The sequence below is a fragment of the Burkholderia sp. Ac-20379 genome, assembly GCF_017104645.1.
Lineage (GTDB): Bacteria > Pseudomonadota > Gammaproteobacteria > Burkholderiales > Burkholderiaceae > Burkholderia.
On sequence record NZ_JAAGPF010000001.1, the window covers coordinates 1 to 57671 of the forward strand.

The following is a 57671-nucleotide window of genomic DNA, read 5'->3' on the forward strand; positions in this document are numbered from 1 at the left end:
CGGGCGCTTGCGCGCGGCCAGGCCCTTGAGCTTGCCGGCCGCGGAGGCGGCGGCAGGATTCGCGCCCGCCGCGCCGATGGCGGCCGGGGCGGCAGACTTCGCATCGGCCGCGTCGAACGCGGCAGCGAGCGGGGTATCGGGATGGTTCACGAGTTCCTCCAGTAATGCTTGCCAGGATCTGGCGAAAGTGTCGATGGTCGAGCGCCGGAACAAGGCCGTGGCATAGACCCAGTCGATCTGCCAGGTATCGCGTTCGGCCGACACGAACAGCGCCATGTCGAACTTCGAGTGGGTGGGCGCGACCGAGGCGGGGCTGACGCCCAGGCCAGGCAAGTCGAGATCCGGCAACGGCGCGTTCTGCATCACGAACAGCAATTGAACGAGCGGGTTCCAGCGACGGTCGCGCGGCACCTGCGCGGCGTCGGCGATCTGGTCGAACGGCAACGCCTCGTGCTCGAACGCCTGCAGGGATTGATCACGCACCTGGGTCACACGGTCGCCGAAGCTGGCGGCGAGCGCGTCGGCGCCGAGGCGCGAACGCACCGGCACCACGTTGACGAAAAAGCCGATCAGATCATGCAGCTCGGCGAGCGGCCGGCCGGCCACGTCGGTGCCGATCGCGATATCGGGTGCGCCGGTCCTGCGGTGCACGAACAGCTGGAAGCTGGCGAGCAGTACCGTGTAGGCGGTCGCGTTCAGGCGGGCCGCCAGCCGCTCGATATTCGCGCGCAGCGGCGCGTCGAGCACGAGGCGCAGCGTGGCACCGTCGTGAGACGGCGCAGCCGGACGCGGCAGATCCGGCGTGAACGGCGGATCGCCGGGAAGCCCGTGCAAGGCATCGCGCCAGAACGCTCGCAGCGGTTCGAGCGCGGGGCCGCTCAGCAAGGCATGCTGCCAGGCGGCGTAATCGGCGTAGCGCAGCGGCAGCGGCGCCGGGGCCGGCTCGCCGTGCGACACGGTGCGGTAAAGAGCGGAAAAGTCGCGCGTCAGCACGCCCATCGACCAGCCGTCCGAGGCAATGTGATGGACCGTGAACACGAGGACGTGCTCGCGCGCGTCGCAGCGGATCAGCGCGGCGTCGAAGATCGGACCGGCCGCAATATCGATCGCGCGGGCGCCGAGCGCGCGAACGGTGCACTCGACTGCCTCGGCGCGCGCCTCGGGCGCGACGCCCGTCAGGTCGATCTGCTCGACCGCGACATCGCCGGCGTCGTGCACGACCGCCACCGGCTCGCCGTCGGCGCCGGACGGATAGACGGTGCGCAGCACCTCGTGCCGCGCGGCGAGCGCCGCGAGCGTGCGTGCCACATGCGGCACCTGCAATTCGCCGCTCAGGCGCACCGCCACGCTCATGTTGTAGGCCGCCGCGCCGGCCGGGCCGGCCAGCCGGTCGGCGGTCCACAGGCGGAGCTGCGAGGGCGCGAGCCGGATCGGCGCATCGGTCGCGCCGGCGCGCAGCGACGGCCACGCGGGCAAGGCGGCGGAAGCCCCCTGGTTCGCGCCAGTCCGCACGGCATCGATCTCGCTGGCGAGCGCCATCAGCACCGGCCGATCGAACAGCGTGCGCAACGCCAGCCGGATCCCGAGATCGCGCTCGACCCGCGTCGCCACCTGCATCAGTTGCAGGGAATGACCGCCGAGCCGGAAGAAATTGTCGTCGCGGCTCACCGCCACGAGTTGCAGCACGTCGCACCAGATGGCGGCCAATGCGACCTCGGTCGGGCCCTCCGGAGCGGCGTGGCCGACCGATTCGAACACCGGCGCCGGCAAGGCACGGCGGTCGATCTTGCCGTTCGGGGTCTGCGGCAGCGCATCGAGCACCACGAACGCGGCCGGGACCATATAGTCGGGCAAGCTCGCGGCGAGCGCCTCGCGCAGCGCCGCCGTATCGAGCGCCCGGCCCTCGCGCGCGCTCAGGTGGGCAACGAGTCGCGTGCCGGTCGGCCCCTGCACCGCGCTGACGACCGATTCGCGCACGCCCGGTTGCGCGGCCAGCAGCGCGTCGATTTCGCCGAGCTCGATCCGGAACCCGCGAATCTTGACCTGATGATCGATCCGGCCGAGATACTCGAGCGTACCGTTGCGGGTCCAGCGCACCAGATCGCCCGTGCGATACAGGCGCTCGCCGTTCGCCGAGAACGGATCGGGCACGAAGCGCTCGGCGCTCAATGCCGCACGCCGCCAGTAGCCGCGCGCCACGCCCGCGCCTCCGATATACAGCTCGCCGGCCGTGCCGAGCGGCGCCAGATCCATGGCGTCGTCGAGCACCCGCAGTTGCGTCGACGCAAGCGGCTGCCCCAGCGAGACGGGCCCGTCGACGCGCTGGGCCGACGACCAGATCGTGGTTTCGGTCGGTCCGTACATGTTCCAGAGCTCGACGCCTGCCTCGCGCACCGCGCGCGCCAGATCGGGCGGCAGCGCCTCGCCGCCGCACAGGCCCTTCAGCGGCGCGCCAGGCCAGCCGCTGTCGAGCAGCATGCGCCAGGTCGACGGGGTCGACTGCAAGGCGGTGGCGGCGCTGTCGTGCAGCAGCCGCGCCAGCTCGCGGCCGTCGCGGGCCGCCTCACGGCTCGCGACGATCACGCAGGCGCCCGACATCAGCGGCAGATACAGCTCGAGCGCGGCAATGTCGAAGGACAGCGAGGTCACGGCGACCAGCCGATCCGCCGACGTCAGGCCCGGCTCGCGCCGCGTGCTCAGCAGGAAGTTCGTCAGGGCGGCGTGACGCACCATCACGCCTTTCGGTCGACCGGTCGAGCCCGACGTGTAGATCATGTAGGCGATCCCTTCGCCATGCGTGGCGACGGCCGGCGCCGTGACAGGCTCGGCCGACGTGTCGCAGGCATCGAGATCCAGCACGACGACGCCGGCCGGCACGGCGAGACGTTCCAGCACGCGCGCCTGGCTCAGCAGCAGCGCGAGGCCGCTGTCCTCGATCATGGTATCGATGCGATCGCGCGGATAGTCGGGATCGAGCGGCACGTAAGCCCCGCCGGCCTTCAGGACCGCCAGCAGGCCCACCACCATGCCGACCGAGCGCTCGACGGCGATCCCCACCCGGGTTTCCGGGCCGACGCCGAGCGCGACGAGGCGATGGGCAAGACGGTTCGCGCGGCGATCCAGTTCCCGGTAGTCGAGTGCCGTGTCGCCGCAGACGAGCGCCAGCGCATCGGGCGTCGCAGCCGCCTGTGCGCCGATCAGCTCGTGCACGGCCCGCGTCTCGCCGAATGCGCCGGCGTTGCAGCCCATGACGCGTTGTGCCGCGCGCTCGGCGTCGTCGAGCAGATCGACGACGCCGACGCCACGCTGCAGGTCGCCGCCGAACGCGGTCAGCATGCGTGCGAACTGGCGGCCGAAGCGCAGCATCGTCGCCGCGTCGAACAGCTCTCGCGCGTAGACCAACCGCGCCGAGAGGTCGCCGTCGGGGCCCTCCTCGGTTTCGAGCACGAGTTCGAACTGAGCGGCACGCGCCTCGATCTCGCGGACGTCGATCGCGAGACCGGGCAGTGGATCAAGCGCGCGCACATCGCTGCGCTGGTGGTTGAACATCACCTGGAACAGCGGCGTGTGGCTCAGGCTGCGCTCCGGCTGCAAGGCTTCCACCAGCATGTCGAACGGCACGTCCTGATGCGCCTGCGCCTCCAGCACGCGATCCCTGGTCTGGGCCAGCAGTGCGGCCAGCGTGGTGCGTCCGTCGAGATCGGCGCGCAGCACCTGGGTATTGACGAAGAACCCGATCAGCGGCTCGGTTTCGAGCCGGCTGCGGTTGGCGACGGGAACGCCGACGCGCAGGTCGGGCTCGCCCGTATAGCGATGCAGCAAGGCATGAAACGCCGCGAGCAGCAGCATGAACGACGTCGCGCCCTGCTCGCGCGCCACCCGTCGCACGATGTCGACCGTCTCGTCGGACAAGCCGATCGGCGCGCTGGCCGCGTGATAGGCACCCACTGCGGCGCGCGGATGATCGGCCGGCAGTGCCAGTACCGGCTGCGGGCCGCCGAGCCGCGCTCGCCAGCAGGCCAGTTGACGGTCCTGCTCGCCCGCCTCGAGCCAGCAGCGTTGCCAGCGCGCGTAATCCGGATATTGAATCGGCAGCGCGGGCAGAACCTCGGCGGCGGTCGCCCCGGTCGCCCGGGCACGGTAGCCGACCGAAAACTCGCGCAGCAGCACGCCGACCGACCAGCCGTCCGACACGATGTGGTGCATCACCACCACGAGCAGGTGCCGATCGTCGGCCAGCTTCGCCAGCCCGATACGCAGCAGCGGCCCGGCGCCGAGATCGAACGGTTCCGCCGCGAGCGCGCGCGCCCAGCTGCGTGCCGCCTCGTCGGCATCGTCGCGATCGATCAGGTCCGCCGCGCGAAAGTCGTAGCGGCCCAGCGGATCGACGTGCTGCAGCGCCTGACCGTCCTCGCCGGCGCGAAACGTGGTGCGCAATGCGGCGTGACGCGCGACGATCGCGTCGAAACTGCCGCGCAGCGCGTCGACGTCGAGCGTGCCGCTGAGGGTCAGCGCGCCGTCGATGTGATAGGCGCGGCTGTCCGGCTGCAGATTCCAGAGAAACCATTGCCGCTGCTGCGCGCTCGACAGCGGCAGGCCGCCTTCGTGAGCCGCGACCGGAATGGGCAATTGCGCGGCGCTCACGCCCTGTTCGCGCATCTTGTCGGCGAACAGGCGCCGCTCGTGCGCGGGCAAGGCGACGAAACGCGTCGCGATCTTCAGTGCAAGTGCCTGATCCATGTTCATTAGCCCTCGAGCACGTCGAGGAACGACGACAGCGCGTCGAGCCGGTCGTCAATCGCGGCGTTCGTCGGCTGTGCGGCCGCGACATCCGCGGCCAGCCGTTGCAGCGTGCTGGCCGTGAAGACGTTCTCGACGGGCATATCCAGTTTGAATTGATGATTGATGCGAGCGACCAGCTGCATCGCGAGCAACGAATGGCCGCCCAACGCGAAGAAATTGTCGTGGCGCCCCACGCGATCCATCTCGAGCACGTCCTGCCAGATCGCGGCGATCGCGATTTCGTGCTCGCCCTGCGGCGGTTCGGCCTCGCGCGGCACCTCCTGCCCGGCATCGGGCAGCGCGCGACGGTCGATCTTGCCGTTCGGGTTCAGCGGCAACGCGTCGAGTACCACGATCACCGACGGCACCATGTAATCGGGCATCGCGGCGGCCAGCCCGTCGCGCAGCGCGGCGGCGTCGAGCCGTTGCCCGGCCTGCGGCGAGACGTAGGCGACCAGCCGCGTGCCGGACGGACGCGCTTCGGCGATCGTGATCGCCTCGCGCACCCCGGCTTGCGCCAGCAGTTGCGTATCGATCTCGCCGAGTTCGATACGGAAGCCGCGCACCTTCACCTGGTGATCGATGCGGCCCAGGTATTCCAGCTCGCCCTGCGCGTTCCAGCGCGCGAGATCGCCGGTCCGGTACAGGCGTGCGCCGGCATTGAACGGATCGGGCACGAACCGCTCGGCGGTCAGGCCAGGACGATTCAGATAGCCGCGAGCCAGCAGTTCGCCGCCGATGCACAGCTCGCCGATCGCACCAGGCGGCACCATCGAGAACGCGGCGTCGAGCAGATGAATCTGCCGGCCGCCGAGCGGGCGGCCGATCGGCACCGTCGCGAGGCGCGCGCCATCGGGTGCCGGCGTCGAGCAGTCCTGCAGCGTCGCCGTCACCGCGGCTTCGGTTGGCCCGTAGGTGTTCGCCAGCGCGATCGCCCCGGCCGGCAGGCGATGCCAGCGATGCAGCGTCTGCGGCGACATGGCCTCGCCACCGGCGTGCAGCCGGCGCAGGCCGCCCAGATCCGGCAGGCGACCGCTTTCGAGGTCCTGGACCAGCAGTTGCCAGTACGCGGTGGTGACGTCCGCCACGCTGATCGCATGACGAATCACCTGCTCGCGAAACACCGCGCCGTCCCATAGCTCGGGGCCTCGCAACACCACGCAGGCACCGACGCTCAAGGCCGGAAACAGCTGTTCGACAAAACCATCGAAGTTCAGCGTCGAGAACTGCAGCACGCGATCGTCGTGCGTGAGATCGAACATGCCGATCGCGACGCTTACGTGCCGCGCAAAGGCGCCGTGCGGCAGGCCGACGCCCTTCGGCCGCCCGGTCGAGCCCGAGGTGTAGATCACATAGGCGAGATTGGCGGCGTCGACGGCCGTGGCCGTGGCGGGCGCCGAGTCCGGCTCGGACGACAGGTCGAGCGTATCGAGATCGAGCACGGAGGCCTGCGCCGCCGCCGGCAAGCGCGCCTGTACCGAACGCTGCGACAGGATCAGCCCGATCCGGCTGTCCTCGATCATGTAGGCGAGCCGGTCGGCAGGATAGTCGGGATCGAGCGGCACGTACGCGCCACCGGCCTTCAGCGTGGCCAGGATGCCGACCACCATCTCGATCGAGCGTTCGACCGCAATCCCGACCGACACGTCCGGCCCCACGCCGTGCTTCGCGAGACGGTGCGCGAGGCGGTTCGCCAGCGCGTCGAGCTCGCCGTAAGCGAGCGAGCGCTCGCCGTGCACCACGGCGATTGCGTCGGGGGTCTGGCGCGCGCGCGCGGCGATCCGCTCGTGTACCGGGGTTGCATCGAGCCTGGCGAGATCGTCGGCGATGCCGTTTCCGCTCAGCGCCAGCAAGGCGCGACGCTCGGCGACATCGGCCAGCTCGATCGTGCCGACGGCGCGCGCCGCGTCGCGCGTCAGCGCGTCGAGCAGGATCCGCGTCCGCTCGGCCCAGGCCGCCACCGTCCGCGTCTCGAGCAGGTCGGATGCATGCGTGTAATCGAGCCGCATGCGCTCGCCGAGCGTGATCGACACCGTCAGCGGATAGTTCGTCTCGTCGCGCGCCTGCGGCACGCCGAATTCGAGGCCGGTCCGCGAACCGTCGGTCAGCACCGCATCGATCGGGTAGTTCTCGAACACCAGCAAGGTATCGAACAGGCCGTCCACGGCCGATCCGGCCCATCGCTGGATCTCGTGCAGCGGCGCATGGGCGTGCTCGTGCGAGGCGACGGCATCGGCCTGCAGCTCGCGCAGCCAGTCGCCCACGGTCTGCGCACCGAGCGGGCGGGCCACGACCGGGATCGTGTTGATGAACAGGCCGACGATCGCGCCCGCCTCGGGCAAATCGTCGGGACGGCCGGCTACGGTCGCTCCGAACACCACCGGGCTCTGCCCGGTGATGCCGCGCAGCAGCAGCGCCCAGGCCGCCTGGAACACCGTATTGACCGTCACGCGCTCGCTACGTGCGAAGGCGCCGATGCGCGCAGTCAGCGATGCGTCGAGCAGCACGGTCTGCGTGATGGCACGGCGCACGCCGTCGGCTCGCCCGGCCTGAGCGCCGGTCACGCGCGTCGGTGCGGACAGCTCGGCCAGACGGCCACGCCAGAACGCTTGCGCGGCCTGCGCATTGCGTTGCGCGAGCCAGTCCAGATAATCGCGGTAGCGGCCGGCCGGCGCCGGAAGACGGTCGCCGGCGTGCAGGCGCAGCACCTCGGCCAGCAATTGCGCCACGCTCCAGCCGTCGATCAATGCGTGATGATGCGTCCACACCAGATGGTGTCGATGCTCGCCGGTCGCGATCAGCGCGACGCGCTGCAAGGGCGGCACCGCCAGGTCGAAGCCGCGGGCCAGCTCCGCATCGGCGAACGCGCGCAGCGTCGCATCGTCGTGCGTGCGATCGCGCCAGTCGAGATGCGCGAACGGCACCGTCGCCTCGCGCGCGACCCATTGCAGCCATCCGGTTTCCGCTGGCACGAAGGCACTGCGCAGGGCCGGATGGCGCGCGCTGGCCGCTTGCCAGGCTGCCTCGAAGCGCACCGGGTCCACGCCGGCCACGTCGACGCGCAATTGCGTGACGTACTCGCCGCCGCTCCGCGCGGTCAGCGTATGGAACACCATGCCGGCCTGCATCGGCGACAGCGGATACAGGTCCTCGATCGCGGCAACGGAAATCGGCAGCGCGTCGAGCGCCGCCTGGGTCAGCGTGGTCAACGGAAAGTCCGACGGCGTGACCCCGGATGCGCCGCTCGTGCAATGCGCGATCAGCGCGACCAGTTCGTCGCGCAACGATCCGGCAAGGCGCTGGATCGCGACGTCGGAGAAACGCTCGCCACGATAGGTGAAGTCGACATGCAGCGCGCCGCCGTCGATGCGGGCGTCGATGTTGAGCGCGTGCATCGCGGGTGAGGCGGCATCGCGCATCGGGCCGACAGGCTCCGCGGACAGCCGCCAGTCCGAGGCGACGGCGCGGTCGAGCTGGCCCAGGTAGTTGAACACCACCGTCGACGACTCGGCCGCCGACAGCGCCGCGCGTTGCGCCGCGGTGCCGCGATACTTGAGCAGGCCGAAGCTCAGCCCGCGTTGCGGCACCGCGCGCAACGCTTCCTTCACGCGCTTCAACGCGGCGCCCGGCTCGCCGAGCGCGTCGAGCGTCACCGGATACAGGCTCGTGAACCAGCCGACGGTACGGCTCAGATCGACGTCGTCGAACAGATCCTCGCGGCCATGGCCCTCGAGATCGACACGGATCGTGTCGGTGCCCGCCCATGCGCTCAGGGCACGCCCCAGCGCGGTCAGCAGCACGTCGTTGATCTGGGTGCGGTAAGCCGCCGGGACTTCCTGCAGCAGCGCCCGCGTGGCCTCCGGCGTCAGCGCGACCGAGTCGATCCGCTGCGCGCCGGCCGTGTTCGCGACCAGCGGCCGATCGGCCGGAATCGCGGCGGGCGTGTCGAGCACGGCCTGCCAGTAAGGCAGCGTGGCCGCGGCCGCTTCCTGCATCGCGGGATCGGCGAGACGCGCCGACCAGGCCCGATAGCTCGTGCCGTTCGACGGCAACGCGATGCGGTGGCCGTCGCGCGCCTGCGCATACGCCGATTGCAGATCGTCGAGCAGAATGCGCCAGGACACGCCATCGACGGCCAGATGGTGAACCACCAGCAGCAGGCGCCAGGCGCCTGCCGGCAAGCGAATCAGCAAGGCGCGCAGCAGCGGGCCGTCGTGCAGGTTCAGGCTGGCCTGGGCGGCCTCGCACAGCGCCTCGGCCTGCGCCGTATCGGCGGCCTCGCGCTCCCACAACACCGCGGCCTGCGCGGCCGCGGATTCGTGCATGCCGTACGACTGCCGCCACGCGCCGCTGGCCTCCTGGGCGAAGCGCAAGCGCAGCGCGCCGTGATGCGCCACCAGCGTGTCCAGCGCCGTCGACAACGCAGCCGCATCGAGCGGCTGCTCGCCTTCGAGCAGCACCGCCTGGTTCCAGTGATGACGATTCGCCACCGGCGCGTCGAAGAACCAGCGCTGGATCGGCAGCAGCGCGACCTCGCCCTGTTCGACGTCGGCCTGCGTCGCCGCAGGCGTCGCACGCTGGGCGGCCTGAGCCAGCAGCGCAATGGTCTGGCGCTCGAACACCTGACGCGGCGTGACCTTCCAGCCTGCCTCGCGCGCGCGGGCCACGATCTGCAGGCTCAGAATCGAATCGCCGCCCAGTTCGAAGAAGTTGTCGTGGCGGCCGACTTGCGCCACGCCCAGCACATCCGCCCAAAGCGCCGCCAGCGCCTGTTCGGCGTCGCCTTCCGGTGCGGCGTAGGCCACCGCCGATTCCGCTTCCGGCTTCGGCAGCAGCTTGCGATCCACCTTCCCGTTCGGGTTCAGCGGCAGCGCTTCCAGCACCATCAGTACCGACGGCACCATGTAATCCGGCAGCGTTTCGCCAAGCTTCGCGCGCAGCGCCGGCACGTCGATCGTTTCACCCTCCGCTGCCGTCACATAACCGATCAGGCGGGCGCCGCCCGCGCCGGTTTGCGCCGTCACCACCGCCTCGCGCACCTTGGCTTGCGCCGTCAGTTGCGATTCGATTTCGCCCAGTTCGATGCGGAAGCCGCGGATCTTCACCTGGTGATCGATCCGGCCCAGGTATTCCAGTGCGCCAGCGGCATTCCAGCGCGCCAGGTCGCCCGTGCGGTACAGGCGTTCGCCGTTAGTACCGAACGGGTCGGCGACGAAGCGCTCCGCCGTCAGGCCCGGACGGTTCAGGTAGCCTCGGGCCAAACCCACACCGCCGAGGTAAAGCTCGCCGGCCACGCCACGCGGCACCAGATTCAGCGCATCGTCCAGCACGTACGTCTGAATATTCGCGATCGGGCGGCCAATCGGCACGTTGTCCGCGCCTGCCACACACGTCCAGTGCGTGACGTCGATCGCCGCTTCGGTCGGGCCGTACAGGTTGAATACGCCCACGTTCGGCAGCAAGGTCAGCGCGCGGTTCGCCAACTCGGCAGGCAACGCCTCTCCGCTGCATACGATTCGCTTCAAGCCAGTGCATTGGCTCGAGCCGTCGTGCGCCACGAACGCTTGCAGCATCGGCGGCACGAAATGCAGCGTCGTTACGCCGTGAGCCTGGATCAACTCCACCAGCCGGGCCGGATCGCGATGATCGCCCGGCTTCGCCACCGCCAGCTTCGCGCCAACCATCAGCGGCCAGAAGAACTCCCACACCGACACGTCGAAGCTGAACGGCGTCTTTTGCAGCACCGTATCCGTCTCGTCCAGTCGATAGGCGTCCTGCATCCACACGATCCGGTTCGTCAGCGCGACATGACGGTTCACTGCACCCTTCGGCCGCCCCGTCGAACCCGACGTGTAGATCACGTACGCCGCATTCTCGACATCGACAGCAACACCCGGATCCTTGTCCGACTCCGACGACAGATCCAGCGTATCGAGATCCAGTGCGCTCAAACCCGCCGGAATCGGCAGCGCCACACGCACGTGGCTTTGCGTCAGCAACAACGCCACGCCGCTGTCCTCGATCATGTAAGCGAGGCGATCTTGCGGATATTCCGGGTCGAGCGGCACATACGCCCCGCCCGCCTTCAGGATCGCCAGCAAGCCCACCACCATCTCGACCGAGCGCTCGACCGCGATACCCACACGCGTCTCGACACCCACGCCGAGCGACATCAACCGATGCGCCAGGCGATTCGCCCGCGCATCCAGCTCGCGGTACGTCAATGCCTCGGAACCGAATTCCACCGCCACCGCATCCGGCGTCACCTCGACCTGTGCACGGATCACTTCGTGCACCGGCCGCTGCTCCGCGTAGGTGCGATCCACCCGGCTCAGCGCCAGCAGATCGCCGCGCTCGCGCTCGTCGAGCAATGCGACATCGCCGACTCGCGTCGCCGGCGCATCGAGCAATTGCGTCAATATCGCCACGTAATGCCGACCGAACCGCTCGATCGTCTCGCGCTCGAACAGGTCGCCGGCATAGGTCAGCGTCGCCGACCAGTCGCCATCGCCGCGCTCCACCGTATCGAGCTTCAGCTCGAACTGCGCCTCGCCGCCCTCGGCCACGAACGTGCCGACCTGCAGGCCGGGCCATCCGGCCAGCGCACGCGCGTCGTCCTTCTGGTGATTGAACATCACCTGGAACAGCGGCGTATGGCTCAGGCTGCGCTCCGGTTGCAGCGCATCCACCAGCACGTCGAACGGCAGATCCTGATGCGCCTGCGCGTCGAGCGCATGGGTGCGAACCTGCGCCAGCAGCGTACCGAGCGGCGTCTGGCCATCGAGGCCGGCCCGCAGCACCTGCGTGTTGACGAAGAAACCGATCAACGGCGCGATCTCGGGGCGCTCGCGATTGGCGATCGGCACGCCGACACGGATATCGGTCTGCCCGCTGTGGCGGTACAGCACCGCGTCGAACGCCGCCAGCAGCACCATGAACGGCGTCGCGTTGTGCCGTTGCGCGAAGCGGCGAACCCGCTCGCCCACGCCGGCCGGCAGCGCGATCGGCAAGGCCTGCGCGCGGTAGCTGGCCAGCGCGCCGCGCGGCCGGTCGGCCGGCAGCGAGAGCACATGATCGTCGTGCCCGAGCTGGTCGCGCCAGTAGGCCAGCTGCCGTGCGCGCTCGCCCGCGTCGAGCAGCGTGCGCTGCCAGACGGCATAGTCGGCGTACTGGATCGCCAGCGCCGGCAACGCCGCGGCATCGCCGTTCAGGCGCGCGCGATAGCCGCCCAGCAGCTCGTCGAGCAGCACGCCGATCGACCAGCCGTCCGACACGATGTGGTGCATCGAGATCGCCAGCCAGTGCTCGCCGTCGGCCACGCGGGCGATACCCGCCTTCAGCAGCGGCCCGTTCAGCAGGTCGAACGGTTCGGCGGCCAGTTCGGCCGCCCAGGCGCGGGCAGCCTCGCGCGCGTCCGGCCGGTCGCGCAGATCGATGTCGCGACAGGCGTAATCGAGCTGCGCATGGACGATCTGGCGCGCGGAGCCGTCCGCGTTCGCCGCGAACGTGGTGCGCAGCGGCTCGTGACGCGCGACGATCGCCGCGAGGCTGGCGCGCAGCGCGTCCGGATCGGCTTCGCCCTTCAGCGTCAGGCCGCCGGCGACGTGATAAGCGGTGCTGTGCGGATACAGGTTCCACAGGAACCACAAACGCTGCTGCGCGTACGACAGCGGCAGCGCCGCATCGCGTGGCACGGCCAGCAACGGTGGCAGCGACGACGCGCCGGGCTGCGGCCGAGCCAGCTCCGCCAGACCGGCAACGGTCTGGCGCTCGAACACCTGACGCGGCGTGATCGTCAGGCCGGCGGCCGAGGCGCGGGCCACCACCTTCAGGCTCAGGATCGAATCGCCGCCCAGTTCGAAGAAATTGTCGTGACGGCCGACTTGCGCTACGCCCAACACGTCTGACCAGAGCGTCGCCAGCGCCTGTTCGGCGTCGCCTTCCGGTGCGGCATAGGCCACCGCCGATTCCGCTTCCGGCTTCGGCAGCAGCTTGCGGTCCACCTTGCCGTTCGGGTTCAGCGGCATCGCGTCCAGCACCATCAGTACCGACGGCACCATGTAATCCGGCAGCGTTTCGCCAAGCTTCGCGCGCAGCGCCGGCACGTCGATCGTTTCGCCTTCCGCTGCCGTCACGTAAGCAATCAGACGGGCACCGCCCGCGCCGGTTTGCGCCGTCACCACCGCCTCGCGCACCTCGGCTTGCGCCGTCAGTTGCGATTCGATTTCGCCCAGCTCGATGCGGAAGCCGCGGATCTTCACCTGGTGATCGATTCGGCCCAGGTATTCCAGTGCGCCATCGGCATTCCAGCGCGCCAGGTCGCCCGTGCGGTACAGGCGTTCGCCGTTAGTGCCGAACGGATCGGCGACGAAGCGTTCCGCCGTCAGGCCCGGACGGTTCAGGTAGCCTCGGGCCAAACCCACGCCGCCGAGGTAAAGCTCGCCGGCCACGCCACGCGGCGCCAGATTCAGCGCGTCGTCCAGCACGTACGTCTGGATGTTGGCGATCGGGCGGCCGATCGGCACGTTGTCGGCACCGGCCACACACGTCCAGTGCGTGACGTCGATCGCCGCTTCGGTCGGGCCGTACAGGTTGAATACGCCCACGTTCGGCAACAAGGCCAGCGCGCGGTTCGCCAGTTCGGCAGGCAAGGCCTCGCCGCTGCACACAATGCGCTTCAGCCCCGTGCAACGCGCTGCGTCATCGTGTGCCACGAACGCTTGCAGCATCGGCGGCACGAAGTGCAGCGTCGTTACGTCGTGCTTTTGGATCAACTCCACCAGACGGGCCGGATCGCGGTGATCGCCCGGTTTGGCGACCGCCAGCTTCGCGCCAACCATCAGCGGCCAGAAGAACTCCCACACCGATACGTCGAAGCTGAACGGTGTCTTTTGCAGCACCGTATCCGTTGCATCGAGCTGGTAGGCGTCCTGCATCCAGACGATGCGATTCGTCAGCGCAACATGACGGTTCACCGCGCCTTTCGGCCGCCCCGTCGAACCCGACGTGTAGATCACGTACGCCGCGTTCTCGACATCGACCGCCACGCCCGGATCCTTGTCCGACTCAGACGACAAATCCAGCGTATCGAGATCCAGCGCGCTCAAGCCTGCCGGAATCGGCAGCGATGCACGCACGTGGCTTTGCGTCAGCAGCAGCGCCACGCCACTGTCCTCGATCATGTAGGCCAGACGATCTTGCGGATATTCCGGATCCAAGGGCACATACGCCCCGCCCGCCTTCAGGATCGCCAGCAGCCCCACCACCATCTCGACCGAGCGCTCGACCGCGATACCCACACGCGTCTCGACACCCACGCCGAGCGACATCAACCGATGCGCCAGGCGATTCACCCGCGCATCCAGCTCGCGATACGTCAAATTATCGGCACCGAATTCCACCGCCACCGCATCGGGCGTCGCCTCGACCTGCGCACGGATCACTTCGTGCACCGGCCGCTGCTCCGCATACGTCCGATCCACCCGGCTCAGCGCCAGCACATCGCGCTGGTCGTGCTCGTCGAGCAGTGGCACGGCATCGACACCGGCCTGCAAATCGTGCGTCAGCGCCTCGAGCATCCGCAGATAATGCCGCCCGAAACGCGCCATCGTGTCCGCGTCGAACAGCTCGCGCGCGTAGCGCAGCGTCGCGACCAGCGAGCCGTCGGCGGCCTCCTGCGTTTCCAGCATCAATTCGAACTGCGCCGCGCCTTCGCCGAGCGCGTGACGCTCGATCGACAAGCCCGGCATCGCGCCGAGCACGCCCGGATCCTGCGCGAGATGATTGAACGCCACCTGGAACAGCGGCGTATGGCTCAGGCTGCGCTCCGGTTGCAGCGCGTCCACCAGCACGTCGAACGGCAGATCCTGATGCGCCTGCGCTTCCAGCGCATGCCGGCGCACCTGGTCGAGCAGCCCACCGAGCGTGGTCGTCCGATCGATATCGGCCTTCAGCACCTGCGTATTGACGAAGAAGCCGATCAGCCCTTCGATCTCGACGCGATTGCGGTTCGCCACCGGCACGCCGACGCGGATCTCGGCTTCGCCCGTATAACGGTGCAGCAGCGCATCGAACCCGGCCAGCAGCGTCATGAACAGCGTGGCGTGGCGCGCGTGCGCGACACCGCGTAGCGCCAACGCGAGCCCGGCGGGGATCGGCAGCGCCAAGCGCGCCGCACGGTAGGCGCCGACCGCCTGACGCGGCCGATCGGCCGGCAGCGCCAGCACCGGCTGCTCGCCGCCGAGCCGCTCGCGCCAGTAAGCCAATTGCCGCGCTTCCTCGCCCGCGGCGAGCCAGCGGCGTTGCCACGCCGCGTAATCGGCGTATTGCACCGGCAGCGCGGCCGCCTCGGCAACGCCGCCTTCTACCCGCGCACGATAGCCGTCGGCCAACTCGCGCAGCAGCACGCCGACCGACCAGCCGTCCGACACGATGTGATGCATGACCAGCACCAGACGGTGCGCGTCGTCCGCGAGCCGCGCGATGCCGACGCGCAGCAGCTTGCCGGCCGTCAGGTCGAACGGCTCGGCCACCAGGGCGTCGGCCCAGGCGTCCGCGCCGGCTTCACCGGCCCCCGACGCCGCGAAATCGGCCTCGCGGAAATCCACGCTCGTCAACGGATCGATCACCTGCACGGCGTCGCCCTGCGCGTCGGCCACGAAGCGCGTGCGCAGCGATTCGTGGCGCGCGGCGATGGCGTCGAAGCTGGCGTGCAGCGCGGCGACATCGAGCGCGCCGCGCAGCGTCAGCGCGCCGTCGATGTGATAGGCGCTGCTGTGCCGGTCGAGATTCCACAGGAACCATTGCCGCTGCTGGGCATGCGACAGCGCGAGCGGCGCGGCCGGATCGCGGGCATCGATACGCCCGGCCGGCGCCACCGGCTGCGCCCCACCCGCCAGCAACGCCGCGATCGCCGCGGCCGCGCGGTCGAGGCGCGGCTGTTCGAACAGGCTGATCGCGTCGTACGGCACGCCCCAGGTTTCGCGCACGCGCGACACCACCTGCACGGCGGCCAGCGAGTTGCCGCCGAGCGCGAGGAAGCTGTCGGTGCGCAGCGGCAGCGCACAACCGAGCACGTCCTGCCAGATCGCCGCGAGCGCCGTTTCCAGTTCGCCGGCCGGCGCCGCTTGCGCATCGGCGGGCGTGGCGGCCGGGGCATCGCCGACGACGAAGCGCCCGTATTCGCTGACCGCATAGGCATCGAGCGTGCCGTCGCGCCAGCCGAGCCGCGTGGCCGCGCGTTGCAGCTTGCCGCTCGAGGTTTTCGGCAAGGCGCCCGGGTTCAGCAGCACGGCCACCGCCAGCGGCTCGCCGCAGGCGAGGCTCACCACCTCGTTCAGCGCGGCGACGATCTTCGCCGGCTCCACCAGCTTCTGCGTGCCGCGCGAAATCTCGACGGCCACGCCGACGCCTTCACGACCGCCTCGATCGGTGCCGAACGCGCTGATGCGCCCCTTGCGCACCAGATCGAGCTCGCGTTCGATCGCGCGCTCGATGTCCTCGGGGAACAGGTTCTGGCCGCGCACGATGATCATGTCCTTCTTGCGGCCGACCACGTACAGTTGGCCGTCGACGCGCAGGCCGAGATCGCCGGTGCGCAGCCAGCGCTCGCCGTCGCGCGCGACGAACGTGGCGTCGGTGGCGGCCGCGTTGTTCCAGTAGCCTTGCGCGATGCTCGGGCCGCAGGCCCAGATCTCGCCGACGCGGCCGTCGGGCAGGACGGTCTGGCCGTCCTCGCCGACCAGCCGCACCGTGTGCGCCTCGACCGTCGCGCCGCAGCCCACCAGCGGCGTGACCGCGTCGTCCGGCGCGTCCGCGCCCAGCGCCACCGCCTCGCCCAGCGCGAGCCGCGCGCTGTCGAACGCGCTGACCGTCATGCCCGCGCCGCGCACCACGCCGGTCACGAACAGCGTCGCTTCGGCCAGCCCGTAGCACGGATACACCGCGCCCGAGGCGAAGCCGCGCGGCGCGAACTGCTCGACGAAATCGTCGAGCGTGTCGCGGCGCACCGGCTCCGAGCCCGAAAACGCCACGCGCCAGCTCGACAGATCGAGGCCGGCCGCCTGTGCGTCGCGCACGCGGTCGCAGCACAGCCGGTACGAGAAGTCGGGGCCGCCCGAAATCGTGCCGCGATGGCGCGTGATCGCGTCGAGCCAGCGCACCGGCCGCTCGAGGAAGAACTGCGGCGACATCAGCACCAGCGGAATGCCGCTGAAAATCGGCTGCAGCATCCCGCCGATCAGGCCCATGTCGTGGAACAGCGGCAGCCAGCTGACGAACGTGTCATCCGGCCCGACGCCGAGGCCGTCCTGAATCGCGATCTCGTTGGCCCACAGGTTGCCGTTGGTGACGATCACGCCCTTGGGCGCGGACGTCGACCCCGACGTGTATTGGAGAAACGCGACCGTCTCCGCTTGCAGGCCGGCTGCCGCCGGCATGGCGTCGGCCGCTTCGCCCAGCGTATCCACGGCGACGATCGAGGCCGCGCCGGCGATCGACGCGATCGCGTCGCCGAGCTTCGCGAGCACGGCGGACGAAGTCAGCACCACGGCCGCTTCGGCGTCGTCGGCGATCGAGCGCAGCCGCGCCAGATGCTGCTCGCGCGCCGATTCGGGCGGGAATGCCGGCACCGCGATCGCACCCGCGTACAGGCAGCCGAAGAAGCCGGCCACGTAATCGATGCCGCTATCGAGCAGCAGCAGCACGCGCTGGCCCGGATGCGCGGCCAGCACCGCCGCCACGCCGCCGGCGCGCCGGTGCAGTTGCGCATACGAGAACGGCGTATCGCCGTCGGCATCGACCTGCACCAGGGCGCGATCGTCGGCCCGCGTGGCGGCCAGCAGCGCCAGACGCGCGGCCATGGTGGGGGCCGCGTCCAGCGTCGGCGGAAGGATTCGGGTCGTCATGCTCAAGCCTCGCTCGCGTCGTGGTCGGTCAGCAGCTCGCGCACCTGCGCGATGAAGCCGGCGTCGTGCAGGATGCCGACGTGGTCGGCATCGATCGCGTGATCGCCGGCGCGTTCGCCCGGCACATAGGCTTGCCAGCCGTCGCGCATCGCATCGACCGAGGTTTCCGTGCGTTCGGCCCACCATTGCCGCACCGGCACGGCCAGTTCGCGCGCGACGCGCACCTGTTGCAGCGATTCAAAGTATTTCGACACCAACGCCACCTGTTCCAGCAATGCCTCCTGCTCGCCCTCGGGCAGGAGGCCTTTCCATTTGTCCGTCTGCGCGATGAATTCGCGCAGCGGTTCCAGTTCTTCCGGCAGCGCGCGCCGGCGCGCCATGGCCGGGCTGACCTCGGCGGCATCGGTCGCGATCCGCGCGGGCGGCCCCGAATCGACGGTCAGCAGGCATGCGACCGTTTCGCCGAGCGATTCCAGGCGATGCGCCAGCTCGACGCCGAGCACGGCGCCCGACGACCAGCCAAGCAGGCGGTATGGCCCCTCGGGCTGCACGCGACGGATATCGGCCACGTAATCGTCGATCACCGCGTCGAAGCTCGCCGGCCACCAGGCCGCATCGGTGTAATGGCGCGACTGCAGGCCATAGACCGCCACCTCGCCGTCCAGCGCCGCCGCCAGTTCGCGGTATTCGCCCACCAAGCCGAACACCGGATGAAGCACGAACAGCTTGCGGGCGGCGCTCGTGGCATTCAGCGGCACGATCGATGGCGGCAGCGCGTTCGCATCGAGCCACGCCGCCAGCGAGGCCACCGTCGGCTGCGTGAACAGGCTTTCGAGCGTCAAGCCGCCTAGGCCAGCCGCGGCCGCGCGGTGCGTGATGCGCAGCGCCGCCAGCGAATCGCCGCCGACCTCGAAGAAGTTGTCGGTCACGCCGAAATCGTCGCGGCCAAGCACGGCCTGCCAGAGCGCGAGCAGCGCGGCTTCGTCGTCGTTGCGCGGCGCAACCCGATCGGCTTGCGCGAGCCCGTCCGGCTCGGGCAGCGCGTGGCGGTCGACCTTGCCGTTCGGCATCACCGGCAGCCGCTCCAGCACCACGAACGCCGACGGCACCATGTAGCCCGGCAGCTTGCCTTCCAACCCGCTGCGCAGCGCCGTGCTGTCCACTTCGCCCGACACGTAGCCCACCAACCGCTTGCCATCGCCCGTGCCCTTCAGTTCCACCGCCGATTGATTCACGCCCGGCACCTGACGCAGCGCCGCTTCGATCTCGCCCAGCTCGATCCGGAAGCCGCGCAGCTTCACCTGCTGGTCGATACGGCCCAGGAAGTCGATCGTGCCGTCCTCGCGACGGCGGCACAGGTCGCCCGAGCGATACAGCCGCGAGCCGTCGTTGCGGAACGGGTTCGGGATGAACTTCTCCGCCGTCTGCCCCGCGCGGCCCAGATAACCGCGCGCCAGCGTGTTACCGCCGATGCACAGCTCGCCCAGTGCGCCTACCGGCACTTCGTTACCCGAAGCGTCCATCACGTAGGCATTGCGCGACGGATACGGCACGCCGATCGACACGATCGCCTGATCCACGTCCGATGCTTCCGTGCGCCGGTACATGCACGCCACCGTCGTTTCCGTCGGGCCGTACAGGTTGTCGAGTTGGATCGCCGACAGCGGCCCTTCGCGCCACTGGCGCAGCGAATCGCCCGGCAACCCTTCGCCGCCCACCGTGATCTGGCGCAGCGCAGCCAGCGCCTCGCGCGACGGCGGCTCGCGCAGCCATTGCTGCCAGTACGCCGTCGGAATCCGCGAGAACGTCACGTTTTCCTCGGCCAGATGGCGGCTCGTCGTTTCCAGATCCCACAGCTGCGGGCCGCGCATTTCCACCTGCCCGCCCTGCATCAGCGCCGGCAGCATTTCGTGCAGCGCCACGTCGAAGTTGATCGTCGACGATTGCAGTTGCTTGTCGTCCGAGGTGATGTCGTACGTGCCGATGAAATCGTTCAGGTGCAGGCTCAGCGAGCGATGGCTGATCGCCACGCCCTTCGGCCGCCCCGTCGAGCCCGACGTGTAGATCACGTAGGCCAGTTGGTCCGGGTGCACGTCGGTATCGAACGGCGCGTCTGATTCGCCGGACACGTCCGCCAGATCGATCACGTCCTTGCCTGCCAGCACATCCGCCAGGTTTGCAGCCGTCGCGCGATCCGCGATCACGCGCTGCACGCCGGCGTCTTCCATCATGTAGGCCAGGCGGTCGGCCGGGTATTCCGGGTCGAGCGGCACGAACGCCGCGCCCGACTTCAGCACGCCCAGCAGCGACGCGATCACGCCCGCCGAGCGCGTCAGGCACAGGCCGATGCGCTCGTCGGGCTGCACGCCCAGCGCGGCCAGGCGGCGTGCGATCCGGTTCGACCAGCCCACCAGCTCGCCGTAATTCAGGCGCTCGCCTTCGCAGTGGACGGCCGGCGCCAGCGGGTTCGCGGCCGCCTGCGCCGAAATCCGCCGCACGATCGGTGCGAACGCCGTTTCAATCGGTTCCGCCTGCCACGCGCCCTCGACGTCCAGCACGATCGCGCCGAGCGGCTTGGCCTCTTCGGTCACGATCTGCTCGAGAATTTCCACGTAATGGCCCAGCATGCGCGCCACCACCGGCTCGTCGAACACGTCGCGCGCGAAGCCCAGCGACACGCCGATCGCCTCGCCGTCCGCCACGTTCAGCACCAGGTCGAAGCGGGCGGTTTCCGAGCCGTTGTTCACGCTCGACACCGTCAAGCCGGGCAGCTGAACGCCCTCGCCACCGGCTTCCAGATAGTTGAACATGGTCTGGAACAGCGGCGTATGGCTCAGACTGCGCGCGGGTTGCAGAGCCTCCACGAGCCGCGCGAACGGCAGGTCCTGATGCGCCTGCGCTTCCATGACCCGCGCCTTCACCTGCGCCAGCAACGTGCCGAAATTGTCGACACCTGCCAGTTCCGTGCGGATCACCACCGTGTTGACGAAGAAGCCGATCAGCGCTTCTGTCTCGAGCCGGTCGCGGCCGGCCGTCGGCACGCCGACGCGAATGTCCTGCTGATTGCTGTAGCGCGCCAGCAGCACGTCGTACGCCGCCAGCAGCGTCATGAACAGCGTCGCGCCATGGCGCTGCGAGACGCGATGCAGGGCACTCGACAATGCCACGGGCAGACGCAGCGATACACGGCCGCCTTCGGAACCGCGCAAGCCCGTGCGCTTGCGCGCCGTCGGCAGTTCCAGGATCGGATGCTCCGTGCCGAGCCGCAAGCGCCAATATTCGAGCTGCGCATCGATCGCCCGCTCGTGAAGCTGTTCGCGTTGCCAGAGCGCGTAATCGCCATACTGGATCGGCAGCGATCCGGACGCCAGCGACGCGCCCCGGCACGCAGCGGCGTACGCCTCCGCAAACTCGCGCTGAAGAATGGTCAGAGACCAGGCATCCGAAACGATGTGATGCATTGCAAAGTGCAGCACATGCAGGCGATCGGCGCAGCGAATCAGCGTCACGCGCAGCAACGGTCCGCTCTGAAGATCGAATGGCTGCGCCGACAGTTCGCGCAGCATCGCAAGCATGGCTTCGTCGTGCCCCGCCTCGGCGGACATCGCAAGATCGCGTGTCTGCCATGCGTAGTCCACGCTGCCGACAACCTGCCACGCCACTCCGCCATGCTCTTCGAATCGCGTGCGCAGGATGTCGTGTCGCGCGACGACATGGTCGATTGCGGCACGCACGGCCGCGATATTCAGCGCGCCTTCGAAGCGCGTCGCGCCGACGGTGTTGTAAGCGGCGCTATGGCTGTCGAGCTTCCACAGGAACCAGAGTCGATCCTGCGCATGCGACAGCGGAATCCGCGCATGCTCATGCGCGCGGCGGGCAATCGGCACCAGATCGGCGCCAGCGGCCGCATGCTCGGATAGTGCCGGAGCAAGGCTCGCAATCGTCGGTTGCACGAACAGCGTGACGATCGGTACCGCCATGCCGAGCCGCTGCTTCAGGCGCGACGCCACCTGCATCACCAGCAGGGAATGCCCGCCAAGCTCGAAGAAATTATCGTGGCGGCCCACGCGCTCGATACCGAGTACCTCGCACCAGATCGCCGCCAGCGCCTGTTCGGCCTCGCCCTCCGGCGCGGCGTAGGCCACCGCCGATTCCGCTTCCGGCTTCGGCAGCAGCTTGCGGTCCACCTTGCCGTTCGGGTTCAGCGGCAGCGCTTCCAGCACCATCAGCACCGATGGCACCATGTAGTCCGGCAGCGTTTCGCCAAGCTTCGCGCGCAGCGCCGGCACGTCGATCGTTTCGCCTTCCGCTGCCGTCACGTAACCGATCAGGCGAGCGCCGCCCGCGCCGGTTTGCGCCGTCACCACCGCCTCGCGCACCTCGGCTTGCGCCGTCAGTTGCGATTCGATTTCGCCCAGCTCGATGCGGAAGCCGCGGATCTTCACCTGGTGATCGATCCGGCCCAGGTATTCCAGTGCGCCATCGGCATTCCAGCGCGCCAGGTCGCCCGTGCGGTACAGGCGTTCGCCATTAGTGCCGAACGGGTCGGCGACGAAGCGCTCCGCCGTCAGGCCCGGACGGTTCAGGTAGCCTCGGGCCAGGCCGATGCCACCAAGGTAAAGCTCGCCGGCCACACCACGCGGTGCCAGATTCAGCGCGTCGTCCAGCACGTACGTCTGAATATTCGCGATCGGACGGCCGATCGGCACGTTGTCGGCACCGGCCACGCACGTCCAATGCGTGACGTCGATCGCCGCTTCGGTCGGGCCGTACAGGTTGAATACGCCCACGTTCGGCAGCAAGGCCAGCGCGCGGTTCGCCAGTTCGGCAGGCAGCGCTTCGCCGCTGCATACGATCCGCTTCAGGTTCGTGCAACGCGCCGCGTCATCGTGCGCCACGAACGCTTGCAGCATCGGCGGCACGAAGTGCAGCGTCGTCACACCGTAAGCCTGGATCAACTCCACCAGACGTGCCGGATCGCGGTGATCGCCCGGCTTCGCTACGGCCAGCTTCGCGCCAACCATCAGCGGCCAGAAGAACTCCCACACCGATACGTCGAAGCTGAACGGTGTCTTTTGCAGCACCGTATCCGTTGCATCGAGCTGGTAGGCTTCCTGCATCCAGACGATGCGGTTCGTCAGCGCAACGTGACGATTCACGGCCCCCTTCGGGCGGCCCGTCGAACCCGACGTGTAAATCACATAGGCCGCGTTCTCGACATCGACCGCCACGCCCGGATCCTTGTCCGACTCCGACGACAGATCCAGCGTATCGAGATCCAGCGCGCTCAGGCCCGCCGGAACCGGCAGCGATGCACGCACGTGGCTTTGCGTCAGCAACAACGCCACGCCACTGTCCTCGATCATGTAGGCCAGACGATCTTGCGGATATTCCGGATCGAGCGGCACATACGCTCCGCCCGCCTTCAAGATCGCCAGCAGCCCCACCACCATCTCGACCGAGCGCTCGACCGCGATACCCACACGCGTTTCCGCGCCGACGCCAAGCGACATCAACCGATGCGCCAGGCGATTCGCCCGCGCATCCAGCTCGCGATACGTCAATGCCTCGGAACCGAATTCCACCGCCACCGCATCGGGCGTCGCCTCGACCTGCGCACGGATGATTTCGTGCACCGGACGCTGCTCCGCATACGCCCGATCCACCCGGCTCAGCGCCAGCAACGCATGGCGTTCGGCGTCTTCCAGCAACGCCACCGCATTGACATGCGTCTGCAGATCCCCGGTCAGCGCTTCCAGCACGCCGACATAATGGCGGCTGAAACGCGCCATCGTCTCCGTATCGAACAACTCGCGCGCGTATCGAACGCTGGCCGACAGCGTGCCGTCGGGCGCTTCCCACGTGTTAAGCGTCAACTCGAACTGCGCCGCGCCTTCATCGAGATCGCGGCCCTCGATAATGAGGCCCGGCAGTTGATCGAGCATGCGGAAATCGCTGCGCTGGTGATTGAACACCACCTGGAACAGCGGCGTATGGCTCAGGCTGCGCTCCGGCTGCAGCGCATCCACCAGCACGTCGAACGGCAGATCCTGATGCGCCTGCGCATCGAGCGCGCGGGTGCGCACCTGGTCGAGCAGCGCGGCCAGCGTGGTGCGGCCGTCGAGCTCCGCCTTCAGTACCTGCGTGTTGACGAAGAAGCCGATCAGGCCTGCCGTCTCGGGCTGGTTGCGATTCGCCACCGGCACGCCGACGCAGATCTCGCGCTCGCCGGTATAGCGATGCAGCAGAATCTGGAACGCCGCCAGCAGCACCATGAACGGTGTCGCGTTGCGTTCACGCGCCACGCGGTGCAGGGCCCGGCCCAGCGCCGGCGGCAGATCGATCCGCTGATTCGCCGCGCGATAGTTGCCCAGCGCCTGGCGCGGGCGATCGGCCGGCAGGGCCAGCACCGGTTGCGCGTCGCCGAGCACGCCGCGCCAGTAAGCCAGCTGTCGCGCCTGCTCGCCGTCGTCGAGCCAGCGGCGCTGCCAGACGGCGTAATCGGCGTACTGGATCGGCAAGGCCGCCTGAACGAACGGCTGGCCGGCCGACAACGCGCGATAACCGTCGACGAATTCGCGCAGCAGCACACCGATCGACCAGCCGTCCGAGACGATATGGTGCATCGCCACCACCAGCAGATGCTCGTCGGCCGCAAGCCGCGCCACGCCCACGCGCAGCAGCGGCCCCTTGCCGAGATCGAACGGCGCGTAGCTCAACGATGCCGTCCAGGCCGACAGCGCCGCATCGCGATCGGCGCGATCGACCAGATCGACGATCCGGCAATCGCAACGCGCCGTCGCGGCGTCGTCGACGACCTGCACGGCCTGGCCGTCGGCCGCTTCGACGAAGCGCGTGCGCAGCGATTCGTGGCGCGCGACCAGCGCATCGAAGCTGCCCCGCAGCGCAGCCATGTCGATCTCGCCGCGCAGCATCAGGCCGCCGTCGATGTGATAAGCACTGCTGTCGGGTTGCAGGTTCCAGAGGAACCACAGGCGCTGCTGCGCGTGGGACAGCGGCAGCGCACCGCGATGTTCGGCCGGCACCGGCTCGATGGCCGGCGGCGCCACGTAGGCCGAATCGCCGTGCGCCAGGCTCGCCGCCAGCGCCGCCAACGATTGATGTTCAAAGACGTGGCGCGGCGTGATCTTCCACCCGGCCTCGCGCGCTCGCGCCACGATCTGCAGGCTCAGGATCGAATCGCCACCCAGCTCGAAGAAGTTGTCGTGGCGGCCCACGCGCTCGATGCCGAGCACGTCGCGCCAGATCGACGCCAACGCCGCTTCCGCCTCGCCCTCCGGCGCTGCATATACAGCCGCCGATTCGAACTCCGGCTGCGGCAACGCCTTGCGATCCACCTTGCCGTTCGCCGTCAGCGGCAGCGCTTCCAGCGGCAGAATCGCCGTCGGCACCATGTAATCCGGCAGCGTCGCGCCCAGCGCCGTGCGCAGGGCTTGCCCGTCCAGCGCGGCATCGCCCTTCGCCGTCACGTACGACACCAGCCGCGCTCCGCTCGGGCCTTCCTGCGCCAGCGTGATCGATTCCCGCACCCCAGCCTGCGCCAGCAGTTGCGCATCGATCTCGCCCAGCTCGATCCGGAAGCCGCGGATCTTCACCTGATGATCGATCCGGCCCAGATATTCCAGAGCGCCGTCCGCCGTCCAGCGCGCGAGATCGCCCGTGCGATACAGGCGCTCGCCGTTCGCGCCGAACGGATCCGGCACGAAGCGTTCCGCCGTCAGGCTCGCCCGGTTCAGATAACCGCGCGCCACGCCCGCACCGCCCACGTACAACTCGCCCGTCACACCCACCGGCACCAGGTTCCGTTCGGCATCCAGAACGTAAATCCCCAGATCCGGAATCCGCACCCCGACCGGGCTCACGCCTTCGTTCAGATCGTTCGCGCCGATCGGACGGTACGTCACGTGCACCGTCGTTTCGGTGATGCCGTACATATTCACGAGACGCGGCTGCGCATCGCCGAAGCGCGCGATCCACGGCGCCAGCGTTTGCGGCTCCAGCGCCTCGCCGCCGAAAATCACTTCGCGCAAGGCCAGCGGCTCGCCGTCGTAAATCCCCGGCACCGCCATCAGTTGACGGAACGCCGACGGCGTCTGGTTCAGCACCGTCACACGCTCGCGACGCAGCAGCGCCGCGAACTCTTCCGGCGAACGGCTCACCACGAACGGCACCACCACCAGCTTGCCGCCGTAGCACAGCGCACCGAAGATCTCCCAGACCGAGAAGTCGAACGCGTACGAATGGAACATCGTCCAGACGTCGTTCTCGTCGAAATGGAACCAGTGTTCGGTCGCGTCTAGCAGGCGCGCCACGTTGTGATGCGCAAGCTGCGCGCCCTTCGGGCGGCCCGTCGAACCCGAGGTGTAGATCACGTAGGCCAGATTGCCCTGCGCCACCTTCACGGCCGGGGCCGTTTCCGGCTCCGAGGTCAGGTCGAGCCCGTCGAGTTCGAGCACATCGAGCGACGACGGAATCGGCAGCGTGTTGCGTACGCCGCTTTGCGTCAGCACCAACGCGATGCCGCTGTCCTCGATCATGTAGGACAGCCGATCTTGCGGATAATCCGGGTCGAGCGGCACGTAAGCGCCGCCAGCCTTCAGGATCGCCAACAATCCGACGATCATCTCGATCGACCGCTCGACCGCGATGCCCACACGCACTTCCGGGCCAACGCCGTGCTTCGCGAGCCGATGCGCGAGGCGGTTGGCGCGTGCGTCGAGTTCACCGTAGCGCAGCGATTGATCGCCGTAGACCACGGCAATTGCATCCGGCGTCGCTTGCGCGCGCGCCGCGATGCGTTCGTGTACGGGCAGCGCGTCGGGATAGGCGACGTCGTTACGGCCCCAGGCCAGCAATGCATCGCGCTCGTCCGTGTCGAGCAGCGCGATCTCGTCCACGCTGCGCGACAGGTCACCCGTCAACGCTTCCAGCACGCGCACGTAGTGACGGCCGAAGCGCTGCATCGTGCGTGCGTCGAACAATTCGTCGGCATAGCGCAGGCTGGCCGACAGCGTGCCGTCCGGCAGCTCTTGCGTATTGACCGTCAACTCGAATTGCGCCGCGCCACCGCCGACGCCATAACGCTCGACGCCGAGCCCTTCGAGTTCGTTGGCCGCCTGATAGTCGTTGCGTTGATGGTTGAACGCCACCTGGAACAGCGGCGTATGGCTCAGGCTGCGCTCCGGTTGCAGCGCATCCACCAGCACGTCGAACGGCAGATCCTGATGCGCCTGCGCGTCGAGCGCGCGCGTACGAACCTGATCGAGCAGCGCGGCCAACGTCGTGCGCCCGTCGAGGTCGGCCTTAAGCACCTGCGTATTGACGAAGAAGCCGATCAGCCCAGCCGTCTCCGGACGGTTGCGGTTCGCCACCGGCACGCCGACACGCACATCGGTTTCGCCGGTATAGCGATGCAGCAGCACGTCGAACGCCGCCAGCAGCACCATGAACGGCGTCGCGTTGCGCTGCCGCGCCACGCGCACCAGCGCGCGGCCCAATTCGGCCGGCAGCTCGATCCGCTCGCTCGCGGCGCGGTAGGCGCCGAGCGCCTGACGCGGATGGTCTGCCGGCAATGCCAGCACCGGCTGCTCGCCGCCGAGCAGATCGCGCCAATAGGCAAGCTGGCGATCCTGTTCGCCGGCTTCGAGCCAGCGCCGCTGCCAGACCGCGTAATCGGCGTACTGGATCGGCAATGCCTGCACGTCGGGCACCGCGCCCGCCGCGAACGCGCGGTAACCGTCGACGAATTCGCGCAGCAGCACGCCTACCGACCAGCCGTCCGACACGATGTGATGCATGACGACCACGAGCACATGCTCGCCGGGCGCGATGCGCGCCAAGCCCACGCGCAGCAGCGGCCCGCCCGTCAGGTCGAACGGCTCGGCGGCAAGCCGTGCCGCCCAGGCCGCGACGGCCGCGTCGCGATCGGCCTCGGCCGCGACATCGATCGAGCGGAAATCGTGGGCGAGCGTGTCGTGAATCCGTTGCGTCGCGCGCCCGTCGCCCGCGGCCACGAACGTGGTGCGCAGCGATTCGTGCCGGCCCGCGAGCCAGTCGAAGCTGGCGCGCAGCGCGTTCCGGTCGAGCGTCCCGCGCAGGCGAATCGCGCCGGGCATGTGATACGCGTTGCTGTCGGGCTGCAGGTTCCACAGGAACCACAGACGCTGCTGCGCATGCGACAACGGCAGGTTGGCGCGCTCGCCGGCCGGCAAAGGCAGCAATGCCGGCGCCGGCTCGGCATCGCCGATGTGATCCGCCTGAGCCGCCACCACGGCGGCGAGCGCCGCCACATCCGGGTTCTCGAACATCTGGCGCGGGCTGATCTCGATACCCACGCGTTGCAGCGCCGCGATCGCCTTCAGGCTCTGAATCGAATCGCCGCCGCGCTCGAAGAAATTGTCGTGACGGCCGACCTGCTCGACGCCGAGGATCTCGGCCCAGACGCGGGCCAGCGTCACCTCGAGCTCGCCGACCGGCGCCGTGTAATGGTCGATCGCGACGTCGTCCGGCTCGGGCAACGCATTGCGGTCGATCTTGCCGTTCGGCATCACCGGCAGCCGCGCCAGCACCACGAACGCCGACGGCACCATGTAGCCCGGCAGCTTGCCTTCCAGACCGCTGCGCAGCGCCGTGCTGTCCACTCCGCCCGACACATAGCCCACCAACCGCTTGCCGTCGCCCGTGCCCTTCAGTTCCACCGCCGATTGCTTCACGCCCGGCACCTGCCGCAGCGCCGCTTCGATCTCGCCCAGTTCGATGCGGAAACCGCGCAGCTTCACCTGCTGGTCGATACGGCCCAGGAAGTCGATCGTGCCGTCCTCGCGGCGGCGGCACAGATCGCCCGAGCGATACAGGCGCGAGCCGTCGTTGCGGAACGGGTTCGGAATGAACTTTTCCGCCGTCTGCCCCGCACGGCCCAGATAACCGCGCGCCAGCGTGTTCCCGCCGATGCACAATTCGCCCAGCGCCCCCACCGGCACTTCGTTGCCCGAAGCATCCATCACGTAGGCATTGCGCGACGGATACGGCACGCCGATCGACACGATCGCCTGATCCACGTCCGACGCTTCCGTGCGCCGGTACATGCACGCCACCGTCGTTTCCGTCGGGCCGTACAGGTTGTCGAGCTGGATCGCCGACAGCGGCCCTTCGCGCCACTGGCGCAGCGAGTCGCCCGGCAACCCTTCGCCGCCCACCGTGATCTGACGCAGCGCGCTCAGCGCCTCGCGCGACGGCGGTTCGCGCAGCCATTGCTGCCAGTACGCCGTCGGAATCCGCGAGAACGTCACGTTTTCCTCGGCCAGATGGCGGCTCGTCGTTTCCAGATCCCACAGCTGCGGGCCGCGCATTTCCACCTGCCCGCCCTGCATCAGCGCCGGCAGCATTTCGTGCAGCGCCACGTCGAAGTTGATCGTCGACGATTGCAGTTGCTTGTCGTCCGAGGTGATGTCGTACGTGCCGATGAAATCGTTCAGGTGCAGGCTCAGCGAGCGATGGCTGATCGCCACGCCCTTCGGCCGCCCCGTCGAGCCCGACGTGTAGATCACGTAGGCCAGTTGGTCCGGGTGCACGTCGGTATCGAACGGCGCGTCTGATTCGCCGGACACGTCCGCCAGATCGATCACGTCCTTGCCTGCCAGCACATCCGCCAGGTTTGCAGCCGTCGCGCGATCCGCGATCACGCGCTGCACGCCGGCGTCTTCCATCATGTAGGCCAGGCGGTCGGCCGGGTATTCCGGGTCGAGCGGCACGAACGCCGCGCCCGACTTCAGCACGCCCAGCAGCGACGCGATCACGCCCGCCGAGCGCGTCAGGCACAGGCCGATGCGCTCGTCGGGCTGCACGCCCAGCGCGGCCAGGCGGCGTGCGATCCGGTTCGACCAGCCCACCAGCTCGCCGTAGTTCAGGCGCTCGCCTTCGCAGTGGACGGCCGGCGCCAGCGGCTGCCGCACGGCCTGCTCGGCGATGCGCCGCACGATCGGCTCGAACGCCGTCTCAATCGGCTCGGCCTGCCACGCGCCCTCGACGTTCAGCACAATCGCGCCGAGCGGCTTGGCCTCTTCGGTCACGATCTGTTCGAGAATTTCCACGTAATGGCCCAGCATGCGCGCCACCACCGGCTCGTCGAACACGTCGCGCGCGAAGCCCAGCGCCACGCCGATCGCCTCGCCGTCCGCCACGTTCAGCACCAGGTCGAAGCGCGAGGTTTCCATCTCGCCTGCCGCGCCGCGAATCGTCAGCCCCGGCAGCTTCGCCTCGCCGCGCTCCGCGCCGGCGAAATTGAACATCGCCTGGAACAGCGGGCTGGTGCTCAGGCTGCGGGCCGGCTGCAACGCGTCCACCAGCCGTGCGAACGGCAGATCCTGATGCGCCTGCGCCTCCAGCACACGCTCGTTCACCTGCGCGAGCAAGCCACCGAAATCCCGAACTCCGGCCAGCTCCGAACGAATCACCAGCGTGTTGACGAAGAAGCCGATCAGGCCTTCCGTCTCCAAACGATCGCGGCCCGCCGTCGGCACGCCGACGCGAATGTCCTGCTGGTTGCTGTAGCGCGCCAGCAGCACGTCGTACGCCGCCAGCAGCGTCATGAACAGCGTCGCGCCATGGCGCTGCGACAGCGCGCGCAACGCCGACGACAGCGCGGCGGACAGTTGCATCGACACGCGGCCGCCCTCGGTGCCGCGCAGGCCGGTGCGCTTGCGCGCCATCGGCAGCTCGAGCACCGGATGCTCGGTGCCGAGCCGGTCGCGCCAGTACGCCAGTTGCGATTCCACCGCCTGCTCGTCGAGCCATTCGCGCTGCCACAGCGCGTAGTCGCCGTACTGGATGCCCAACGGCGCCAGCTCGGGCTCGGCGCCGCGGCAGAACGCGGCGTAGGCGGTGGCGAACTCCTGCGTGAGGATGTCGAGCGACCACGCGTCCGAGACGATGTGGTGCATGGAGAAATGCAGCACGTGCGAGCTGTCGTCGCAACGGATCAGCGCCACCCGCAGCAGCGGGCCGGCCATCAGGTCGAACGGCTGCAGCGACAGCGTGCGCAGCAACGCGCGCAGCGCGGCCTCGCGCGGCTGCCCCGCCGGCTCCGACGAGAGATCGTGCGTGGCCCAGCCGTGGCTCGCGTCGCCCACCACCTGATACGCCACGCCGTCCTGCTCCTCGAACCGCTTGCGCAGGCTCGGATGGCGCGCGCTGGCCCAGTCGATCGACTTGCGCACCGCGCCGGCATCGAGCTGGCCGTCCAGGCGCACCGCGCCGGTGATGTTGTAGCTTGCGCCCTGCGGCTCGAACTTCCACAGGAACCACAAACGCTCCTGGGCGTGCGACAGGGGGAACCGAACCGGTTCGCCCGGGAACGGCACGATCGGCAGGCTGGCCCGTGCAATGCCGCGCGCGGCCAGGCGCGCCCGGAACACGCTGCGCTTTTCAGGCGGCAGACCGACGTAGGTCCGGGAAATGGAAAGCAGTTCGCTGTCCAGATCACGCGCGATTTCGCTCATTTGTTACCCGCTCCGAGGTTCTTGCAGTCCGGCGCCATCGCGCTCGCCAGGCGATGGCCGGATTCAGATAGTTCGTTCCCGGCCGGCTGGCACGCGCTGGCGCGGTGCATAGGCCGGGACATCGATCGTTGATTCAGGCCGGTCGCCGTGACGCGCCGCGTCGCGGCAAAGCCGGCGCGGTGCGATTCGGGACGGGAGGTCGAGAGCGGGTTTGGCAGGCGCGGCCGGCGGCACGATGCAGCCGCGCCGACACGGCGACGGCCGGCAGCGGCTCGCCGCGCGCCTGCATCGCGGCATCCGCATGACATCGCGCACCGCGTCGTTGCACGGCCGGCGCCGCACGCCCTTGATGGCCCACCATGACCCTCTCCCTGTTCAAGACTGTTTGTCGATCGGCCCGCCCCGCCGGCGCCGCGCCTCACGGGCGCGCGCAACGGCAGGCAAGCCGGCCGCGGAACCGCGAGCGCGGTTCCGCATCGTTTCTGTCGGCGATCCGGCATCCGTCGAGATCGACGTGGCTGGGGAGATGCAACCTGGCTCATCCCGAATCGCACCGTCCCGCCCGGGGCGAAACGGTATTGCGCGCTCTCTACGCGCCTTGCCTGCCCCGGCGATGACGCGCCGAGGCAGCGGTGTTCAGCGGCGGCTCGCCACGGCAACGCCTGGCGCCGGCGGCACGCCGGCACACGGCCCTCAGCCGGCGAGGCCCGCGAGCCGGCCCGGCCCGCGCACCGTCGCGAGGCTGTCCAGCACATGGCCGATCAGTTCCTCGCGATGGGTATTGATGAAGAAATGGCCGGCATCGATCTCGCGATGCACCACCGGCCCGGCGGTTTCGTCCGCCCACGCCGCGAGATTGGCCGGATCGCCGGCCAGCTCGGCGTCGCGCGCACCGCCGATCACGAGCATCGGGCAAGTCAGACGCGCGCGGGTCGGCTGCGGCTCGTACGTGCCGCACAGATGAAAATCCGCGCGCAGCATCGGCATGACCAATTCCATGAACTCGCGGTTGTCGAGCAGCTCGTCGGGCATGCCGTTCAGCGCACGCACCTCGTCGATGAATTCAGGCTCCGGGCAAGTCAGCCAGTGCGTTTCGCGCTCGCGGCGCGACGGCGCCCGGCAGGCGGACACGCCCAGCCACCGCGGCGACACCCCGGCCACGCGCCGCAGCGCCTGGGCCAGCTCGAAACCGACCAGCGCGCCCATGCTGTGCCCGAAGATCGCGAACGGCCGGTCGAGCCGCGGACGCATATCGTCGATCAGCACCGCGATCAGCTCGTCGAGCCGATGCAGCGGCGCCATGCGCTGACGCACGCCGCGCCCGGGCAGATTCAACGGCACCAGTTCCAGCCAGGCTGGCACCCGCGCCTGCCAGCCGCGAAACACCGTCGCGCTGCCGCCCGCATAGGGCAGGCAGAACAGGGCGAGCGTGTCGTCGCGGCCGGATGGGTTCAGCACCTGCGATCCTTCAGTGCGTGCTCGCGCCGCCGGCGTTGGCGGCCATCGCCGCGCGCAGGCTGGCCGGACGCATGTCCGTCCAGTGTTCCTCGATATAGGCCAGGCAGTCGGCCTTCGGGCCCTTCTTGCCGACCGCGCGCCAGCCGCCCGGAATGGCCTTGTAGCTTGGCCAGATCGAGTACTGCTCTTCCTGATTGATGACCACTTCGAATTCGGCCTTGTCGTCGTCCCAGCTCATCGATACCCCCAGAATGCCTGCGTCTCTCATGCCGCCCGCGAGTCGAAGCCGCGAACAGCGCCTGTGTCGAACCTGCGAACCATTCGCTCAATGAAAGTAAGAATGAGAATTGTTCGCAATCGCCCAGCAAAATATGCTGAGCGGGGCGGCTTGTCAAGGTATAGGCGTGTGGCCGGTACGGCTTTGCGCGGCACGCGGCTGCCGACGCAACCCCCGCCCCGGCGGGCCAACCCGGCCGACAACGCCCGCGCCGGCAAGGCGCCAGGCAGCTGGCACGGCACGGCCCGGGCGTGCAATTCCCTGCTACGCAAGCCGCGCCGCCACAAAAATTTCTCCGTGGCGCCAGATCACCATGGCACAATATTTCGCAAATAAGAATCATTATCCTTAGGCCGTCATCTTCCATTCCAAAGCTCGTAGATGAGACGTATTCCGAAACGTATTCGCCACACCGTTGTTCTGCTTGCCGTTCTGTTACTTGCGATCTGGTTGGTCTGGGCCGTGTTCTTCCGCATCGTCGAACATGCCGACACCGTCACCGTCGGGCGCGGCGACATCGAATCGAGCGTGACCGCGCTCGGCACCCTTCAGCCCCATAGCTACGTCGACGTCGGCGCGCAGGCGTCGGGCGAAATCCGCCGCATCTACGTGCAGCCCGGCGACAAGGTGCAGCGCGGGCAGTTGCTGGTCGAGATCGATCCGAGCATCCAGCAGGCCAAGGTGGACGTCGACCAGTCGACGCTCGCCAGCCTGCGCGCGCAACTGGTCGGCGCGAACGCGCAGCGCGATCTGGCGGTCGCGCAATATGCCCGGCAACGCCGCATGGCCGCCGACGGCTCCACCCGCGACGAAGACGTCCAAACCGCCCAGGCCGCGCTGGCGGCCGCCCGCGCGACGATCGACGAACTGCGCGCGCAGATCGACGGCGCGCAGTCGACGCTCAAGGGCGATCAGGCCCAGCTCGGCTACACGCGCATCTACGCGCCGATGAGCGGCACCGTGGTCACGCTCGACGCGCGCGCCGGCCAGACGCTGAACGCGACCTACCAGACCCCGAACATCCTGCGCATCGCCGATCTCTCCACCATGACGGTGTGGACGCAAGTGTCCGAGGCCGACATCCTGCATGTGAAGCCGGGCATGCCGGTGTACTTCACGACGCTGGGCTCGCTCGACCGGCGCTGGAACGCCAAGGTCCGCCAGATCCTGCCCGCGCCGCCCAACCCTGTGAATCCGGCCGACAGCGGCGCGCAGTCGGGCAGTTCGAAAGCGGGCGGCGCGGGCGCCAGCAAGGTGGTGTTGTATACGGTGCTGTTCGACGTCGAGAACCAGGACGCCGAATTGATGCCGCAGATGAGCGCCCAGGTGTTCTTCATCGCCGCCCACGTGCACGACGCGCTGATCGCTCCGCTGGTGGCGTTGACGCCGGTGCCGGGCCAATCGGCCGCCTACACCGCGCAGGTGCTGGTGGGCGGCCGGATCGAATCGCGCGAGGTGCGCCTCGGCGTGCGCGACCGGCTCAATGGCCAGGTACTGTCGGGTCTTGCCGCCGGCGACAAGCTCGTGACCAACGTCACGCGCCGCCGCGCCTCGGACGGGAGATTCACTTGGTAAGCGTGGCGCGCCCTCCGCAAGCCAACGCGGCGGCGGCGGCAAAGGCAGGCGACGAAGGCACGGCCGCGCCGCCGCTGATCGCGCTGCGCGGCATCCGCAAATCCTACGGCGGCAACACGCTCGGCCCCGACGGCAAGCCGCTGCCGGCCGTCGAGGTGCTGCGCGGCGTGGATCTGTCGATCCATGCCGGCGAATTCGTCGCGATCGTCGGTGCCTCGGGCTCGGGGAAATCGACGCTGATGCACATCCTCGGCTGCCTCGACCGCCCGAGCGCCGGCGAATACCGCTTCGGCGGCCGCGACATCGCGCATTTCGACGCCGACGAGCTGGCCTGGCTGCGGCGCGAGGCGTTCGGCTTCGTGTTCCAGGGCTATCACCTGATCGCCACCGAAAGCGCGCGCGAGAACGTGGAAGTACCGGCCATCTACGCCGGCGTGCCGGCCGCCGAGCGCGAGCGGCGCGCCACCGCCCTGCTCACCCGGCTCGGGCTCGCCGAACGGCTGGCGAACCGGCCCAACCAGCTCTCCGGCGGCCAGCAGCAGCGCGTCTCGATCAGCCGCGCGCTGATGAACGGCGGCCACATCGTGCTGGCCGACGAGCCGACCGGCGCGCTCGACACCACCAGCGGCGCCGAGGTGATGCGGCTGCTGGCCGAGCTGGCCGAGGCCGGCCACACCATCATCCTGATCACGCACGACCGGCGGGTCGCCGCGCGCGCGCAACGCACCATCGAGATCCGCGACGGGCAGATCGTGGCCGATTCGGGCGCGACGGCGCGCCCGCCCGGCTCGCCGGCCTCGCTCGACGCCGCCTCGCTGATCGCGACCATGAGCTCGGGCGTGGCGCACACCGCGCCGCTGCTCGCCGAAGTGGGCGATGCGATGCGCGCCGCCTGGCGCGTGCTGTGGATCAACCGCTTCCGCACCTTGCTGACGCTGCTCGGCATCATCATCGGCGTGACCTCGGTGATCGCCATGCTCGCGATCGGCGCGGGCACCGAGCGGCAGGTCATCGAGAAGATGGCGAGCTTCGGCACCAACCGCATGTACGTGGTGCCGGGCGGCGACAACCCGCGCGGCCCCGGCGGCACGCTGTCCGTGGGCGATGCCGACCTGGTGCGGCAAGTGCCCGACGTGACGGCCGCGATGCCGTTCCTGAGCAGCAGCGCCACCGTGCGCTACAGCAATCTCGACGTGTCGGTGCCGATCTGGGCCGTGACCGAGCAGGCGCCGACGGTGCTGAACTGGAAGCCCGTGCGCGGCATCTTCTTCAGCGCGCACGACGTGCACGATCTGGCCACCGTGGCCGTGATCGGCAAGCGCGTGCGGGAAAAGCTGTTCGGCGACGCCAATCCGCTCGGCCGCTACGTGCTCGTGAACAACGTGCCGTTCCAGGTGATCGGCGAGCTCGCGGAGAAAGGCGCCACCTCGGGCGAGGCCGACGACGACAACGTGATCCTGATCCCGTTCACCACCGGTGCGCACCGGCTGGTGGGCACCGACAACCTGTCGTGGATCTCGATCCTGATCGGCCATCTCGATCGGGCCGACGACACCGCCAAGCGCATCACCCGGGTGCTCGAGGACAACCATCACATGCGCGACTTCCAGGTGTACAACGCGGCCGCCTCGGTCAAGGCCCAAACCGAAACCCAGGACACGCTCACGCTGATGCTCGGCCTGATCGCGGCGATCTCGCTGCTGGTGGGCGGGATCGGCGTGATGAACATCATGCTGATGACGGTGCGCGAGCGCACCCGCGAAATCGGCATCCGGATCGCCACCGGCGCGCGGCAACGCGACATCATGCGGCAGTTCCTGACCGAGGCCACGCTCGTTTCGGGCGTGGGCGGGCTGCTCGGCGTGGCGGGCGGCCTGGCCACCGGCGCGGTGCTGATCGCGTGCGGCGTGCCGGCGATCTTCTCGATCCGCGCGATCGTAGGCGCGTTCGCCTGCGCGCTGGCGACGGGCCTCATCTTCGGCTTCATGCCGGCCAGGCAGGCGGCGCGCCTCGACCCGGTGGTCGCGCTCGCGGGGGAATGACTTGAACACACGACAACGTTGGATCGCGGCGTGCGCGGCCGCCGCGCTGGCCGGTTGCGCCGGCCCCGCCTCGACCGATTCGGGCATCGCCGCGCCCGAGGCATGGCGTTTCGCGAAGGCGGCGCCGGGCCAACCCGCGGCAACGAACACGCTGGCCGACGACTGGTGGCGCGCGTTCGGCAACAGCGAACTCGACCGGCTGGTGGCGCAAGCCAGCGCCAACAACAACGATCTGGCCGCGGCGATGGCGCGCGTGGACGAAGCGCGCGCCTCCGCCCGGATCGCCGGCGCCGCGCTGCTGCCGACCGTGTCCGGGTTCGGCGACGCCAGCCATCAGGGCGGCCTGATCGTCTCCAGCACCAGCGACAACGGCACCGGTTTCGACCTCGGCCTGGTCGCCAGCTACGAGCTCGATTTCTGGGGCAAGAACCGCGCGACGCGCGACGCCGCGCGCGCCACCTGGCGCGCCTCGGCGTACGACCGCGACACGGTCGCGCTGACGCTGTCGGCCGACGTGACGAACGCCTGGCTGCAGGCCGTGGCCATGCGCGAGCGCACCGCCATCGCCGCACGCAACCTGCAATCGGCGGCGCGCGTTCTGGCCAACGTCGAATCGCGCTACCGGGCCGGCGCGGCCACCGCGACCGAGCTGGCGCAGCAACGCGCGGCGGCCGCCGCGCAACGCCGCAGCCTGGCCGCGCTCTCGAGCCAGGCCAACGACAGCCTGACCACGCTGGCCGTGCTGCTCGGCGAACCGGTTGCGCAGTTGCAACTGAACACCGGCTCGCTCGACGCCGTGCAGGCGCCCGCGATCGATGCGGGCGTGCCCTCCTCGGTACTCGTGCAGCGTCCCGATCTGGCGCGCGCCGAGGCGCTGCTGGCCGCGGCCGATGCGAATATCACGGTGGCCCGCGCGGCCATGCTGCCGAGCCTGAGCCTCTCGGCCTCGGTCGGCGTCGGCAGCGAAAAGATCCGCACGCTGTTCGACAGCACCGTCTACAGCGTCGCGGCCGGCCTGACCGCGCCGATCTTCAATGGCGGCGCGTTGCGCGCCGGGCGCGATCTGGCCGTGGCGCAGCGGCGCGAATTGCTGGCCACCTACCGGCAGGCGATCGTCGCGGCCTTCGGCGACGTCGAACGCGCGCTGAACGCGGTGCAAGGCGCCGACGCGCAACTGGCCGCCAGCCGCGACGAAGTGGACGCGGCGCAACACGCGCTGACGCTGGCCGAAAGCCGCTACCGCGCCGGCGCGGAAACCTTCCTGACGGTGTTGAGCGCGCAGCAGACCTTGTTCACGGCGCAGGACAGCGCCGCCTCGCTGCAACTGGCGCGCCTGCAGGCGTCGGTGGGCCTGTACCGGGCGCTGGGCGGCGGCTGGCGGAAACCGGACGGCGACGCCGTGGCCGGCAAGGCGGATTCCGGCTCGCCGCGCCCGATCTCGGCCGGTTGATGCTCGCGCAGCCGGGGGGCGCACCCCGGCGCGCAGCCGGTGGGCTCGGTCGGGGCTCGGTCGGGGCTCGGTCGGGGTCAACCGGGTCAACCGGGTCAGCCGGGTCAGCCGGGTCAGCCGGGTCAGCCGGGTCAGCCGGGATTTTTAGCCGAGATCCCGCTCGAACTCAGCCCGAACTCAGCCAAGATCCCGCTCGAACGCAGCCAGCCCGCATCCCCATCAACCCAAACCATTCACGCCCCGGCCGTCGAGGCGGCGGGCGCGGGCGGCCGGGCCATCGCCCGGGCCAACGATTCGGCCACTTGCGCAAGCACCGGCCCCGGCCCGGTTTCGAGATAGAAATGCCCGCCGGCGAACGCGTGGAACGTGCAGTCTCCACGCGTCGTGTCGCGCCAGCCCGCGAGCTTGGCGGCGTCGGCGGTATTCGCGTCGTCGCGGCCGGTCAACACCGTCACCGGGCAGTCGAGCAGCGGGCGCTGCGACGGCCCCGGAAACGTGCTCGGATACATGCCGCACAGATGGAAATCGGCGCGAAACAGCGGCAGCAGCATCTCGATGAAATCGCGCTCGCGCAGCAACGCCTCGGGCGTGCCGCCCAGCGAACGCAGCCGCGCGACCAACTGATCGTGCGTGCATTCGAGCCAGTGCGTCTCGCGCACGCGCAGCGAGGGCGCAACCGAGGCCGACGCCCCGAACCACACCGGCGTGCCGCCACCGTGCTCGCGCAATGCATGAATCAGCTCGTAGGCGATCAGGGAGCCCATGCTGTGCCCGAACAACGCGAACGCGCGCTCGGGGTCGCGCCGCGCCTGCAATTCGGCACGCATCGTCTCGAGCAGCGCCGGCCATTGCGCGATGGGCGGCACCGTGCGGCGCGTGCCGTGGCCCGGCAACTCCAGCGGCACCAGTTCGACGCCATGCGGCAACGCCTGCTGCCAGCGCCGATACAGGGAAACGGCCCCGCCCGCATGGGCAAGACAGAACAACTGCACGGGCGGCACGCTCGCCGGTGCGACTCCATTCGCGGACATCGATCGGTACACCTCGGGCGCGACCGCACGGCAGCGGCTCGCCACGGAACATTGTGGAATCAACGCCTCGCTTCGCATCGCCGCATGCAGTGCGAATGAGAATCATTGATGGCGGGCTGCGTACTCTGCGATGCACGCCCGGCCCTGTCAAGCGGTGTCGCAAAGCGTGTCGTGCGTCGCGCTCTGCCGGGCAGCGCAGCCTGGTAAACCACGCTTACATTCTGCAAATGAGAACCATTTGCATTAATCTCAAAATTATCGGAACATAGCGGCACTTCGAATCACAACCAGAGAGAGCTGGAACGATCATGCATGCCGAGAACCTGCCGCATGCCGCCGCGCGATCGTCTACCCCGAGGGCCGGCCGCACCGCTCGCCGGTGGGAGGGACACGCATGAGCGCCGACGTACGCGAACACCGCAGCCTGGCCGCCACGGGCAGCGCCGCGCCCGCGCCCATCGATGCCGCACAGGCCGAACGCCGCATCGAACTCGCCCCCGGCCTGCACTTCAGCACGCACCCGCTGGCCGAACAGCCACCGTTTTGCGACGCGCCGCTTCACGACGACGCGCTGCGCCTCTGGCTGCTGCGCCCCGAATGGCAACTGCTGTCGCGCGAGGATGCGTTCGCGCGCCTCTCGCCGCACGAACGCAAACGCACCAAGTGCTTTCCGCAGCCAAGCATCGGCAAGCGCTTCGCGGTGGGCCGCGCGGTGTTGCGCGGGATTCTCGGCGGCATGCTCGCGGTGCCGCCGAAATCGCTGGAGATCGTCGATCACGAAAGCGGCCGCGTCACGCTGAACCTGCCTGACGCGAAGCAGCCGATCGACATCGCCGTGGCCTACGCGGGCATCTGGATCCTGATCGGGATCGGTGCGCAGCCGCTCGGGCTGGCCACCGCGTTTTCGACCGGCGACGTGGTGAACGACGACGAGCAGCATCGCGTGCGCCTCGCCAGCGTGGCCGCCGCGGCCGGTACGCCGTCCGCCGCCGGCTATCTGTGCCAGACGACCGACACGCACGCGCATCGCGTGCACACGCACGACGCCGGCACCTGGCGCGTGATCGATCTGCCGATGCCGGGCCGTCAATGCATCGCGTCGGTCGCCGCGCGCGAGATTCGCGACGTGCAGGCGAGCGGCTGGAACAGCTCGGTCAAGCTGCCCGCGCCGCCTCGCGCGAACGCACGCGGCCGCCGCACCGATGCGCAGGCCGGCGTCGCGGCCGGGCTGACGCGCACCGGCTGAACGCGTATTCGGCGCGTGGCCGTTTCGGGCCGAGTCGCGTGTGCAACAGCGCTTCGCGCCGCGGATTCGACCTGCGCGTTCACGCCATCGCCGCATGCTGTCGTTTCGGGTCACGCGTGCGCAACAGCGCTTCGCGCCGCGGATTCGACCCGCGCGTTCACGCCATCGCCGCATGCCGTCGTTTCGGGTCACGCGTGCGCAACAGCGCTTCGCGCCGCGGATTCGACCCGCGCGTTCACGCCATCGCCGCATGCCGTCGTTTCGGGTCACGCGTGCGCAACAGCGCTTCGCGCCGCAGACTTGCCCCACACGTTCACGCCATCGTCGGGCCGAGCGTTCACAAACTTGCAATCCGTCGCGACGCGACGCGCCGCGCGGCGCGTCGTTGCCACCGTCCGGCGGCGTCGATATATTACGCACGGCGCCTGCCATCCAGGCCACGCCATGCAAGCAGGCCATCCGCCCTGCCGGCGCCAACCCGACAATCCGACGGTGGATCGATGACGTCACGCAAGAATCGCCTTCTGGTTTATCTGCTCGCCGCCGTGCTCGGCGTGATCGCGGTGCGCACGGTGCAGCACCTTCGCGGCGCGCCGGACGGCACCACGCCGCCCGCCTCCACCAGCAGCAAGCAGGAAGATGAAGCCGACGACGACAACCCGTTCGCCGAAAACGTGCCCGCGCACGCGGCCTACGAGCGCTTCATGGAGAAGCTCGACGACAACGCGAAGTTCCAGGCCGCGCTGGCCGGCGACAAGCAGGCCGACGGCTACGCAAAGGGCTACGGCCTCGCGCAGGACGGCCTGCCGCGCCTGTCCGACGCGCAGCTCGAACAGCGGCTCGCGCTGATGGCGAAGCTCGTGGCGGGCATGCCCGATCAGGACTGCCAGACGTTGTCGCGGCCGGCCGTCAAGCCCGAAGACAAGGAACGCATGCTCAACGACGCGATCGCACGCCTGAACGAGGCCGATGCGAACGCGTGGTTCGACATCTCGCTGGCCTCGGTGCAGGCCGTGCTCGACAACACGCCCGCGATCGACCCCGACCGCGCGGCCGTCACCACCGCGCTCGAACGAATCGTGCAGCCGCTGCCGCCCGCCGGGCGCAAGACCTTCCTCGACGCCACGCGCGCGCCGGCCACCGCCACGCCGGCCGACACCTGCACGGCGATGCGCACGCTGTACCGCAACGCGCTGACGCTCGACGCGCCTTACAAGGCCGCGATCGCGCGCGGGCTGGTCGTGCAAGCGAAGTAGCGCCTGCGGCAGGCGTCCGCATTGGTGCCGCCGGCGCACTGAAATCATGACGCCGCGTGTCTGTTTTCGCGGCGCCCGCGTGCGGAGAATGCGTCCTGTCGATCGGCAAGCGTCCTTGCCGAGACGTTACAGGAGCCTCATCGTGAAAACGCAATCGCTCGTTCTGCTGTTCGCCGCACTCGCCGCCTCGTTCGCCGCGCAGGCGCAATCCACCGTCACGCGCGCCGAGGTGCGCCAGGAACTCGACCAACTCGCCGCCGTCGGCTATCGTCCCGCGCGCAACGACATCCGCTACCCCGACGCGATCCAGGCCGCCGAAGCGCGGTTGCACGGCGCGCAGGCGTCGGCCGGCGTCGGCTATCAGGCCGGCGCGCGCAGCGAGGCCGGCGCGGGGCGCACGGCATCGCCGTATCTGCATCATTGAAGCCGATCCGGGTAGCATCGTGCGATGGCCGCGATCCGGCGGCCATCGCCGCTGCGCCGCGCGCGATTCGCCACGCAGCGCCTGCCCAACCTTCCCGTCTCGAGAGGTGCCCGACAATGCCCTGGCTTCACTTCGTAGCGTGGTTCTTCGGCGGCGTGTTCCTCGCCAACGCCCTGCCGCATGTCGTCAGCGGCGTTCGCGGCGAACCGTTTCAAAGCCCGTTCGCCACGCCGCGCGGACGCGGGCTGTCCTCGTCCACGGTGAACGTCGTGTGGGGGTTTTTCAATCTGGCGGTGGGCTACGCGCTGACCTGCCACGTGGGGCAGTTCGACCTGCGCGACACGGCCGATGCGGCCGCGCTCGGTTTGGGCATGCTGGCGCTCAGCCTGTTCGCCGCCCGGCATTTCGGGCAGTTTCACGGCGGCAGGCGCGCCGGGCGCTGAATCGACGCGCTCAGGCCACCGAGGCCAGCTTCAGCGACAAGCCCGCCGCATGAATGCCCGACGCCGCCGCCTCGGGCAGGCCGGCGCCGCTGACGATATGGCCGAAGCGTTCGAGATCGGCGATCTTGTAGGTGCTGAACGTGCCGTATTTGGAGCTGGTCGCGAGCAGCACCGTCTGCTAGGCCACGTCGATCGCCGCGCGCTTCACGTCGATCTTCGGCGGCGACGGCGTGGTCATGCCGCGCCGCAAATCCCAGGAACTCGCCGAGATGAACGCCACGTCCACCGCAAGCTGCCGCAGCGTGGCCGCGGCCAGCTCGCCCACGCTCGACTGATTGGCGTGATCGAGCAGCCCGCCGGTGTGGATCGCGGCCACGTGCCCGGCGTTCATCAGCGCCTGCATGATCGGGAAATCGTTGGTGACCACCGTGATGTCGGGCAGCGCCAGGATGTGCGGCACCAGCGCCAGCGTGGTGGTGCCCGCGTCGAGATACGCCGTCATGCCGGGCCGCAGGAACGACGCGGCGAGTTGCGCGATCGCGCGCTTCTCGTCCGGATCGATCAGCGCCTTCGATACGTGGCTCGCCACCCGCACGCCGCCGGGCACCGAATGCACGAGCCCGTCGCGCTCGAGCAGCGCGATGTCGCGCCGCACCGTCATGTGCGAGCAGCCGAGCGCCTCCATCAACTGGAGGAAACCGCGCGGCTGTTCCTGACGATGCAGGCGCGCGGCACGCCGGTCGCGCCGCTCGATGCGCGGCAGATCGACGAGCTGTGCGCGACGTTCGGGGCGCGGTGGTAACCGGCCCGTAAACACGGACGACGGCGGCGCCGGCCATCGCGGCCGCGCCGCTTTCTTCGCATCGCCTCAACGATGCGAATACTTCACGGAAAATGCGCCCGGCGCCGCGCTTTCCGCAGACGAAACCAGCATAACTTGCCGGCGGCATCGTCGCCGATCGCCCGCGAATCAGGGCATTTTTACCTTCATCTTCGCCTGAATTCGTCGTACCGATTCTCACTTTTCGTGAGTTCACAATCTTTAACGATACGCAAACCTTTGCGCTACGAATTCGCACAATAGGCACCTGTGCTCGTGCCGAATGCTGCCGATAACCCTGCCACGGATGCGGCAATCCGTCAGCGAACTGCAGGTTCGCCGAAATCCGGCAGGCGTCATTGCCTTTTCATCGCGGCACACGGAGCGAACCCCTTTATGAATCTCAAGAATCTGTCGACGAAATCCTCGCTCCTGATCACATTCGGAACGCTGACCGTTGTCGTGCTGGTGGTGTCGGGCGTTTCGCTGAAGGCGCTCGGCGATTCGAACGACCGCTTCTACAGCTACGTGAAAGGCATCAACGCGCGCGCCGACAAGGCGCGCGAAGTTCGCGCCGCCGTGGACGACCGCGCGATGGCCGTGCGCAACCTCGTGCTGGTGAGCGCGCCGGCCGACGTCCAGATCGAGAAGGCCGCCGTGACCGACGCCGAGCAGCGCGTGGAAACCGCGCTCGCCGAATTCAACGCGATGGTGGCCAACGCCGCCGACATGAGCGACGTGTCGCGCAGCAACGCGATGGAAATTTCGCGCGTCGAGGCGCAATACCGGCCCGTCGCGCTCGATATCGACCGCCTGGCGCTGGCCGGCCAGCGCGACGCCGCCATCGACGAGATCGCCAACAAGTGCCGCCCGCTGCTCAACGCGCTGATCAAGGCCACCAGCGCCTACCAGGCTTCCACGCATGCGCGCGAGGCCCAACTCGTTCAGGATGCCGAAGATCGCTTCGCAATGCAGCGCAACCTGCTGATCGGCATCTGCCTGGCCTCGATCGTGCTGGCCACGCTCGCCGGCCTGACGATCACGCGCCGCCTGATGCGTGCGCTCGGCGCGGAGCCGACCGATCTGGCCGAGGTCACGCACCGCGTGGCGGCCGGCGACCTGAGCCCGGTGCCGGGCGGCGGCGCCGCGCCGGCCGGCAGCGTGCTGGCCTCGATGAGCGAGATGCAGCGCAGCCTCGTGGTGCTGCTGAGCGGCGTGCGCAGCGCCGCCGACAACATCGCCACCGGCTCCGGCCAGATCGCGGCGGGCAACACCGATCTGTCGTCGCGCACCGAGCAGCAGGCGGCATCGCTGCAGGAAACCGCGTCGAGCATGGAGCAACTGACGGCCACCGTGAAGCAGAACGCCGACAGCGCGCGCCAGGCCAACATCATGTCGGCCAACGCGTCGGACGTGGCCACCAAGGGCAGCGCCGTGGTGGGCCGCGTGGTCGAGACGATGGGCGAGATCAGCACCAACTCCACGAAGATCGCCGACATCACCGGCATCATCGAGGGCATCGCGTTCCAGACCAACATCCTGGCGCTGAACGCGGCCGTGGAAGCCGCCCGCGCCGGCGATCAGGGCCGCGGCTTCGCGGTGGTCGCCAATGAAGTGCGCAGCCTCGCGCAACGCTCGTCGAGCGCGGCCAAGGAGATCAAGGATCTGATCAGCGCCTCGGTGCAGCAGATCGGCGACGCCGCCAAGCTCGCCAACGAGGCCGGCGCCACCATGTCGGACGTGACTCAGGCCGTGGGCCACGTCACCGACATCGTCGGCGAGATCGCCGCCGCGTCCGAGGAACAGAGCCGCGGCATCGAGCAGGTCAACCAGGCGATCACGCAGATGGATGAGGTCACGCAGCAGAACGCCGCGCTGGTGGAGGAAGCGGCCGCGGCCTCGACGGCGCTGGAGGATCAGGGCCGCCAGCTCAATGCGAGCATCGCGCAGTTCCGGATGGAATCGGCGCTGGCGTACTGAGCCAACGCGCGATACGTCATACCGATGGCGGGCTGGCGCCGTTGCGAGGCAAAACGTGGCGTTAAGTGCAGCCCGCGCGACAGCCTGCTACATTGCATCAGTCCGCCCGCATTCCCGCGGGCAGGCACGGCACCCGCCACACGTTGCGGGCACCGCTCACCTCACTGATTCAGGAGAAAGTCGATATGCGTACCTCCCGCAAGCTGTCTCTTGCCGCGTTGACGTTGTCCCTGTCGCTGGGCCTGTCCGGCCTCGCGGCAGCTCAAACGCCCGCGTCCGATCCGGGCGCCGCCGCGCCGGCCGCCGCCAGCGCGCCGACCAAGGCCCAGAAACGCAAGGCCGCCCGCGCGCAGCACAAGGCCGAACGCAAGGCGGCCCGTGCCAAGAACTCGGCAGAACTGAAGAAGCTGGAAGCGAACGGCTACAAGCCGGCCGCCAACGATCCGAACTATCCGCAGGATCTGCAGAACGCCGAGAAGAAGGCGGGGACGTCGGGGCAGTAAGCCGTAGCCGTTGTCGTGAAATCGAGTGCAGGATCCGCCGACCGTGCCTGCGCGAGCACCGCATGATCGGCAACCCTTTCAAGCAGGCAATGCGGCCTCGCACGAGTTCGCGCGATTTGATTTTGATCCTCCCGAAATCGAATCGCGCCCCGCTCCTCATTGATTTGTCAGTACGCGAGCATGGATTTGCACGCGCACTCGGCCATTCCGTTTATGATGCGCTGCTATAGAAAAACATCGCAGCCGAACACACGCTGCGAAATGATATTGAAAGGATAACGCCCGAGAAGCGTTGTCCGTTTTATCGTTCCGGGGCGGCCAACGGTTGAGTTGGCTGGTGTCACACATCAAGCCGAAAAATTCAATCGCAATGAACGGCCAAAACGACAAGCTGCCAAGCGCAAATTTTGTTTTCTTCCGCAGCCTGCTGTGGATCATTTTATTTGCCGCATTGGTTGCATCCACTTCCAATATCTTTTCTTTGATATTGATCGATTTTGTTCACGGCAATCCGAATCGATCTCAAAACAATGCGATTTCCATGATGATGGTGGATTCGCCGATATTCAGCCTGATCGCGGCGCTGGGTATCGTGATTGTGTTTTCGGCCGCGCAGTTCGCGCAATCGAAAGCGATGCACTTTTTGCATCCACGCATCGGAAGATGGGCCTACGTTTGTATCGGGCTGCTGGTGCCGTTGCTCTCGGTTGTGACGTGGTATTGCTACGACTACTTGACGCCGTCCGACGTCATTCTCGGAATCGATGCGGGCCCGGATTGGGTGCCCTATCGGCACGGCCTGACGCTCCACCGATATCTAGCGACCCTGAAGTACCAGAGCGCAGTGACGGCTTTCAACCTGCTTTACTTTGAAGTATTGACATTCCACCGATCCAAGAAAATTCTCGTATCGATTCTGATTCTTGTTGCGATCATTGTCGGCATGACCATGGGGCACCAGAAAGCGGTCGAGCAATACCATTTCATCGATCACCCGCAGGCGTCATAATGCGTCGATCAATTTCATAAATTTTTCCATGAACATAAATTATGTCGTCGCCGGAGCTGCAATCGCATTTGGCGTATACGCAGTCGTCAATCAATGGAAAAAACTTGAAACCGGGAAGCAGAAAAAGATATTCCTTCTTGGAATACTGGCTGGCATGCCCATTCTCATTTTCGGGATAATTTTTCAAATACATCAATTGAATCATTTGCGATAAATTTGCCCTCCGCCCAGGCTTCCGGCCGGCCGCATGCAGTTCGATGCGGCCGGTTCGGTTTTTTGGAACGCTGACGCCTCAACCTGCCTCGTGCTGCTCCCGCGCCGCGAGCGGATGCCAGAGCCGCGCCCCGCCCTCGATGCCGTTCTCGTTCGACACCGTCGCCACGTTCGGCGGCAGCGCGAACGTGAGACGTTCGGCATTGCCGCCGCCGATCCACAGCCGGTCGTAGTGCACCAGCGATTCGAGAATACCGAGCACCTTCTCGACGCGCGCGTTCCAGCGCTTGTTGCCGGCCGAGCGGCGCGCGGCGTCGCCAATATATTCGTCGTACGTATATTTCTTGCTGACCGGGTGATGCGCGAGCTCGAGGTGCGGCATCAGTTCGCCGTCGCGGAACAGCGCGGTGCCGGCGCCGGTGCCGAGCGTCAGCACGAATTCGAGGCCGCGGCCCTCGATCGCGGAGAAGCCCTGCATTTCGGCATCGTTGATCATGCGCACGGCCGGAATGCCGAGGCGCTCGCCCAGCATCTCGGCCAGCGGCACGTTGTTCCAGCCCTTCGGGCCGATGTTCGGCGCGGTCAGCACATGGTTGTCGCGCACGAAGCCGGGAAAACCGATCGACACGCGCGAGGCCGGATGTTGCGCGAGCAACGGCTTGACCAGCTCGTGCAACGTCTCGACCATCCGCTTCGGCGGGCATGGATGCGGCGTGGTCACGCGCACGCGCTCGGTGCGCATCGCGCCGTCCGCATCGATGATCGCGGCCTTCAGGCCGCTGCCGCCGATATCGATCGCCAGGATCGCCTCGCCGTTCTCATGCGTGGCGTGGGGCTTGGTGCTGGGCTTCTTGCTGGGTTTCATGGTTGTCGTCTCGTGTTGTAGTGGGAGGCCGCGGCTGCGCCGCCGGCCGGATCGTTCGCGTTCCTCAGTTTTTTTCGCCGCGCTGGGGCGCGTCGGGCGCGTCGGAAGCCTTCGGCGTCTTGGCCGGTTCGGCCTCGGCGAGCGGCCGCCAGGCCCGGCCGTCGCGCGCCAGCAGCGCATCGGCCTCGGCCGGCCCTTCGCTGCCGGCCGGATACGCGTGCACCGGAATCGCCTCGCCGCCTTCCGGATGCAGCACGCCTTCCACGGCCGCCCAGGTTTCCTCGATGGCGTCGGCGCGCTGGAACAGCGTCTCGTCGCCGAGCAGGCAGTCGTACAGCAGCGTTTCGTAGCCCACGTTGGCGCGCTGCGGGAAGAACGCATCGTAATCGAACGACGAGCGCACCGGGCCCACCTGCATGGCCGGCCCCGGCGTCTTGACGTTGAAATCGAAGCTCGTGCCGTGCGACGGATCGATGCGCAGCGTCAGCACGTTCGGTGTGAGCGCATCGATCGGCGTGTCGCGGAACAGCCGGAACGGCACGGGCTTCAGTTGCACGGCAATCTCGGTGCGCCGCTCGGCGAGCCGCTTGCCGGTGCGCAGATAGAACGGCACGCCGGCCCAGCGCCAGTTGTCGATCTGCACGCGCGCGGCCGCGTAGGTTTCGGTACGGCTGTCCTTCGCGACGTCCGGTTCGTCGCGATAGGCCACGCCGCCGGGGCCGGCGGCGTATTGGCCGAAGACGACGTCGGCGGGCGCGAGCGGCTTCAGCGCCTCGAAGATGTCGGCCTTCTTGTCGCGCACGGCCTCGGCCTCGAACGAGTTCGGCGGCTCCATCGCCACCATGCCGAGCAACTGGAACAGGTGGTTCGGCACCATGTCGCGGAACGCGCCCGTCTGCTCGTAGAAGTTGCCGCGCCGCTCCACGCCGATCACCTCCGACGCCGTGATCTGCACGCTGTCGATGTACTCGCGCCGCCAGATCGGCTCGAACAGCGCGTTGGCGAACCGCACGGCCATGATGCTCTGCACCGTTTCCTTGCCGAGAAAATGGTCGATGCGGTAGATCTGCGATTCCTTCGCCACCTCGAGCAGATGCCGGTTCAGGTCGCGCGCCGAGGCCAGATCGCTGCCGAACGGCTTTTCGATGACGATGCGACGGAACGGCCCGCTCTTGCCGCCGCGCTCCTCGAGCAAGCCGGCCTTGCCGAGCTGCTCGACGATCGGCTTGAAGAAACGCCCGCTCACGGCGAGGTAGAACACCACGTTGCCCTGCGCGTCGCCGAGTTGCTTCGCGAGCCGCTGGTATGCGCCCGCATCCTCGAAATCGCCGGCCATGTAGGTCAGGCGCTGCGCGACCCAGTTCCAGGCGGTGTCGTCGAGCTTGCCGGCGTGGAAGGTGCTGGCCTTGTCGGCCGCGAGCTTGACGAGCGCGTCGTGCAGATCGTCGCGCCAGGCGGCCGTCTCGCGCTCGCCGTGATTGACGCCGATGATCCGGGTGCCGTCGTCGAGCAGGCCGTCCACCGCGAGGTTGTAGAGCGCGGGCATCAGCAGGCGGCTCGTCAGGTCGCCGCCCGCGCCGAAGATCACCAGCGTGCACGGCGGCGCGCGATGCTTGCCGGCCGGCGACGCGGCCTCGCGATGCGCGGGCGCGGGCACTTTCGACGCGGCGGGTTGATCGGTTCGAGCGGGGGAAGCGGAGCGGGAATCCGAACGGGAAGCGTTCATCGGCAGGTTCTCCTTCTAGCGGGATGAATGGCGGCCGGGTAGCAAATGCAATGCCCGGAAGGATGACGGCGGCGCATCGCTTTCGATGCGCCGCCGCGCGATGCGTGGGCTGGCGGCGCCGCGCTCGAACGCGCTGCATCGCGCTTGTCGTGCGCGCCTGGCAAGGGCTCGCGCGTTTGCGGCATTCGGCATCGCCAACCTTCTGGTCATTACAGCCGATTTCCTGCAAGTGCGTGGGGCGGCGGCTCGCGCGTCGTCGCCATTGGCATGCCCCACCGGCTCGCGCGTCGTCGTGCCGTCGGCGTCGCGCATGCTCGGCCGCTTGCCGACTTCCCCCTCAGCGTCATCTCGCTCGCAATCGTCATTGCCGTCACGCCTTGCCGCCCCACGCCCCGCCCCGCCATCCGCGGCAACCCGCAACCCGCAACCGCGCACCGTCTCGTATACTCAGCCCTCCTGCCGCCTCGCCCTCGCGCCATGCACCTCGACCGCCGCACCGCCACCGCGCTCCTCGTTGCCGCCGTGTTCTTCATGGAAAACCTCGACGCCACCGTGATCGCCACGGCGCTGCCCACCATGGCCCGCGAGTTCGGCACCGCCGCCGCGCACCTGTCGATCGGCGTGTCGGCGTACCTGGTGGCGCTGACCGTGTTCATCCCGATCAGCGGCTGGATGGCGGACCGCTACGGCGCGCGCCGCGTGTTCGCGTCGGCGATCGTCGTGTTCACGCTGTCGTCGCTGCTGTGCGCGGCCAGCACCACCCTGCTCGCGTTCACGGCCGCGCGCACGCTGCAGGGCCTCGGCGGCGCGATGATGGTGCCGGTGGGCCGGCTGGTGGTGTTGCGCGACACGCCGAAGGATCAGATCGTGCGCGCCATCGCGATCCTGACCTGGCCCGCGCTGGTCGCGCCGATACTCGGGCCGCCGGTGGGCGGCTGGATCGCGATGCACTGGAGCTGGCCGTGGATCTTCCTGCTGAACCTGCCGATCGGCGCGGTGGCGCTGGCCGCCGCGCTCGTGCTGGTGCGCGACGGCGACGCCAGGCGCGCGCCGTTCGACCTGCCCGGCTTCATCCTGACCGGCCTCGGCTTCCTGCTGTTCATGGCCGGGCTGGAGGCCGCGAGCCGCGCCGATATTCCGCGCGTGCTCGCATTCGCGATGCTTGCCGCCGGCGTGGCGCTGCTGATCGTGTCGGCGCGCTATCTGGCGCGCGCGCCGCATCCGCTGTTCGCGCTCGGGCCGTTGTCGATCGGCACGTTCCGCGTCACCGCGCTCGGCGGCTCGTTGTTTCGGACTGCCATCGGCACCGCGCCGTTCCTGCTGCCGCTGATGTTCCAGCTCGCGTTCGGCTACAGCGCCGTGCAAGCCGGCACGCTGCTGCTGTGGCTGTTCGCCGGCAATCTCGCGATGAAGCCGGCCACCACGCGCATCATGCATGCGTTCGGCTTTCGCCCGGTGCTGATCGGCAACGGCGCGCTGATCGTGCTCGGCTTCGCCGCCTGCGCGACGCTGACGGCCGACACGCCGCACTGGCTCGTCTGCCTGTTGCTGTTCATCACCGGCATGACGCGCTCGATGCAGTTCACGGCGATGAACACGATCGGCTTCGCCGACGTGCCGCAGCCGCAGATGCGCGACGCCACCACGCTGTTCTCGGTGCTGCAGCAAATGAACGCGGGGATGGGGATCGCGGTGGGCGCGCTGGCGCTATCGGTGGCGGGCGTGCTGCATGGTTCGCCGCAGGGCACGCCGAGCGTGGCCGATTTCCATCTGGCGTTCGCGATGATTGCGGCGATGGCCGCGGTGGCGATCGTCGACAGCGTGATGCTGCCGAGGGATGCGGGCGAGCGGGTGCTGGCGCGGGGGCGGTGATCGGAGCGGCGCCGCAATGAATGCGGGTGGCGACTTCGACCTCAAGGTTCAGGCTACGGCATTCTCCGGTTGCCCCGGCCAAAGCGGCCACGCCTGTGAACCGCATCGACCGGCAGCCTCTTCGCCCGTGTCAGAGCTTGACTGCGAATGTGGCCAGAAACGTCGGCAGAAAATTGTCGATGACAAACCGTGGTTTGGGCTGCTTATCTTCGTGGAATCCCTTGAGCACGAATCCAGCTTCCAGTTGACCGCCGATCTGTTCGCTCAAGCTATGACCGAATATCAAGGCGTCTCCGCTTGACTGCTTTCGAGCCAGTTCGGCCGGCGTGAGGTCGCGCACGTCCGAGTAAGGAACGCTGAAACGCGGGCGGATCAAACCCTGCGTGGACAATTCCGGGCTCCGGTCGGCAACGAAGACGACCGGATTGAAAAAGCTGCTGAGTAATCGCCCGCCTCCCGCGCGCAATACTCTGAAGCATTCGCGCCATACCGGGCGCACATCCGGCACATACTGATTCGAAACAGGGTGAACAATCACGTCGAACGATGCCTCTGCAAAAACGGACAGATCGCGCATGTCGCCCTGAACGCATTTCAATGTGAGGCCATCGCGACGCGCGACCATCTCGTCCTGTTCGAGTTGCAAGGCGGACGCGTCGAACACCGTGACGTCGGCACCGGCTGCGGCGAGAACCGGCGCTTGCTGACCGCCTGCCGAAGCGAGGCAGAGAATGCGTTGCGCCCGGACATCGGCTAGCCAGTGCGGAGGGAGCGCATTCGGCGTCAGATGGATGTTCCAATCGCCGCGGCGAGCGGCCGCGATCACGTCGGGGCCGACGGGTTGAGACCATTCGCACCGGCTCGCGGCCTGGCGGTCCCAGGCAATGCGATTGTGGTCGAAGATATTGAATTCGCTGGTCGGTATGGTGGGCATCGTGTTTTCCTCGAATCGATCTGGAAAACTGCCTCTCGATACACTGGCCGCAAGCCTAACCCTGCATTGGCAAACCGTTGAACCCGGTATCTCGGGGAACGGCATGCGCTGGGGCGCCATCGAAATGAAAAGCAATGCGGCTCGCGCACGGGGCAGCGAGTGGGCAAGATGCGAAGGCATCAGGGCATTACTCGTTCATTCGACACACCTGTGAATTTTTAGAATGGCGGAATCAGTTTAACCGAACCACGGCAGCGAGGATATTGTCGTCAATGGCCAGGGGTGACGGTGAACGAACGGTCACTGGCATTCGATGCCGGAATCGTCGACAATCCGGCGATGCGGCCATTCGGCCCGAACGAAAATCCATTCGCCGCGCACGGGAGCGCCAATGCAAGATGGATCGATCGCAATCGACGTCATATGGAAGCACAACTGCGATACGGAACCCATCCGTCTCGTGTCCGTCCTCGATCGGAATCGCCATGAGGTTCGCAAGCTTGAATTCTATCGCGATGGGCGAGTTGGATTCGCGGACGACAAGAGATCTGCGTTAGGAACACAACTCGGATACCTTCCAGTGCCTGCGTTGACCGAAATAAACGCCAACCCTGAGTTCGAAGCTCGGGAGACAACGATGAAGGCATTCGAAACGCTGTGGTCTCGCCATGCGACGTGACGACGATCCAAGCCGAGCTCGCCACTGCCCGGCATTCGCCGATTCATCGACAGCCGTTGACATCGGCCACGTTATGCACGAAACCGGAGCGCCTCGTGTCCGAAAATGATTTTGATCTGGAACTGGAGCGCCTGATGGAGCACTCGGTCGGCGAACTGCTCAAATCGGCGCGAATGGATCCCAAGGCGTTCGATGCACTAAGACCCGCTAACGCAACCTAGACACGAAGCGGCGAACGTCATATTGTCGCGAGATGGCAAGACGCAAAATCAGTAACGAGTTGTGGGTGGCGCTGGAGCCGCTGATTCCGGAGTTCACCCCATCGCCCAAAGGCGGACGGCGACGCACGCCTGGTTTGCAGGCTTCGGCAAACTGCGTATCCGCTTCGAGCGATGGCTCGATATCCACACGGCGTTGCTCAAACTCGCAGCAGCCATTATCTGTGCGCGATTCATTGATGACTTGTATTAGCCACTCTAAGTGGGGGCCATGTCCGGAGTTACGGGGGCAACTCCAGCGCATGCTTTCTCAGGAAAAGGGGGATCGTATTAACGCGCCAACTGCACAGCTCGATGGCGGAGCTGGTGGTATTTCCACAAGCTGCTAATCGCCCCGATTAATCGGCAGCGCACCATCCGCGACCGGAAGGGCCATTATTCATATGTGGCGATAGAGGATTGCATGCGCTACACTGCGCCCGAATAGCACGCTCGCCATGACAAATTAAGCCGTTCAAAGCTTTCATGGCTCGTTCAAATATCAATATCGATTGACGTTGCATACGTAGATCGCCCGGCCGGATCCTGGCCACCGGGCGGCGCCTGCATGCCAACGCTGAATCAGAATCCAGACAGCCGGTCGCGGCAGATATTCCGGCATGCCGCGATTGTCCTGACGACCACACATCGGGGATCACGCCCATGCATCATCGACAACACTTGCCGCGTCCGCGCATGACGCGCCTGGCTGCCAGCCTGCTGTTCGTGTTCGGGCCGCCGATCGTGATGCTCGCCGCGAGCCGCGACGCTTTCGCGAGCTGTGTGACGACCGCTACCTTCATCGTCTGTCCGGCCGGCACGCGCGTCGACAGTTTATCGTCCGCGAGCAACTTTGCGATCCTCTCCGTGAATACCGGCGCGACCATCAGCGTCCCGCCGCTCTCCGGTGGCGCCGCGGTGACGCTGAGTGGCAATAACGTCACGCTGAACAACTACGGATACATCGATCCGTTGGTCGACGGCGGCCAAAGCGTGGCAGCAACGGGTGCGCTCCTCGGCAACAGCGCCACCAATCTAGTGAGCGTCGACAACACCCAGAATGGCACACTCAACGGCCTCGTCGACATTTCCAGCCTGATGAGCTTCGGGGGCCAGGCGCTGATCGTGCAGAACGGTGGCGGCGCGAACGGCATCACGACGATCACGAACGAAGGCTCGATCGGCATGTCGATCTTCGGCACCGGCAGCTTCACAGCCGCCGATGCCCCCGCCATCCTCAGCTACGGTGGCGCGGCAACCCAGTTCATCAATTTCAGTACGATCACGGGCCGGATCGGCTTTACGGCACCGTCGACCGCCGGGCAGCACAATACCTTCGTCAATGCCGGGACAATCAACGGCAGCGTCTATCTGGGCGACAACGCCAGCGGCAATACCTTTACCGCCGTGTCCGGGTCGAGCGTCAACAACGCAGGTGTCGCGGGCGCGGGCACGATCACGGCCGGCGCCTCGGTCGTGAAGTTTGCGGGGGCCGGGATCGTCGATGCGGGCACCGGCAGCGGCAACACGCTGGTCCTGCAAAACTCGGCGACGAGCGCTGGCACCGGCACGGCAGGCACCGCCACGACGCTCAGTGGCGCCAACTATCTCGATTTCCAGAATCTCGTCGTCAACAGTGGCACCTGGAACCTGCAGGGCAACCTGGTCAGCGGCAGCGCGACGATCAACGATGGCCTTGTCAATGCGGGCAGTTCGGGCGTATTCGGCAGTGGCACCTTGACGACCAACGGCGGTGCCCTCGCCTCGTCGGTTCCGGGTCTGACGCTGGCGAACCCGATCGTGCTGAACGGCACGAACTTTTCGATCAACGGCACGAACGCGTTGACGCTCGGCGGCGTGATCAGCGGCAACGGGGCCTTGACGATCAACGACACCGCGCCGGTCACGCTGAACGGCGCGAATACCTTTGGCGGCGGCATCACGCTGGCGAGCGGCGGCCTCGTCCTCGGCAATGCCGGCGCAACGGGCAGCGGCACCTTGAGCGTCACGGGCGCGTCCTCGCTGGACAACAGCGCGGCCATGCTGCTGAACAGCAATCTGCAGATCAACACCGGCGCTTCATTGTCGCTGCCGGGCAGCCATGCCCTCTCCCTGCTCGGCAACGTGTCCGGTGCCGGCGACCTCTCATGGAACGGCTCGGGCACCCTGACCCTAGACGGCGTGAATACCTTCGGCGGCGGCATCACGCTGGCGAGCGGCGGCCTCGTCCTCGGCAATGCCGGCGCAGCGGGCAGCGGCACGCTGAGCGTCACGGGCACGTCCTCGCTGGACAACAGCGTGAGCATGCTGCTCGACAACGATCTGCAGATCAACACCGGCGCTACCTTGTCGCTGCTGGGCAGCCATGACCTCTCCCTGCTCGGCAGCGTGTCCGGTGCCGGCGACCTCTCATGGGACGGCTCGGGTACCTTGACCCTGTCGGGAGCCGATTCGTCGACGGGTACGTTCCACATCATCAACGGAACCGTGCAGACCGACCCGGACGGCACGCTGTCCTCAACCGGCGCAGTGTCAATCACGCCCGGCGCCACGCTCGACCTGAGCGGGGGCGGCAACCAGACCATCGGTTCGCTGGGCGGCCTCGGCGGCACCGTCGCCCTCGGCAGCCATACCTTGACCCTGAGCGGCCTCGGCAATACCGAATTCGACGGCGGCATCACGGGCTCCGGAAGCGTGATCAAGAACGGCACCGGCGTGCAGACGCTCGGCGGCGCCAGCACCTTCAGCGGCGGCCTCGCGCTGAACGCGGGCGGACTGGCCGTCGGCAACAACGCGGCGCTCGGTGCGGGCGCCCTGAGCGTGAACGGCGACACGACGCTCGCCGCGAGCACCGCCGCGGTGCAGCTGACCAATGCGATCACGATCGGCGCCGGCAAGACGCTGAGCGTGCAAGGCGCCAATGCCCTCACGCTGGGCGGCACGATTTCCGGCGCCAGCGGCACGCTGGCACTGGCCGGCACAGGCTCCCTGACCCTCACGGGCACCAACACTTACGGCAGCACCACGCTCTCCGGCGGCACGCTGATCGTCGGCAGCACCACGGCGCTCGGCTCGGGTAGCGTCACGGTGGCCAGCAGCGCATCGATCGACACGAAGATCAACCGAACGCTGACCAACGCGATCACGCTGAATGCGGATCTGAGCGTCGCCGGCTCGGCGAACCTGGCGCTGAACGGCGTGCTGTCCGGCACCGGCGGCCTGATCAAGAACGGCGCGGCGTTGATGGGGATCGGCGGCACCAACACCTTCACCGGTGCGCTGACGATCAACGCGGGCTCGCTGCTGATCCTGAATGCCGCAGCAACGTCGGCATCGAACGATGTGGCACTGCAGAACGCGGGCGCCACGCTCGACGTGAGCAACACCGGGGCCGCGACGACGATCGGTACGCTGACCGGCGTGGCGGGCAGCACCGTGACGCTGGGCTCGAACACGCTGTCGCTCGGCAATGCCGGCAACGGCAACTTTGCCGGCACGATCAGCGGCACCGCCGGGCTCGTCAAGCAAGGCAGCGGCACCGAGACGCTGAGCGGCGCGAACACCTATACGGGCGGCACGACGATCAACGCCGGCACGCTCGCCATCGGCGCGGGCGGCAGCCTCGCAACGACGGGCGCGGTGACGATCGCGGGCGCGGGCGCGCGCTTCGATATCAGCGGCGCGTCGGGCGACACGAGCATCGGCGATCTGTCCGGCACGACCGGCCAGGTCACGCTCGGCGCGAATACGCTGAATTTCGGCACCGCCACCGATCAGAGCTTCGGCGGCACGATCAGCGGCACCGGCGGCATCACGAAACAGGGCAGCGGCACGCAGACCCTCACCGGTGCGAACACGTTCACCGGCACCGCGACGGTAGCAGCCGGCACGCTGGCCCTGTCGGGCGCGGGCAGCCTGACTGCCTCGACGGACGTCAATCTGGCGAACGCAGGCGCGGCACTCGATGTCAGCGGCGCGACCAGCGCGCCGACGATCGGCGCGCTGGCCGGCGTGACGGGCTCGAGCGTGACGCTCGGCGCGAACACGCTGACACTCGGCGATGCATCGAACACCGCGTTCGGCGGCACGATCGACGGCACGGGCGGCATCGTCAAGCAAGGCAGCGGCACCGAAACGCTGAGCGGCGCGAACACCTACACCGGCGGCACGACGATCTCGGCCGGCACACTCGCGCTGTCGGGCAACGGCAGTCTCGCGTCGACGGGCGCCGTGAACGTCGCCGGCAACGGTGCGAGCTTCGATATCTCGGGCGCGTCGGGCACTGCGACGGTCGGCGCCTTGTCGGGCGGCGGCGGCAGCGCCCTCTCGCTGGGCGGCAACACGCTAAGCTTCGGCGATGCGACGAACCGGACGCTCGCCAGCACCGTGACGGGCACCGGCGGCCTC

The 57671-nt window shown here is 68.1% G+C and carries 26 protein-coding genes, 1 tRNA gene and 1 pseudogene (1 of these 28 running past the window's edge); 16 read left to right on the forward strand and 12 right to left on the reverse strand.

What is annotated here, in order from left to right; translation table 11 throughout:
- The 5 genes from G3N92_RS00005 to G3N92_RS00025 form a co-directional block, all read right to left on the reverse strand.
- On the reverse strand, positions 1-4740 hold a 4740-nt coding region (locus tag G3N92_RS00005), incomplete at its 3' end, for a non-ribosomal peptide synthetase (protein ID WP_206125388.1).
- A 5-nt stretch (positions 4741-4745) separates the two neighbouring features.
- Entirely contained in the window at positions 4746-17687 is a 12942-nt protein-coding gene (locus G3N92_RS00010) for a non-ribosomal peptide synthase/polyketide synthase (RefSeq protein ID WP_206125389.1), read from the reverse strand.
- A 2-nt stretch (positions 17688-17689) separates the two neighbouring features.
- Positions 17690-31204: a non-ribosomal peptide synthetase gene (locus tag G3N92_RS00015; protein ID WP_206125390.1), complete on the reverse strand. Its 13515-nt coding sequence runs from the start codon at positions 31202-31204 to the stop codon at positions 17690-17692.
- Positions 31205-31897: 693 nt separating this feature from the next.
- Positions 31898-32662 carry an alpha/beta fold hydrolase gene (locus G3N92_RS00020; RefSeq protein WP_206125391.1) on the reverse strand — a complete coding sequence of 255 codons (765 nt, stop codon included), beginning with the start codon at positions 32660-32662 and terminating at the stop codon, positions 31898-31900.
- A 10-nt stretch (positions 32663-32672) separates the two neighbouring features.
- Positions 32673-32900: an MbtH family NRPS accessory protein gene (locus G3N92_RS00025; RefSeq protein WP_206125431.1), complete on the reverse strand. Its 228-nt coding sequence runs from the start codon at positions 32898-32900 to the stop codon at positions 32673-32675.
- Between the two features lie 420 nt (positions 32901-33320).
- Here G3N92_RS00025 and G3N92_RS00030 point away from each other — a divergent pair, with 420 nt between their 5' ends.
- Together G3N92_RS00030 and G3N92_RS00035 are read left to right on the forward strand one after the other, a co-directional pair.
- Positions 33321-34514 carry an efflux RND transporter periplasmic adaptor subunit gene (locus G3N92_RS00030; protein ID WP_206125392.1) on the forward strand — a complete coding sequence of 398 codons (1194 nt, stop codon included), beginning with the start codon at positions 33321-33323 and terminating at the stop codon, positions 34512-34514.
- Positions 34515-34516: 2 nt separating this feature from the next.
- Positions 34517-36556, forward strand: a complete 2040-nt coding sequence (locus tag G3N92_RS00035) for a MacB family efflux pump subunit (protein WP_206125393.1) — start codon at positions 34517-34519, stop codon at positions 36554-36556.
- Here G3N92_RS00035 and G3N92_RS00040 read toward each other — a convergent pair.
- Positions 36544-36625 (reverse strand) — tRNA-Ala (locus G3N92_RS00040). The two genes, G3N92_RS00035 and G3N92_RS00040, sit on opposite strands and share 13 nt — an antisense overlap.
- On the opposite strand from G3N92_RS00040, the gene G3N92_RS00045 reads away from it, so the two are divergent.
- The gene (locus G3N92_RS00045; protein WP_206125432.1) at positions 36579-38006 is read left to right on the forward strand and encodes an efflux transporter outer membrane subunit; all 1428 of its coding nucleotides are present in this window, start codon (positions 36579-36581) and stop codon (positions 38004-38006) included. The genes G3N92_RS00040 and G3N92_RS00045 overlap by 47 nt on opposite strands.
- 233 nt (positions 38007-38239) lie before the next feature.
- Here the strand turns inward: G3N92_RS00045 and G3N92_RS00050 are convergent, their stop codons facing one another.
- A complete protein-coding gene (locus G3N92_RS00050; RefSeq protein ID WP_206125394.1) occupies positions 38240-39037 on the reverse strand; it encodes an alpha/beta fold hydrolase in 798 nt (265 codons plus the stop codon).
- A 394-nt stretch (positions 39038-39431) separates the two neighbouring features.
- Between G3N92_RS00050 and G3N92_RS00055 the strand changes: the two genes are divergently transcribed.
- The 4 genes from G3N92_RS00055 (at position 39432) to G3N92_RS00070 (ending at position 42406) form a co-directional block, all read left to right on the forward strand.
- A complete protein-coding gene (locus G3N92_RS00055) occupies positions 39432-40283 on the forward strand; it encodes a hypothetical protein (RefSeq protein ID WP_241014467.1) in 852 nt (283 codons plus the stop codon).
- A 500-nt stretch (positions 40284-40783) separates the two neighbouring features.
- Positions 40784-41539: a hypothetical protein gene (locus tag G3N92_RS00060; RefSeq protein ID WP_206125395.1), complete on the forward strand. Its 756-nt coding sequence runs from the start codon at positions 40784-40786 to the stop codon at positions 41537-41539.
- Between the two features lie 142 nt (positions 41540-41681).
- Positions 41682-41963 carry a DUF4148 domain-containing protein gene (locus tag G3N92_RS00065; RefSeq protein WP_339385804.1) on the forward strand — a complete coding sequence of 94 codons (282 nt, stop codon included), beginning with the start codon at positions 41682-41684 and terminating at the stop codon, positions 41961-41963.
- A 116-nt stretch (positions 41964-42079) separates the two neighbouring features.
- Positions 42080-42406 carry a hypothetical protein gene (locus G3N92_RS00070; protein ID WP_206125397.1) on the forward strand — a complete coding sequence of 109 codons (327 nt, stop codon included), beginning with the start codon at positions 42080-42082 and terminating at the stop codon, positions 42404-42406.
- 10 nt (positions 42407-42416) lie between these two features.
- On the opposite strand, the gene G3N92_RS00075 is transcribed toward G3N92_RS00070, so the two are convergent.
- Complete coding sequence (locus G3N92_RS00075) at positions 42417-42578, reverse strand: hypothetical protein (protein ID WP_206125398.1); 162 nt, start codon at positions 42576-42578, stop codon at positions 42417-42419.
- Between the two features lie 6 nt (positions 42579-42584).
- Positions 42585-43067 carry a DeoR/GlpR family DNA-binding transcription regulator gene (locus tag G3N92_RS00080; RefSeq protein WP_206125399.1) on the reverse strand — a complete coding sequence of 161 codons (483 nt, stop codon included), beginning with the start codon at positions 43065-43067 and terminating at the stop codon, positions 42585-42587.
- Here G3N92_RS00080 and G3N92_RS00085 point away from each other — a divergent pair, their 5' ends adjacent.
- The 4 genes from G3N92_RS00085 (at position 43068) to G3N92_RS00100 (ending at position 46718) form a co-directional block, all read left to right on the forward strand.
- Positions 43068-43208 (forward strand): hypothetical protein, encoded by a 141-nt coding sequence (locus G3N92_RS00085; protein WP_206125400.1) that lies wholly within the window; start codon positions 43068-43070, stop codon positions 43206-43208.
- Between the two features lie 414 nt (positions 43209-43622).
- Positions 43623-45206: a methyl-accepting chemotaxis protein gene (locus tag G3N92_RS00090; RefSeq protein WP_206125401.1), complete on the forward strand. Its 1584-nt coding sequence runs from the start codon at positions 43623-43625 to the stop codon at positions 45204-45206.
- A gap of 185 nt (positions 45207-45391) precedes the next feature.
- Positions 45392-45709 (forward strand): DUF4148 domain-containing protein, encoded by a 318-nt coding sequence (locus G3N92_RS00095; protein ID WP_206125402.1) that lies wholly within the window; start codon positions 45392-45394, stop codon positions 45707-45709.
- A gap of 337 nt (positions 45710-46046) precedes the next feature.
- Positions 46047-46718: a hypothetical protein gene (locus G3N92_RS00100; RefSeq protein WP_206125403.1), complete on the forward strand. Its 672-nt coding sequence runs from the start codon at positions 46047-46049 to the stop codon at positions 46716-46718.
- Between the two features lie 292 nt (positions 46719-47010).
- Here G3N92_RS00100 and G3N92_RS00105 read toward each other — a convergent pair whose 3' ends face one another.
- Positions 47011-47796 carry an ROK family protein gene (locus G3N92_RS00105; RefSeq protein ID WP_206125404.1) on the reverse strand — a complete coding sequence of 262 codons (786 nt, stop codon included), beginning with the start codon at positions 47794-47796 and terminating at the stop codon, positions 47011-47013.
- A gap of 64 nt (positions 47797-47860) precedes the next feature.
- Positions 47861-49522 carry a glucose-6-phosphate dehydrogenase gene (gene zwf, locus G3N92_RS00110; protein ID WP_206125405.1) on the reverse strand — a complete coding sequence of 554 codons (1662 nt, stop codon included), beginning with the start codon at positions 49520-49522 and terminating at the stop codon, positions 47861-47863.
- 477 nt (positions 49523-49999) lie between these two features.
- On the opposite strand from zwf, the gene G3N92_RS00115 reads away from it, so the two are divergent.
- Positions 50000-51394 carry an MFS transporter gene (locus G3N92_RS00115; protein WP_206125406.1) on the forward strand — a complete coding sequence of 465 codons (1395 nt, stop codon included), beginning with the start codon at positions 50000-50002 and terminating at the stop codon, positions 51392-51394.
- Positions 51395-51524: 130 nt separating this feature from the next.
- On the opposite strand, the gene G3N92_RS00120 is transcribed toward G3N92_RS00115, so the two are convergent.
- Positions 51525-52328 carry a class I SAM-dependent methyltransferase gene (locus G3N92_RS00120; protein WP_206125407.1) on the reverse strand — a complete coding sequence of 268 codons (804 nt, stop codon included), beginning with the start codon at positions 52326-52328 and terminating at the stop codon, positions 51525-51527.
- Between the two features lie 391 nt (positions 52329-52719).
- Between G3N92_RS00120 and G3N92_RS35445 the strand changes: the two genes are divergently transcribed.
- From G3N92_RS35445 to G3N92_RS00135, 4 genes and pseudogenes are all read left to right on the forward strand, one after another.
- On the forward strand, positions 52720-53007 hold the full coding sequence (locus G3N92_RS35445; RefSeq protein WP_339385805.1) for a hypothetical protein: 288 nt from the start codon (positions 52720-52722) through the stop codon (positions 53005-53007).
- Positions 53004-53228 carry a hypothetical protein gene (locus G3N92_RS00125; protein WP_206125408.1) on the forward strand — a complete coding sequence of 75 codons (225 nt, stop codon included), beginning with the start codon at positions 53004-53006 and terminating at the stop codon, positions 53226-53228. Before G3N92_RS35445 ends, G3N92_RS00125 begins: the two co-directional genes overlap by 4 nt.
- A 121-nt stretch (positions 53229-53349) precedes the next feature.
- Positions 53350-53478 (forward strand): annotated as a pseudogene (locus G3N92_RS00130) (IS5/IS1182 family transposase); the annotation flags it as partial.
- A gap of 482 nt (positions 53479-53960) precedes the next feature.
- Positions 53961-57671, forward strand: partial view of an autotransporter-associated beta strand repeat-containing protein gene (locus tag G3N92_RS00135; protein ID WP_206125409.1) — the beginning only. The gene runs 3804 nt beyond the window's last position; the window shows 3711 of its 7515 coding nt (coding positions 1-3711); it begins with the start codon at positions 53961-53963; the stop codon falls past the right edge of the window.

Coding starts and splice junctions, on each gene's coding strand:
- G3N92_RS00015 (WP_206125390.1), bottom strand. CDS start 31,204: ATGAGCGAAATCGCGCGTGATCTGGACAGCGAACTGCTTTCCATTTCC.
- G3N92_RS00050 (WP_206125394.1), bottom strand. CDS start 39,037: ATGTCCGCGAATGGAGTCGCACCGGCGAGCGTGCCGCCCGTGCAGTTG.
- G3N92_RS00025 (WP_206125431.1), bottom strand. CDS start 32,900: ATGAGCTGGGACGACGACAAGGCCGAATTCGAAGTGGTCATCAATCAG.
- G3N92_RS00080 (WP_206125399.1), bottom strand. CDS start 43,067: ATGACGGTGCGGCGCGACATCGCGCTGCTCGAGCGCGACGGGCTCGTG.
- G3N92_RS00115 (WP_206125406.1), top strand. CDS start 50,000: ATGCACCTCGACCGCCGCACCGCCACCGCGCTCCTCGTTGCCGCCGTG.
- G3N92_RS00120 (WP_206125407.1), bottom strand. CDS start 52,328: ATGCCCACCATACCGACCAGCGAATTCAATATCTTCGACCACAATCGC.
- G3N92_RS00070 (WP_206125397.1), top strand. CDS start 42,080: ATGCCCTGGCTTCACTTCGTAGCGTGGTTCTTCGGCGGCGTGTTCCTC.
- G3N92_RS00060 (WP_206125395.1), top strand. CDS start 40,784: ATGACGTCACGCAAGAATCGCCTTCTGGTTTATCTGCTCGCCGCCGTG.
- G3N92_RS00105 (WP_206125404.1), bottom strand. CDS start 47,796: ATGAAACCCAGCAAGAAGCCCAGCACCAAGCCCCACGCCACGCATGAG.
- G3N92_RS00030 (WP_206125392.1), top strand. CDS start 33,321: ATGAGACGTATTCCGAAACGTATTCGCCACACCGTTGTTCTGCTTGCC.
- G3N92_RS00090 (WP_206125401.1), top strand. CDS start 43,623: ATGAATCTCAAGAATCTGTCGACGAAATCCTCGCTCCTGATCACATTC.
- G3N92_RS00055 (WP_241014467.1), top strand. CDS start 39,432: ATGAGCGCCGACGTACGCGAACACCGCAGCCTGGCCGCCACGGGCAGC.
- G3N92_RS00010 (WP_206125389.1), bottom strand. CDS start 17,687: ATGACGACCCGAATCCTTCCGCCGACGCTGGACGCGGCCCCCACCATG.
- zwf (WP_206125405.1), bottom strand. CDS start 49,522: ATGAACGCTTCCCGTTCGGATTCCCGCTCCGCTTCCCCCGCTCGAACC.
- G3N92_RS00095 (WP_206125402.1), top strand. CDS start 45,392: ATGCGTACCTCCCGCAAGCTGTCTCTTGCCGCGTTGACGTTGTCCCTG.
- G3N92_RS35445 (WP_339385805.1), top strand. CDS start 52,720: ATGCAAGATGGATCGATCGCAATCGACGTCATATGGAAGCACAACTGC.